The 57,671-nt window shown below is 54.1% G+C and carries 44 protein-coding genes and 1 pseudogene (2 of these 45 only partly in view); 32 read left to right on the plus strand and 13 right to left on the minus strand.

Annotated features, from left to right (window positions below):
- Nucleotides 1–61, minus strand: the 5' end (the start) of a protein-coding gene (locus K7H09_RS01370) for a 16S rRNA (uracil(1498)-N(3))-methyltransferase (RefSeq protein WP_009287675.1). It extends 653 nt beyond the left edge of the window; only the first 61 of its 714 coding nucleotides appear in the window; its start codon is at nt 59–61; its stop codon lies off the left edge, out of view.
- Between the two features lie 149 nt (nt 62–210).
- On the opposite strand from K7H09_RS01370, the gene phaR reads away from it, so the two are divergent.
- The 7 genes and pseudogenes from phaR (at nt 211) to K7H09_RS01405 (ending at nt 4,791) form a co-directional block, all read left to right on the plus strand.
- Nucleotides 211–717, plus strand: a complete 507-nt coding sequence (gene phaR / locus K7H09_RS01375) for a polyhydroxyalkanoate synthesis repressor PhaR (protein ID WP_009287676.1) — start codon at nt 211–213, stop codon at nt 715–717.
- Nucleotides 718–784: 67 nt separating this feature from the next.
- The gene (gene purD, locus K7H09_RS01380; protein ID WP_022522741.1) at nt 785–2,071 is read left to right on the plus strand and encodes a phosphoribosylamine--glycine ligase; all 1,287 of its coding nucleotides are present in this window, start codon (nt 785–787) and stop codon (nt 2,069–2,071) included.
- Nucleotides 2,072–2,112: 41 nt separating this feature from the next.
- Nucleotides 2,113–2,553 carry an acyl-CoA thioesterase gene (locus K7H09_RS01385; RefSeq protein ID WP_022522742.1) on the plus strand — a complete coding sequence of 147 codons (441 nt, stop codon included), beginning with the start codon at nt 2,113–2,115 and terminating at the stop codon, nt 2,551–2,553.
- Nucleotides 2,553–3,425, plus strand: coding sequence for a phosphoribulokinase (locus tag K7H09_RS01390; protein WP_009287678.1), 873 nt, complete (start codon nt 2,553–2,555; stop codon nt 3,423–3,425). Before K7H09_RS01385 ends, K7H09_RS01390 begins: the two co-directional genes overlap by 1 nt.
- A 112-nt stretch (nt 3,426–3,537) precedes the next feature.
- A complete protein-coding gene (locus K7H09_RS01395; protein ID WP_022522743.1) occupies nt 3,538–3,879 on the plus strand; it encodes a histidine triad nucleotide-binding protein in 342 nt (113 codons plus the stop codon).
- 39 nt (nt 3,880–3,918) lie between these two features.
- Nucleotides 3,919–4,561, plus strand: a pseudogene (gene coq7 / locus K7H09_RS01400) (2-polyprenyl-3-methyl-6-methoxy-1,4-benzoquinone monooxygenase).
- A gap of 71 nt (nt 4,562–4,632) precedes the next feature.
- Nucleotides 4,633–4,791, plus strand: a complete 159-nt coding sequence (locus tag K7H09_RS01405; protein ID WP_022522744.1) for a DUF1328 domain-containing protein — start codon at nt 4,633–4,635, stop codon at nt 4,789–4,791.
- 95 nt (nt 4,792–4,886) lie between these two features.
- On the opposite strand, the gene ettA is transcribed toward K7H09_RS01405, so the two are convergent.
- From ettA to K7H09_RS01425, 4 genes are all read right to left on the minus strand, one after another.
- On the minus strand, nt 4,887–6,548 hold the full coding sequence (gene ettA, locus K7H09_RS01410; RefSeq protein WP_009287680.1) for an energy-dependent translational throttle protein EttA: 1,662 nt from the start codon (nt 6,546–6,548) through the stop codon (nt 4,887–4,889).
- A 168-nt stretch (nt 6,549–6,716) separates the two neighbouring features.
- Entirely contained in the window at nt 6,717–6,944 is a 228-nt protein-coding gene (locus K7H09_RS01415; protein ID WP_022522745.1) for a PA3496 family putative envelope integrity protein, read from the minus strand.
- 188 nt (nt 6,945–7,132) lie between these two features.
- Entirely contained in the window at nt 7,133–7,567 is a 435-nt protein-coding gene (locus tag K7H09_RS01420; RefSeq protein ID WP_022522746.1) for a PAS domain S-box protein, read from the minus strand.
- Between the two features lie 234 nt (nt 7,568–7,801).
- A complete protein-coding gene (locus K7H09_RS01425; protein ID WP_230803246.1) occupies nt 7,802–9,115 on the minus strand; it encodes an MFS transporter in 1,314 nt (437 codons plus the stop codon).
- Between the two features lie 177 nt (nt 9,116–9,292).
- On the opposite strand from K7H09_RS01425, the gene K7H09_RS01430 reads away from it, so the two are divergent.
- The 11 genes from K7H09_RS01430 to K7H09_RS01480 all read left to right on the plus strand — a co-directional run bounded on the left by K7H09_RS01430 (nt 9,293) and on the right by K7H09_RS01480 (nt 31,551).
- The gene (locus K7H09_RS01430) at nt 9,293–9,562 is read left to right on the plus strand and encodes a SelT/SelW/SelH family protein (RefSeq protein WP_027960154.1); all 270 of its coding nucleotides are present in this window, start codon (nt 9,293–9,295) and stop codon (nt 9,560–9,562) included.
- On the plus strand, nt 9,559–10,431 hold the full coding sequence (locus tag K7H09_RS01435; protein WP_009287682.1) for a DMT family transporter: 873 nt from the start codon (nt 9,559–9,561) through the stop codon (nt 10,429–10,431). Before K7H09_RS01430 ends, K7H09_RS01435 begins: the two co-directional genes overlap by 4 nt.
- Before the next feature lie 292 nt (nt 10,432–10,723).
- Nucleotides 10,724–12,307 (plus strand): TolC family outer membrane protein, encoded by a 1,584-nt coding sequence (locus tag K7H09_RS01440; protein ID WP_414121869.1) that lies wholly within the window; start codon nt 10,724–10,726, stop codon nt 12,305–12,307.
- A 124-nt stretch (nt 12,308–12,431) separates the two neighbouring features.
- Nucleotides 12,432–14,609: a type I secretion system permease/ATPase gene (locus tag K7H09_RS01445; RefSeq protein WP_230803248.1), complete on the plus strand. Its 2,178-nt coding sequence runs from the start codon at nt 12,432–12,434 to the stop codon at nt 14,607–14,609.
- Nucleotides 14,609–16,039: an HlyD family type I secretion periplasmic adaptor subunit gene (locus K7H09_RS01450; RefSeq protein WP_159177024.1), complete on the plus strand. Its 1,431-nt coding sequence runs from the start codon at nt 14,609–14,611 to the stop codon at nt 16,037–16,039. Before K7H09_RS01445 ends, K7H09_RS01450 begins: the two co-directional genes overlap by 1 nt.
- Nucleotides 16,039–16,671, plus strand: a complete 633-nt coding sequence (locus tag K7H09_RS01455; RefSeq protein WP_022522751.1) for a response regulator transcription factor — start codon at nt 16,039–16,041, stop codon at nt 16,669–16,671. Before K7H09_RS01450 ends, K7H09_RS01455 begins: the two co-directional genes overlap by 1 nt.
- A gap of 267 nt (nt 16,672–16,938) precedes the next feature.
- Nucleotides 16,939–19,959: a UDP-N-acetylmuramoyl-tripeptide--D-alanyl-D-alanine ligase gene (locus K7H09_RS01460; RefSeq protein WP_230803249.1), complete on the plus strand. Its 3,021-nt coding sequence runs from the start codon at nt 16,939–16,941 to the stop codon at nt 19,957–19,959.
- Between the two features lie 40 nt (nt 19,960–19,999).
- The gene (locus K7H09_RS01465; RefSeq protein WP_230803250.1) at nt 20,000–20,968 is read left to right on the plus strand and encodes a hypothetical protein; all 969 of its coding nucleotides are present in this window, start codon (nt 20,000–20,002) and stop codon (nt 20,966–20,968) included.
- Entirely contained in the window at nt 20,968–22,797 is a 1,830-nt protein-coding gene (locus tag K7H09_RS01470) for a hypothetical protein (protein WP_022522754.1), read from the plus strand. The genes K7H09_RS01465 and K7H09_RS01470 overlap by 1 nt, the downstream gene beginning before the upstream one ends.
- A 291-nt stretch (nt 22,798–23,088) precedes the next feature.
- Entirely contained in the window at nt 23,089–31,143 is an 8,055-nt protein-coding gene (locus tag K7H09_RS01475) for an Ig-like domain-containing protein (protein ID WP_230803251.1), read from the plus strand.
- Nucleotides 31,144–31,230: 87 nt separating this feature from the next.
- Nucleotides 31,231–31,551: a hypothetical protein gene (locus K7H09_RS01480; RefSeq protein WP_022522757.1), complete on the plus strand. Its 321-nt coding sequence runs from the start codon at nt 31,231–31,233 to the stop codon at nt 31,549–31,551.
- A 23-nt stretch (nt 31,552–31,574) separates the two neighbouring features.
- Here K7H09_RS01480 and K7H09_RS01485 read toward each other — a convergent pair whose 3' ends face one another.
- From K7H09_RS01485 to K7H09_RS01495, 3 genes are all read right to left on the minus strand, one after another.
- On the minus strand, nt 31,575–33,476 hold the full coding sequence (locus K7H09_RS01485; protein WP_230803252.1) for a bifunctional diguanylate cyclase/phosphodiesterase: 1,902 nt from the start codon (nt 33,474–33,476) through the stop codon (nt 31,575–31,577).
- A gap of 14 nt (nt 33,477–33,490) precedes the next feature.
- Nucleotides 33,491–34,192, minus strand: coding sequence for a transglutaminase-like cysteine peptidase (locus tag K7H09_RS01490; RefSeq protein WP_009287953.1), 702 nt, complete (start codon nt 34,190–34,192; stop codon nt 33,491–33,493).
- Nucleotides 34,193–34,278: 86 nt separating this feature from the next.
- The gene (locus tag K7H09_RS01495) at nt 34,279–34,983 is read right to left on the minus strand and encodes an arylesterase (protein ID WP_230803253.1); all 705 of its coding nucleotides are present in this window, start codon (nt 34,981–34,983) and stop codon (nt 34,279–34,281) included.
- Nucleotides 34,984–35,059: 76 nt separating this feature from the next.
- Between K7H09_RS01495 and K7H09_RS01500 the strand changes: the two genes are divergently transcribed.
- From K7H09_RS01500 to K7H09_RS01515, 4 genes are all read left to right on the plus strand, one after another.
- On the plus strand, nt 35,060–35,860 hold the full coding sequence (locus K7H09_RS01500) for an ABC transporter ATP-binding protein (RefSeq protein WP_022522761.1): 801 nt from the start codon (nt 35,060–35,062) through the stop codon (nt 35,858–35,860).
- The gene (locus K7H09_RS01505; RefSeq protein WP_230803254.1) at nt 35,857–38,448 is read left to right on the plus strand and encodes an ABC transporter permease; all 2,592 of its coding nucleotides are present in this window, start codon (nt 35,857–35,859) and stop codon (nt 38,446–38,448) included. Before K7H09_RS01500 ends, K7H09_RS01505 begins: the two co-directional genes overlap by 4 nt.
- Nucleotides 38,449–38,726: 278 nt before the next feature.
- Nucleotides 38,727–39,644: an alpha/beta fold hydrolase gene (locus tag K7H09_RS01510; protein WP_230803256.1), complete on the plus strand. Its 918-nt coding sequence runs from the start codon at nt 38,727–38,729 to the stop codon at nt 39,642–39,644.
- Nucleotides 39,645–39,659: 15 nt separating this feature from the next.
- Complete coding sequence (locus K7H09_RS01515) at nt 39,660–40,691, plus strand: patatin-like phospholipase family protein (protein WP_027958403.1); 1,032 nt, start codon at nt 39,660–39,662, stop codon at nt 40,689–40,691.
- A 3-nt stretch (nt 40,692–40,694) separates the two neighbouring features.
- Here K7H09_RS01515 and K7H09_RS01520 read toward each other — a convergent pair whose 3' ends face one another.
- On the minus strand, nt 40,695–41,264 hold the full coding sequence (locus K7H09_RS01520) for a Smr/MutS family protein (protein ID WP_230803258.1): 570 nt from the start codon (nt 41,262–41,264) through the stop codon (nt 40,695–40,697).
- A gap of 176 nt (nt 41,265–41,440) precedes the next feature.
- On the opposite strand from K7H09_RS01520, the gene prmB reads away from it, so the two are divergent.
- The 5 genes from prmB to phaC all read left to right on the plus strand — a co-directional run bounded on the left by prmB (nt 41,441) and on the right by phaC (nt 46,779).
- Nucleotides 41,441–42,400, plus strand: coding sequence for a 50S ribosomal protein L3 N(5)-glutamine methyltransferase (prmB, locus tag K7H09_RS01525; RefSeq protein WP_009287957.1), 960 nt, complete (start codon nt 41,441–41,443; stop codon nt 42,398–42,400).
- 13 nt (nt 42,401–42,413) lie between these two features.
- Entirely contained in the window at nt 42,414–43,505 is a 1,092-nt protein-coding gene (gene aroC / locus K7H09_RS01530; protein ID WP_053857021.1) for a chorismate synthase, read from the plus strand.
- Nucleotides 43,506–43,567: 62 nt separating this feature from the next.
- Nucleotides 43,568–44,089 carry a hypothetical protein gene (locus K7H09_RS01535; RefSeq protein ID WP_230803260.1) on the plus strand — a complete coding sequence of 174 codons (522 nt, stop codon included), beginning with the start codon at nt 43,568–43,570 and terminating at the stop codon, nt 44,087–44,089.
- A gap of 253 nt (nt 44,090–44,342) precedes the next feature.
- The gene (locus K7H09_RS01540) at nt 44,343–44,753 is read left to right on the plus strand and encodes a phasin family protein (RefSeq protein ID WP_007113285.1); all 411 of its coding nucleotides are present in this window, start codon (nt 44,343–44,345) and stop codon (nt 44,751–44,753) included.
- A 118-nt stretch (nt 44,754–44,871) separates the two neighbouring features.
- Complete coding sequence (gene phaC / locus K7H09_RS01545; RefSeq protein ID WP_230803262.1) at nt 44,872–46,779, plus strand: class I poly(R)-hydroxyalkanoic acid synthase; 1,908 nt, start codon at nt 44,872–44,874, stop codon at nt 46,777–46,779.
- Nucleotides 46,780–46,876: 97 nt separating this feature from the next.
- Here the strand turns inward: phaC and ahpF are convergent, their stop codons facing one another.
- Nucleotides 46,877–48,433 carry an alkyl hydroperoxide reductase subunit F gene (gene ahpF / locus K7H09_RS01550; RefSeq protein WP_161463666.1) on the minus strand — a complete coding sequence of 519 codons (1,557 nt, stop codon included), beginning with the start codon at nt 48,431–48,433 and terminating at the stop codon, nt 46,877–46,879.
- Nucleotides 48,434–48,595: 162 nt separating this feature from the next.
- Nucleotides 48,596–49,159 (minus strand): alkyl hydroperoxide reductase subunit C, encoded by a 564-nt coding sequence (ahpC, locus tag K7H09_RS01555; protein WP_190372951.1) that lies wholly within the window; start codon nt 49,157–49,159, stop codon nt 48,596–48,598.
- Between the two features lie 387 nt (nt 49,160–49,546).
- Between ahpC and K7H09_RS01560 the strand changes: the two genes are divergently transcribed.
- From K7H09_RS01560 to K7H09_RS01575, 4 genes are all read left to right on the plus strand, one after another.
- On the plus strand, nt 49,547–50,650 hold the full coding sequence (locus K7H09_RS01560; RefSeq protein ID WP_022522773.1) for a polyamine ABC transporter substrate-binding protein: 1,104 nt from the start codon (nt 49,547–49,549) through the stop codon (nt 50,648–50,650).
- Between the two features lie 101 nt (nt 50,651–50,751).
- Nucleotides 50,752–51,933, plus strand: a complete 1,182-nt coding sequence (locus tag K7H09_RS01565) for an ABC transporter ATP-binding protein (protein WP_027958410.1) — start codon at nt 50,752–50,754, stop codon at nt 51,931–51,933.
- 68 nt (nt 51,934–52,001) lie between these two features.
- On the plus strand, nt 52,002–52,910 hold the full coding sequence (locus K7H09_RS01570; protein ID WP_027958411.1) for an ABC transporter permease subunit: 909 nt from the start codon (nt 52,002–52,004) through the stop codon (nt 52,908–52,910).
- Nucleotides 52,910–53,737 carry an ABC transporter permease subunit gene (locus K7H09_RS01575; protein WP_230803264.1) on the plus strand — a complete coding sequence of 276 codons (828 nt, stop codon included), beginning with the start codon at nt 52,910–52,912 and terminating at the stop codon, nt 53,735–53,737. The genes K7H09_RS01570 and K7H09_RS01575 overlap by 1 nt, the downstream gene beginning before the upstream one ends.
- A 6-nt stretch (nt 53,738–53,743) precedes the next feature.
- On the opposite strand, the gene K7H09_RS01580 is transcribed toward K7H09_RS01575, so the two are convergent.
- Complete coding sequence (locus K7H09_RS01580) at nt 53,744–53,953, minus strand: CPXCG motif-containing cysteine-rich protein (RefSeq protein WP_230803266.1); 210 nt, start codon at nt 53,951–53,953, stop codon at nt 53,744–53,746.
- A gap of 147 nt (nt 53,954–54,100) precedes the next feature.
- Here K7H09_RS01580 and K7H09_RS01585 point away from each other — a divergent pair, with 147 nt between their 5' ends.
- On the plus strand, nt 54,101–54,529 hold the full coding sequence (locus K7H09_RS01585) for a DUF3617 domain-containing protein (RefSeq protein WP_022522778.1): 429 nt from the start codon (nt 54,101–54,103) through the stop codon (nt 54,527–54,529).
- 140 nt (nt 54,530–54,669) lie between these two features.
- Here K7H09_RS01585 and K7H09_RS01590 read toward each other — a convergent pair whose 3' ends face one another.
- Nucleotides 54,670–57,671, minus strand: partial view of an efflux RND transporter permease subunit gene (locus K7H09_RS01590; protein ID WP_230803268.1) — the 3' portion only. The gene runs 121 nt beyond the window's last position; 3,002 of the gene's 3,123 nt are visible here — the last part of the coding sequence; its start codon lies beyond the right edge, outside the window; the stop codon is at nt 54,670–54,672.

Here is a 57,671-nt window from a genome sequence, read left to right on the forward strand (position 1 = left end):
CGGTGATGCAGACGTGGCCGTCATTGGTGAGATCGTTGGGATTGAGCAGAATCAAATTCATAATGATGGTCTATTGGTCACAAAGCAGGCACGGTACGCCTTGCTAAACTATTAAGGTGGCTTGCATAGGCGCGTGGTGCAGGCACAATATCAGCAACGGAACCAGTAACGGGAATAAAAAAGTCCCTATCGCGTTTAAGGAGATGCGCCGTGCGCGTAATTCGTAAATATGCAAACCGCAGGTTGTACGATACTCAGCAGAGTCGTTATGTGACGCTGGAAGACCTGCGTCGTTTAATCATCGAAGAAGAGCCATTCAGGGTGGAAGATGCCAAAAGCGGAGAAGACCTGACGCGGACTATTCTGCTCTCTATCATTATTGAGCAGGAGCAAGCGGATAGCGAAGCGGAAGTGTTTTCAAACGATCTTCTAGCGCAGCTTATCCGGGTTTACGATATGACCTCACCGTTGCCGCTGTCGCGTTACCTCGAACAAGGTACGCAACTGATGTTGGAGCAGCAGAAACGTTTGCAGAGCCAGTGGAAACAGGCAATGCGCAACACGCCGTTAGAATTTATGCGTGAGCTTGCCGAAGAGAACATGCGCTTTTGGCAAAATACCTTGAATCAGCCGGGTCAAGCCGATGAGTCGAGTGATGCTGAGCAGCCTGAGAGCGATAGCAACGATACCAGCAAAGATAACAAACCCTCCTCCTGACCCCACTTGGTGCTGCGCTGTGGCATAATGCCGCCGATATACGCTCTCCCGTTTGAGAAGGATGCACATGAAGGTTTTGATGATAGGCGGCGGTGGTCGCGAGCACGCCCTGGCTTGGAAATTGGCGCAATCTACCCAGGTTGAGCAGGTCTTTGTCGCCCCCGGCAATGCCGGCACCGCGGCGGAAGCGAAGCTGACCAACGTAGCGATTGCCGCAACGGATCTCGACAGCCTGGTCGCTTTTGCCCGTGATGAGCAGATTGGCTTGACCGTGGTGGGGCCGGAGGCTCCCTTGGTTGAAGGTGTTGTTGACCGGTTCCAAGCGGCCGGTCTGACTATCTTTGGCCCTACTCAGGCGGCTGCTCAGTTGGAAGGCTCAAAATCATTTACCAAGGACTTCCTGGCCCGTCATGATATTCCTTCGGCTGACTACCAAACGTTTACTGACGTAGACTCTGCGCTTGCCTATTTAAGCAAAATGGGCGCACCCATTGTGATTAAGGCGGATGGCCTAGCAGCGGGCAAAGGCGTCATCGTGGCGCTGAGTGAAGCCGAAGCTGAGGCTGCTATTCGCGATATGCTGGAGGCCAATGCCTTCGGCGGTGCAGGCGCTCGCGTGGTTATCGAAGAGTTTCTGGAGGGCGAAGAGGCGAGCTTTATTGTCATGGTGGACGGCGAGCATGTGGTACCCATGGCCACCAGCCAAGACCACAAACGCGCTTATGATGGTGATACCGGCCCTAATACCGGCGGTATGGGCGCCTATTCACCAGCGCCTGTGGTCACGCCCGAGGTTGATGCACGTATCATGGAGCAGGTCATTCTGCCCACCGTGAGGGGCATGGCTGCAGAAGGCAATGCTTATACAGGGTTCTTATATGCAGGCCTGATGATCGACGCGGCGGGTAACCCCAAGGTTATTGAGTACAACTGCCGCTTTGGTGATCCTGAAACTCAGCCAATCATGCTGCGCTTAACCTCTGACTTCGCTGAGCTTTGCTTAGCGGGTGCCCAGGGCAAGCTGGATGGGCAACGCTGCGAATGGGATTCCCGTGCAGCGGTGGGCGTGGTGCTGGCGGCCGGAGGCTACCCTGGCAGCTACCGCAAGGGTGACGTGATTCACGGTTTAGCTGCGGCTGAAGAAACGGGCTGCAAAGTGTTCCACGCCGGTACCGCGCAGGATTCCCAGGGCGAGATTATTACGGCAGGTGGCCGTGTGCTGTGTGTAACGGCATTGGGCAATAGCGTCTCAGCGGCGCAGCAGCAAGCGTACCAAGGCGTTAATGCTATTCACTGGGACGGCGTCGAGTGTCGCCGTGATATCGCCTTCAGGGCGATTGCCCGAGAGGAGTAAGCACGCCTTACGCTAAGCTAATACTGACGAGGAAACAGGGCATGGAGCGTGTCAAGCTGGACTTTCCCGCTGAGGCGGTCATACATCGTCACCCCTTGACCGTGAGGGTAACCGATATGAACTACGGCCGTCACTTGGGGCATGATGCGCTGGTATCACTGCTCCACGAGGCGCGCATTCAAGCCTTTGCTGCACTGGATCTGCCTGAGTGGGATATGCAGGGATACCCTTCGGTGGTCGCTGATCTCGCCGTTCAGTATCAAAGTGAAGCGCGCTGGCCCGATGGCCTAACGATTGCCACCGCTGTACCCGAGCCCCAAGGCAAAGCGTTGACGATCTATCAGCGCATCTACCAGGCAGATTCTCAGCAGGTAGTCGCTACCGCACGGATCAATCAGCTACTGATTGATCGTGCTACTGGGCGTCCTGTCGAAGTACCCGAGCAGGTTAAACAAGCGCTTTCCCACGCGAGGTATGGCTGATGTCTCGGGAGTATCCGATTATCGCGGTAACCGGTTCCTCAGGGGCGGGTACCACCACCGTGAAGCGCAGCTTTGAGCGCATGTTTCTGCGCGAAGATGTGCATGCAGCAATGGTCGATGGCGATGCCTTTCACCGCTATACCCGTGATGACTTGCACCGCATCTTCCGAGAAGAGCCAGAACGCAAAGACGAACTTTCGCATTTTGCCGTAGAGGCGAATTTGCTGGATCGTCTGGAAGGGTTGTTTAGTGAGTATGGCGAACACGGTTCGGGTACTTTTCGGCACTATATCCATGCTGAAGATAAGCAGAAAATTGAAGCAGGCTGCCGGGTAGGTACTTTCACCGAGTGGCAGTCGCTGCCCTGTGGTACCGACCTGCTGTTTTATGAAGGCTTGCACGGTGGGCTGGTCACTGAGGAGTATGACATTGCCCGCCATGTGGATCTGTTGGTTGGTGTGGCGCCAACCATGAATCTTGAGTGGATTCAAAAGATCGACCGTGATACCAAGCTGCGGGGCTACTCACAAGAAGCGGTCATTGACACTATCCTGGGTCGGATGGATGACTATGTGCGCTACATCCAACCGCAGTTTTCGCGTACTCACATCAATTTTCAACGTGTGCCCACCGTCGATACCTCTAACCCCTTTGAAGTGCAGGATATTCCCACCGACGCTGAGTCGTTCGTGGTCATCCGTTTTCGTGATCCCTCCACCGTTGATTTCCCTTGGCTGCTGGCGATGATTAAGGACTCGTTTATGACCCGTCCGCACACGTTGGTGGTGCCGGGGGCGCGGATGTCGCTGGCGATGGAGTTGATTCTTGCCCCCTTGGTTAGGCATCTTCTTTCCCAGAGACGCTTTCGTTAAAAGGTAGCGGGCTTGAAGCTACCTCTCACCGGTGCAATTCATCGGTGCAATCATCAGACTCGCAGAGATAATTCGACACTTAAGTGGCAAGTAGTTAATAAAGGAGAGCTGTATGGATTGTCTGTTTTGTAAAATCATTAACCGTGAAATTCCCGCTGATATCGTTTATGAAGATGACCACGTGTTGGCATTCAATGATATTGGCCCCCAGGCGCCTACTCATCAGCTAATCATTCCTAAAAAGCATATCGCCACGCTCAATGATATCGATGAGGCTGATATTGCCACAGTAGGGCGGCTTCAGTTTACCGCCGCCAAGCTTGCCCGCGAGCAGGGGTTTGCTGAAGATGGCTACCGCGTGGTGATGAACTGCAACGAAATGGGCGGACAAACGGTCTACCATATTCATATGCATCTACTCGGTGGGCGTGCATTCACATGGCCTGCCGGTTGAGTTCGGCAGATCGCTATCGCAAGTCAACGGAGTGTTGCCATGGATCGTCAACAGAGTCGTTCAGATCGCCTGATACATCAGTTCGATACCATTTTACGAACGCTTATGCCACACGCTGCTTCACCACAGCGCACCAGCCCCGCTGAAGGTGTGGCTGAGGGAACGTTCGACGATCAAGAACGCCGCCATGCAGCAGGTTTGATGCGTATCAACCATTCTGGTGAGGTGTGTGTTCAAGCGCTGTATCAGGGGCAGGGCGTGACCGCTAAACTTCCTCATGTGCGTCACCAGATGGAGCAGTCGGCGCTAGAGGAGATCGATCATCTTGCCTGGTGTGATGAGCGTCTAGAGCAGTTGCAGAGCCGAACAAGCTGCTTAAACCCGTTGTTTTATGCCGCTTCCTTTGGCATTGGCGCGGCCACTGGGGCGGTCAGTGATCGTATTAGTTTGGGATTGGTTGCCGCGACCGAAGAGCAGGTAGGTAAGCATCTTGATTCACACCAACAGTCGCTACCCCGTGGTGACAACCGCTCCCGCGCCATACTGCGCCAGATGGCAGTTGATGAAGCTCACCATGCTCAGCTTGCCTTAGAAGCGGGGGGGCGTTCGCTTTCCGGCACCGGTGAAGTGGGGCATACGGCTGGCCTCTAAGGTAATGACTAAAAGCGCCTATCATCTCTGAGACATATTCACGTTGCATAATGGGTTAAGTGGCGGTGTAGGGAAGTCGTTACCAAGGAGAGGAGCAAGAAGATGCTAGGCAATGCAGTGCTGTTTTTAATTATTGCGATCATCGCTGGGGCGGTCGGTTTTTCTGGCATTGCCGGGGCGGCGTCCACCATTGCGCAAATTTTGTTTGTGCTGTTTCTTATTTTGTTTCTTGTGTCATTTTTTACCGGCCGCAGACGTTAGGGCTTTGCGCTAGCGTCAGTGCAAACACAAACTAAAAGGCCCCGCTCTGCGGGGCCTTTTGCTGTCAGCATTGACTGCCAGCGTGATGCTAATGATTAAGCATCAATACGCTTATACTTCATGCGCTTAGGCGTATCGTTTCCGACCCGCTTTCTATGATCCTCTTCGTACTCCGCGTAGTTGCCTTCAAATAAGACCACTTCAGAGTCACCTTCAAAGGCCATAATGTGCGTGGCGATACGGTCAAGGAACCAACGATCGTGAGAGATCACCATAGCGCAGCCCGGGAAGGCTAGAAGCGCGTCCTCCAGTGCCCGCAGGGTTTCAATATCCAGGTCGTTGGAGGGCTCATCGAGCAGCAGCACGTTAGCGCCTTGCTTGAGCGTTTGGGCAAGCTGTAAGCGACCGCGCTCACCACCGGAAAGCTCCGACAAACGCTTCTGCTGGTCGTTACCCTTAAAGTTGAAGCGACCCACATAGGCACGCGAGGAGACTTCGTAGCCGTTAATATTAAGGATATCCTGACCATCCGAAACGGCTTCCCACACGCTCTGCTTGTCATCTAAGCCGTCGCGTAGCTGTTCGACGTAAGCGATATCGACCGTTTCACCCACCAGGACTTCGCCTTCGTCCGGCTGCTCTTTACCGGTAATCAGTTTAAAGAGCGTCGATTTACCCGCACCGTTACCACCGACGATACCAACGATCGCACCCTGGGGAATGGTGAAGGAGAGGTTCTGGTAGAGCAGCTTGTCATCGAAGCGTTTAGCCACATCACGAAACTCAATGACGTTATCGCCCAGGCGCGGGCCAGGCGGAATATAAATTTCATTGGTCTCATTACGCTTTTGGAAGTCGCCAGACTGCATCTCTTCAAAGCGGTTGAGGCGTGCTTTGCTCTTTGCCTGGCGGCCTTTGGCGTTACTGCGCACCCACTCAAGCTCTTGCTTGATGGCTTTCTGACGCGAGGCTTCCTGCTTGGCTTCCTGGTTCAAACGCTGATCTTTCTGCTCCAGCCACTGGGAGTAGTTACCCTCGAAGGGTATGCCTTGGCCACGATCAAGCTCCAAAATCCAACCCGCCACGTTGTCCAGGAAGTAGCGGTCGTGGGTGATCGCCACTACTGTACCGTTATAGTCGTGAAGGAAGCGTTCAAGCCAAGCCACCGATTCTGCATCCAGGTGGTTGGTAGGCTCGTCAAGCAGCAGCATATCGGGGCTGGAGAGCAGTAAGCGGCAGAGTGCTACACGACGGCGCTCACCACCTGAGAGGTTACCCACTTTGGCATCCCAGGGGGGGAGTCGCAGTGCTTCGGCAGCAACGTCAAGTTTGCGTTCCAGGTTATGCGCATCAGCAGCTTCGATAATATTTTCAAGCCGGGCCTGCTCGCTGGCTAGCGCATCAAAGTCGGCGTCGGGCTCTGCGTAGGCCGCATACACCCCATCCAACTTCTCCTGGGCATCTTTGATCGCCCCCAGTGCTTCTTCGACGGTGTCGCGGACGTTTTTCTCGTCATCTAGCTGCGGCTCCTGTGGAAGGTAGCCAACATTGATGCCAGGCATCGGACGAGCTTCACCTTCAAACTCTTTATCGACACCGGCCATAATGCGCAGCAGTGTGGATTTGCCCGAACCGTTAAGCCCCAGAACGCCGATTTTGGCGCCAGGGAAAAACGAGAGCGAAATATCCTTGAGAATTTGCTTTTTGGGCGGCACTACTTTGCCAACCCGGTTCATGGTGAAAACGTATTGCGCCATGGAGATCCGTTAAGTTGTTGAAAAGAAGAAAGCGACAGCAGCAGACTGCTGGCTCTTATTGCTGGCTGAAGCGTGATGATAGTGGTCTGCACCAGGAAAGGCTAGGCTACTTGAGGTGTTGGCTAGCCAGGCCCGCTCATTTGCTGAGAAGGCCAAGCTGCTCAAGGATTACTCTTCTTCGTCCCAGTCATCTTCGATGGCGCGCTGAAGTCGTCGCTCTTCCAACCACGCCTCGACTTGGCGCCGCGCGCGTAAGCTGTCAGCTTTGCTCGGTTTGCTTCTGTTGTAGTGGTCGTCATTGACGGCGTCTAAGCTTTCGAACTCATCTGAGTCGAGTGTTTCGTTGCCTAAGGTTTCATGACTTAGGGTCTCACGACTTAGGGGATCACGGCTCATGTGATGTCCTCCAACCCAGCCGGCGTGCCGGCGTAACAACGGCTTCACGCGAGTACATGTGCAGTTTATTAAACACATGCCAACTGCAAAGTGAAGCGCCTAGCGCAATTCAAGCGCCTTGCCGCTATATAACGCCAGTTGGGATGAAGTTCAAGCTTTATAGTTTTTTTTAGTGAGAAAGTTAATGATTAGCTGTTTTCTCGCTGCTTTTGTAACTCCGCTAGCGCAAGCTGTGTTTCTACACGCTCCGTTACATCTTTTTGCACGCCAATGTAATACATCAGCTTGTCTGCTTCGTCATAGACCGGCGTAATGGAAAGTTCATTCCAAAACATGGTGCCGTCTTTGCGATAATTACGCAGTACTTCTCGAGAAGGTCGGCCCTCGTTTAGCGCATCTCGAATGGCGACAAGCGCGTCCTGGTCGCGGTCTTCGTTCTGTAAAAAGCGGCAATCGCGATACAGAATTTCATCAGCACTATAGCCCGTCAAGCGCTCAAAGCCTTTGTTGACGTAGATGAGGATATTTTCATCCCCTTCCTGTTCGGCAACGACAATGCCGTCTTCCGATGCGTCAACAATACGTTCGAGCAATTCTGGACTGATCAATGGAGATCGTTTCATCAAGGGGTTCCTGTTGCAGCTCCAATCCTTTCCGTCGTTCACAGTCGCTTTCGCCCATGAGCTAACGGAGTTTCCAATCACTTATTATAGGCAGCATAGCAAAGGCGCCACTACATCACTGCTATTCGGCCCTATCATGGCGAGCGTTGTCACGCATTGCAATCGCGAACGCTACGCTAATGTAGGTAGAGCTCTCGATAGCACGCTTGAATACATGTGGTTACCAGTGGCGCGTCACTCGACTTCAGGTAATTGATGGGTGCTAAGTATGGCCCCCACGGCGGTAGCCGCTAGCATGAGGAGTAATGTGCCGCTACCAAACCACTGGGCAAAGGCGCCAATAAGGCCACCTACAATCAACATTAATACGCCGGTTAAGGTATTCGAGAGCGCCACGTAAAGCGCACGATTATCTTGGCTGGCCATATCGACGAGGTAGGTTTTACGCCCTAAGCGTACGCCGTGGTGAACAATCACGAGTAGTGCATAAACTGCCGCATAGGGCCATATGCTGTGTGTCCACTCGCCGGGTAACCAAGCTAAACTAGCGCCCATTATGCAGCAAATGGCGGTACCGATCGCCGCATCGCGCATCACGCCACGGCTCGACTGATCCGCCCGTTTCCCCCATGCCGGGCTAGCTACCATCGCGGCCAGCCCCGACACCACAATCAGTATGCCCAGGCCTCCCAGGTCGGTGCCGCTTTGGTTTTGCCCTAGCAGGGCGATGTAGGGTAGGGCGAGTGCACTTGAGAGCAGCAGCGCCCTGGCAAGGTTGAAGTGTAAAAAAGTACGGTCATCTTTTAACAGCGACAGTCCCTGTTTAATACTGTCCCAGCCGTTTTCGCCGCCTTCTACTGCCCCAGGGGCTTCTTTGATGCGTGCGGCGGCGATGGCATTGATTAGCCACCCGCAGGCAGCTATGGCCAGCAGTATCGCCACCACTAAATGGCCGGGTCGGCTCTCAAACAGCATTAGCAGTGTCCCAGCGACCAACGTTGCACCACCAGCAATGCTGCCGCTCCAGCCCATTAGCGTACCGCGGCGGCGCTTGGCAATGGTTTTGCCCAGCACATCTTTTGTGGCAATTGAGGATAAGCCACGTGCCAGTGAGAGCAGAACTAATGCTGTGAGCACTAACGCTCCGCCCAAGGTGCCGGTGGCGAACAACGCCAGTACGGCAAGCGTTAAGGCAGCGAAGGCTTGGGTCAGCGCGCCGACCACCCACACCCATTTGCGCTTAGGTTTTAAGCGAATAAACCCCGCTACGAAGATTTGCGGCAGCAGGGCACCCGATTCTCGGATGGGGACCAGCAGACCTACCATCCAGATGGGAGCGCCAATAATGCCCATCAGCCAGGGTAAGACTAAACGCGCGCTCGACAGCTCGTCAGCCAGTTTATTGCCCAAAGAGGCCCATATATGTAGAAAAAAATTACGCGGTTGTTCGTCGCAGGCGCTTTCAGGTATGTCGTCGCACATGCGGCTGTCGTCATCGCCCGTTAGCCACTCATACAGGCGAGTTTGTGAAACGTTATGTTCGGCCATTGGGACTCCTTCTTAATCGACCTATCTCAAGCGACCTGTCTCAAGAGAGCTATTTCAAGAGAGCTATTTCAAGAGAGCTATCTCAAGAGAGCTATCTCAAGAGAGCTATCTCAAGCCATCTCAAAATGACAGAATATCCTTTTAGAATGCCACATTAACTTGCCTGGGAGATCAGGGATGTCACGTATTCAAATCCGTTATTGCACGCAATGCCAATGGCTGCTGCGCAGTGGTTGGTATGCACAGGAGTTGCTCTCAACCTTTGGTGAAGGTTTAAGCGAGGTCTCATTAGCCCCTTCCCATGGCGGTACGTTCGAGATCTGGTGTGATGATCTGCTGTTATGGGAGCGCAAGCGCGATGGCGGTTTCCCAGATATCAAGCTTCTTAAGCAGCGTGTACGCGACCAGTTGGAGCCGGGTCGAGATTTAGGGCATATCGACCGATGAATCAGGATAGGCAAGCAATCCTGTTTGGCTTAGGGGCCGTCGCATTATGGTCGACGGTGGCAACGGCCTTCAAAGTGGCACTCGCTTGGATGAGCCCTCTAGAGCTGATGTGGCTCGCAGCGCTTGTTTCTTGGGCACTGATGGGGGCGCTGGTCATCAAGCAGGGAAATATCGCCACAGCGTTGCGCACCGGTTGGAAGACAGCAGCGTGGGCAGGGCTTATGAACCCAGTGGCTTATTATTTGGTGCTCTTCGCCGCCTATGACCGTCTCCCAGGGCAAGAGGCGATGGCACTAAATTACACCTGGGCCTTAGCGATGGCGTTTTTGGCCGTGCCTTTGCTCGGGCAGCGCTTAACGCGTATGGATATTGTTGCTGGGCTGGTCGCCTACGCAGGCGTATGGGTGATAGCAACACGAGGCGCGGTTTTAAATGTCTCTTTTGCCGACCCGTTAGGGGTCGTGCTGGCACTCGCTTCGACTCTTCTTTGGGCGCTGTATTGGCTGCTTAATGCGCGGGATAGCCGACCACCCCTTGTTGGCCAGTGGCAAAACTTTAGCGTTGGCCTACCTGTGTTGACCCTATTGCTATTACTGGGCCCTGGTTACCAGTGGCACGGTTGGCCTGCCTTTGGTGCTGGTGTGTATGTGGGGCTATTTGAAATGGGGGTGGCCTTCATTCTGTGGCAGTTGGCAGTGCATAAAGTGTCGCGCACGGCCAAAGTCTCCAACCTGATTTTTCTCTCACCTCCTGTATCACTGCTGTTACTTTTCCTGGTAGTGGGAGAGCCTATTTTGCCTTCAACGTTGATTGGGCTAGTGCTGATACTGCTGGGTCTCGGGCTGCAACAAGCACAGAAAAACGAATAATTCTGAATATTTTTTTGTGTTTTAATGGTGTTCTTATTGTAATTTTTTGTGACATTTGGTTTTATAGCCTCAGGATGAGTAGGAAATTAACTAAATTAGTCTAAGCTCAGCTAATTAAGTTTTATCTACCATGTGTTTACTTCAAAAATTGGGCGCTCGTAGAGGGACACAGGCTCACTTCGGGATGAGACTTCGCGGGCTTACGCTTGAAGCAATAGTGCAGCATGGCTCAATGGGTCACACGAATAATGAGCTGCGTGCAATGAGTGCCACATCATAGGGAACGCTGACGATGAAAAAAAATGCCGTATCGAGACTAAAAAAAACCTTCTGTCACCATGTTTTTAAGCCGCTGACAATGACCACGTTAGCGTGTGTCCCGCTTACGGCATTAGCGCAGTCGCTACCCGCTAGCCTCTACGCGCCAGGTGCCACTGATCTTCCCAGTACTATTCAACAAACGATCATTACTAATCCCGATGTAAACGCTGCATGGGCGAACTTTAGCGCTTCTGGGAGCGATGTCAGAGTCGCAAAGGGTAATTATTTGCCTTCTATTGATATCTCTGCGGGCGTGGGTCGGCAAGACCAGCAAAATGATGGGCGCGGAAGCTATAGCAGTGACTTTGCTGAGCTCACGCTCACCCAAATGGTGTTTGATGGGTTTGCCACCCGTAGCGAAGTAGAGCGTTTGGATCGCACTCGGCTGATTGCCTATTTTGAGCTGCTGGGTGCAAGTGAAGAGGTGACGCTTGAAGCTTTTCGCACCTACCTTGATGTGCTTCGCTACCGCGAGATGGTGCGTTTAGCTCAAGATAATTACCGCGAACACCAACGTGTGTTCTCGCAAATTGAAGAGCGTGCGCTTTCCGGGGCGGGCCGTGGCGTTGACCTAGAGCAAATTAGCGGCCGTTTGGCATTAGCCGAATCCAACTTGATGACCGAGGCGTCGAACCTGCACGATGTAACGGCTCGCTATCAGCGTATCGTAGGCGAACTTCCTCCTCAGAATATGTCGCCTGCACCTAGCTTGGCCGATGAACTACCCGCTGGTGTCAACCAAGCGATCGAAATGGCATTTGAGGGGAACCCTGAGTTCCATGCCGCGATTGAAAATATTGCTGTGCAACGTGCGGAACAAGAGGCTGCGAAGGCCGCCTTTATGCCCCGCCTGGATATACAGGGACGTACGGGCACCAATAATCAAGACGACTCGATAGCTGGGCGCAGTGATGAGCACAGTATTCAACTGGTCGCCAGCATGAACCTCTATCGCGGTGGTTCTGATAGTGCAGCTTTTGATGCGGCGGCCACGCGTATTGAACAAGCTGTCAACCAGCGCGAAACGGCTTGTACAAACGTACGTCAAACCACGCAAATTGCTTATAACGATACCCAGCGTTTGGGTGAGCAATTGAACTATTTGAATGATCATCGCCAATCGATCAACCGGGTTCGTGGGGCTTACCAGCAGCAGTTTGATATTGGCCAACGTACTTTGTTGGACGTGCTTGATAGTGAAAACGAGTACTTCGAAGCCAGCCGAGCCTACGCGAATGCAGAGTTTGACTTAACTTTGGCTCAAGCGCGTACGCTAGCAGCAATGGGGCAGCTTATGCACACCCTTGAAGTGGTGCGTGACGATATCCCCACTCTTGACGAATTGGGGTACGACGACGCCACACTTAGCGCTGAGATGGCCTGTGGAACGGAAGGGCCTCGTGGCTTTAATTTAGAAGACTTTACGCGCGGTATTTCTTCGCTACCCGCTCACGCTGATACGCTAGCGTCGTCTTACGCCGCCAATGAGCAGCCAGTCATGATTTCCCAGTACCTGCAATTGGGCCACGAGGATGTGCTGGTCACTAACGGCTAACGTGTTCGAATAGTTTGCTGTGCAGAAACAGAGTTATTCGTCGTTTGGCGGCGAAGGGTTAGCGGCTTTCGCTAATCATAGGGGAAATAGATGCCTAAATAGGCATTAGGGGAATGAGGTCTCTGTGACACAAACCAAGCTGGAAAGGCCGGCCGCTGCAAATGCTAGCGAGCAGCCAGTAGGCGATGAGTTACTCGAATGTTTGAAAGCGGTTGCCTCATTTCATCAGCATGAGGTGTCATCAGAGGCCCTTAGAGCTGGCTTGCCCTTGGAGCAGGGCAAGCTAACGCCTTCCGTATTTGGTAGGGCTGCCTCCCGTGCTGGACTGACGGCGCGAATTGTTAAAAGTAAGCTGTCGGCGCTTAACCCCGCTCTCTTTCCCGCTATTCTACTGCTGGAACCAGGTAGGGCGTGCGTACTGTTGGGGATAGATCTCAAACAGCAAAAAGCGAACGTCATTTTTCCTGAACTATCTGAATCAAACGTTGAACTGCCCCTGGAAGAGCTGTATGCAGGCTATAGCGGCGAAGCTATTTACGTTCGCCCTAAGTTTTTAGCGGATAACGCCTCGGAACCAGGCGTCAAGAAACGCCGCGACCAGCACTGGTTTTGGGGCGTCATTCGCGAAAGCAGACCTCTCTATCGCGATATCGTGTTGGGGTCAGTGGCGATCAATGTGTTTGCCATCGCCATGCCGCTGTTCGTGCTTAACGTCTATGACCGAGTAGTGCCCAATCAGGCAACGGAAACGCTATGGGTGCTGGCAATAGGCATCTTTATAGTGCTGTGCTTTGATTTGGTACTCAGGCTAATGCGCAGCAGCTTTGTCGACTTAGCCGCTAGCCGTGCGGATGTGAAGCTCTCTTCCTCAATCATGGCTAAAGCATTGGGCCTTCGTTTAGAAGAGCGCCCCGCATCAACCGGCTCGTTCACTTCGACGCTCCAGTCTTTTGAGTCAGTACGCGCGTTTATTGGTTCTGCGACCATTCTGGGGATTGTCGATCTTCCGTTCGTACTGATGTTTGCGGCGATTATCGCGCTGATTAATCCCTGGCTAGTGCTGCCGGTATTGGTGGGCATCGTATTTGTGCTGCTCTACGCGCTGGCTGCTCAGGGTAAGCTTCATGAACTTTCTCAAACTACCTGGGAAGTCGGCGCACAGCGCAACTCACTGTTGGTAGAGTCTATTTCCCAATTAGAAAATGTTAAGGCCCTGCGGGCTGAAAGCCGTATCCAGCGCCACTGGGAAAAATCATCTGCCTTCCTTTCCCGTACTGGCGCGCAGCTTAAGATGGTGAGCACCTCAGTCTCCAGCGTGGCCCAGTGGGCGCAGCACAGTGTGGCGGTGTGCGTCATTATCGTCGGTGTATATCAAATCATCGAAGGTAACCTCACCCAGGGTGGGTTGATTGCCGCTTATATGCTCTCTTCCCGGGCGATGGCACCTATAAGTCAGGCTGCAGCGCTGCTGGCGCAATATCATCAATCCTCCACGGCGCTTGAGTCACTCAATGCGGTAATGGATAAGAAGGTTGAGCGCCATGAAGGCAAGGCTTATGTAGAAAAGCCCAGCTTCGCCGGCAATATACGCCTTGAGAAAGTCACTCTTCGTTACCCTAATGAAGAGCGCGAGGCGCTGAAGGATGTATCGATAACTGTCAAAGCCGGTGAGAAAGTTGCGTTACTTGGCCGCATTGGTTGCGGCAAATCTTCATTAAACAAGCTAGTGCTAGGGTTTTATCAGCCAACCTCGGGGGCCGTGCTGGTTGATAACGTGGATATTCGCCAGTTAGACCCACTGCAGCTGCGCCGTCATATTGGCTATGTTCCTCAAGACGTTAGCCTGTTTTCAGGATCTCTGCGGGACAATATTGTGGCGGGTGGCGGTAGCGACCGCGTTGAGGATGAGGCATTGCTTAGAGCGATTGACTTGGCCGGCCTAGAGTCACTCGTCAACAACCACCCACATGGCGTGGATTTGCAAGTAGGTGAACGCGGCCAAGCACTTTCCGGCGGGCAAAAACAGTCTGTCGCCATTGCCCGTGCGCTAGTGCAGGATCCGCCTATCCTGCTGTTGGATGAACCGACAAGCTCTATGGATAATGCTAGCGAAGAAGCGTTTAAAGCCAACCTTAAAAACGTCGCTGCTGGCAAAACCATCCTAGTGGTCACGCACCGTACCTCGCTCCTCTCATTGGTCGACCGAATTATTGTCATGGATGCCGGCAAGGTCGTGGCGGATGGCCCGCGGGATACAGTGGTAGAGGCATTGCGTAAAGGCCAGATCGGGAGGGCATCGTAATGGCGCGTAAACCCTCTTCCACGACCGAGCAAAAAGGTTTTGACGCCATTGGCCGTTTTTCAGAAAAAGGCCAAAAACCATTTCGCCCTTTTATGGATCGGTTGTTTGCCAAGCGTGTGACCTCTGCCCACCTAAACCGCGATTGGGCAAGCGATACCGACTGGGCGCGTATGCAGCAAGAGCCCATTCGTGCACGGTTATTCCTCTATACCGTCCTGCTCACTGTGGTTGCGTTGTTAGTGTGGGCGTATTTTGCTTCTATCGATGAAGTAACCCGTGGGGCAGGGCGAGTGATCCCTGCAAGCCAACTACAGCGTATCCAGTCTTTTGATGGTGGCGTTGTTGAACAGATCTTTATTCGCGAAGGGCAGATCGTCGAGGCAGGTCAAGTGCTGATGCAGATCGACCCTACGCGCTTTGTTTCTGATTTTCGAGAAAACCGTGCCCAGCGTTATGCGCTTCAGGCGCGTGCTGAAAGGCTACGTGCGCTAGCAACGGGCACTGCGTTTGAGCCTTCCGAAGAGCTCCGTCAAGAAGTGCCTGATATTGTGATGCAAGAGCGCGAGGTTTATGAAAGCCGTCGTGAAGAGTTGCGCGAACAAGAAAATGTGCTTAATGACCGCATTCGTCAGCGTCAGGAAGAGCTGCGAGAGGCGCAAGCTCGCCGTGATACAGCCCAGCGTGAAGTCAATATGGCCAGTCAAGAGCTTAACTTGACTCGCCCGCTGTTGGCTTCGGGGGCTGTGTCTGAGGTAGAAGTGCTGCGCTTAGAGAGAGATGTATCTAGTGCCACAGGGGAGCGTAACCAAGCGGATGCCGCTGTTTCACGTTTAGAGGCCGGGGTGGAAGAAGCAGAAGGGCAATTGCTGGAGCTGGGTGCCGAACGCCGGAGTGAGTGGCGGAATGATCTGGCTCAAACGTTGGGCGACCTAAATGCATTGCAACAATCGGGAACTGGTTTGCAGGATAGGGTACGACTGACCGAAATTCGCTCGCCGGTTGATGGTATTGTTCAGCGCATACATATCAACACCATAGGTGGTGTTGCTCAGCCAGGGGGAGAGGTTGTTGAAATCGTGCCTACTGACGACCAACTGCTGGTTGAGGCGCGCATCGCCCCGCAAGATATCGCCTTTTTGCATCCTGGGCAGCCTGCGACTATCAAACTGACGGCCTATGACTATGCCATTTATGGTGGCTTACAGGCCGAGCTTGAGCGTATTAGCGCCGATACCATTACTGATGATGACGGTAATACCTTCTATCAAGTGCGGGTGCGCAGTTTAGAAAACGAAAATGTCGCCGATAAACTACAAGTAATTCCCGGCATGACGGCGCAAGTGGACATAGTAACGGGCAAGCGCACAGTGATGCAGTTTATGCTGAAACCTGTCTTAAGAGCGTGGCGTGATTCCATGGGGGAACGCTGATGAAGCATTGGTTCATTACGACGGATGGAAACTTAAAAGCGCGTTGGAAAAAAGCGTTTCCCGAGATGGTAGCCTCCAAACCAGATGTGTTTATTAATAAAACACAGCCTAATGATGTGGTTTGGCTGTCTACGACTGTTGAAGGGTGGTCAGAGCTGATCGGTACCGTAACTGCCAAGGGAGCTGTTGTCGTTGTACTAAGTTACTCGCCGGATGACCGTGAGGCGTTAAGGTCACTGGATCTGGGGGCGCGGGGATATGTTCATACGCTTGCTGCGCCCGAGGTACTTAAGCAAGTGGCGTTGGTGGTCACTAACCAAGGCGTGTGGGTTGGTCAAGAGTTGCTTGCTAAAGTGCTTGGAGGCTCTTTTAAAGCGTTGCAGCAAAGGGCTGAAGGTGGCAGTTCTTTCAATACAGAGCAGCTTGGAGATTTAACCGACCGTGAACGGGGCGTTGCACTTGCTGTGGTGCGCGGCGCTACAAATAAGGAAGTCGCGCGTCAGTTAGATATTACGGAGCGTACAGTAAAAGCGCATCTTAGCGCTATTTTCAAAAAGCTGGCTGTTCGAGACCGCTTACAGCTTATTTTGAAGCTAGCACCGGTAGTGGAACGCATTCCAGAACGCTTTTAATGTTCATAACTTAGCGCGAGCAGCGCCTCTATATGTTGCAGCGCTTATTCAATACATTTCTGTCCCTCACATTAGCCTCTATTATTGAGCAACTTAATGCCGGGTATTAAAGATTCTTCACTGTATTGCTCGCTTCCATTAAGTAAGTCGAGTGCTGAACACTCCTCCCGAGCGGCGGAAATTTCGCATGTGTTGGATAGCATGGGCGACACCGTGATGCCTATGTGGTTGGACAGACACACAGAGTTTGCGGAATTTTCGCAGGTAATGTTGATTTCAGTAAGCGATGGCTATGAGCGTGCACAAGTCACGTCTATGCAACTTGATTTGAGCAGCTTGCAGGCAGGCAACTGGGCGGCGTTATTACCCACTTTGAAGCAAGCAGTGACAAGACTGGAGCGAAAGTTCTCCCATCCTTTGGTGTGGTGTCGGTTGGAATGGCCTTTTGCCGTACGAGAGTGGCAGTGGCAGGCGCTAAAACAGGAGATGAAGCGCTATAAGCGCAGCTATTTTCGCAGCGGCCTAGCCTTTGTTGGTAAGAGGCTCCCGCGACTTTTGTTGACTGAGATGGAGCTAAACGCCAATGCCTGTTTGTACGCAGGAGGGCATGTTGAGCATGCTGAAGTCAACCAACATCACCTTGAGCGCTACATGAAAGCGCGTCACGGCTCAAGCCAGATGCCGGACTTTGCCGACAACATGACGGTGTGGAGTTTTTCCACTACCGGCATATTTGTGGATGTTAGCGGTGAGACAACAAGTGTGCATGCACTGGAAACCCGACCAAGGCGCTGGAGTAGGCGGGAGATGCCACCGCTGACAGTGGCTTCCACAGGGGAACTGATAGCCCGCTCGACCCGCTTTTTAGGCAAACAGGTTGGCCAGGATGGTCGATACGTATATGGCTATTTTCCTTGTTTTGATCGCCTCATTAATACTTACAATGTATTACGTCACGCCAGCAGTACTTATGCTTTGTTGGAGGGGTATGAGGCTTGCTCTGATCAACTGCTTTTAAGTGATGAGCAGCTTGGGCTGGTACGCCAACAGATATCTTGGGCGCTTTCGGGCTTATGTTCCGAGTTTGTCGTTCATCGCCAAGGGGCGGCCTATGTGGTGGATAGGGGCGATATCATCAAGTTGGGAGCCAATGCGGTCGCCATTCTTGCGTTGGTGAAGTATCACCAAGTCATGGGAGATGATCGTTATGCTGATTTGGTGGATGCACTGGCGCTAGGGATTTCAAGAATGCAGGAAGCTGACGGTAGCTTTGTGCACGTACTCAATGCTGCGGATTTATCGGTTAAGGAAAAGACCCGGATAATTTATTACGATGGTGAAGCCGCTTTTGCTCTGATGCGACTTTACGATCATACCCGCAATAGTCGTTGGCTGGACTGCGTTGTCAAAGCGTTTGACTACTTTATCGCTAACGGGCACGAAAAGGCGCATGACCATTGGCTTGCTTATTGCGCAAATGAATTGGTGGTGCATTGTCCAGAGCGACAATATTTTGCGTTTGCGGTGCGCAACATAGAAGGTTATGTCGATTTTATTCGCGAGCGGGTGACCACTTTTCCAACACTGCTTGAGCTGTCAATGGCGTTTCACAAGACGCTGCTCAAGCTGGAGACACGCCCTGATTTAATCGATGTGCTGAACGGTTTTGATATCAATGCGTTTTATCGGGCACTGCACGCCAGAGCGAACTATCTTCTGAATGGTTTTTTCTGGCCGGAAGTAGCGATGTACTTTAAGTCACCCGCTACTATCCTGGATGGTTTTTTTATTCGCCATCACGGTTTTCGCGTAAGGATTGATGATGTAGAGCACTACCTTTCAGGGCTGGTGGCCTATCAGCAACTGCTGTGTAAGGGAAAATATGCCAGTATCAAGCCACCGTTAGAAAATAAGCTTGATGCAGAGGCTATGGCCTCGGCAACGGGGGGAGAATGGATAACATCTCCTCCTGATAAATGGTTGGCAAGTGGAGTATGCTGCTGGCCGAAATCCTTTCAACCTGGGCAGGTGGTTGTCGCTCGGGGCAAGGAGATGAGCAAAGGTTTTTTGCCATTCGCGGCGGTGAAATCACTGGTCACTAAAGGTGCTTCCTCAGTGCTTTGTGATGATGGCGAGGCATATCGTGATATCGGTGTGCCCGTGTTACAGGTAGACGATATTCGCGCAGCAACACTGGCCATAGGGCAGTGGCAACGGCGCTGCTACGCAGGTCGGGTCGTTGGTATTACCGGAAGCGCAGGCAAAACAACGGCGGTGGCGATGCTAGCCCATGTGCTGAGCTACAACAGTTCAGTAGGGCAAACGCAAGGCAGTGCCAACCTGCCGATTGGTATTGCCTGGAACATCGCTGCAATGCCTCCAGAGGCGCCATACTGGGTTGTTGAAATGGCCATCGGCTCCATGGCCCACAATACGGATATTGCTCGCCCTGATATCGCCATTGTTACGAATATCGCTGCGTCGCACCTGGAATATCACCACTCGTTGGACGAAATTGCTCGTAAGAAAGCGCTTATTTTTCAGGGTATGCCAGCCAATGGGGTCGCAATTCTCTATCGTGATATGCCGCAGTATGCCTATCTTGCTGAGCAGGCAAGGAGCTACCACCTAAAAGTAGTCAGCTTTGGCGAGCATGCTGACGCTGACATACGCATGCTTGAGTTTTCAGGCAATAGCGGGCGCATTACGTTCGATGGCGCTTCGTATGAACTATGCATGAGCGCCGCTGGGCGTCATATGCTGCTTAACGCTATGGCAGTGCTGGCAGTGGCCAGGCACGACAACCTTCCTTTAGACACCGTTATGGCTCGCCTAGCCTCTTTTCAGGCTGTGGCAGGGAGGGGGGAGGTGCGGGCCATTGATTACCACGGAGTGGCGATCACTGTGTACGATGAAGCTTATAATGCCAATCCGTTATCGATGCGTATGGCACTGGAAGCTTTCTCCGCACTACCTGTCGATGCGGATCACAAGCTATTGATTATTGGCGATATGCTGGAGCTTGGCTCAGAATCAGAGGTGCTGCACCTGGAGCTTGTTCCCATACTTAACGCGTTATCGGCCAGGCAAATACTGCTGTGCGGTCAACATTGCCAAGCGTTAGCGCCACTACTGGGAGGGGAGGCCGCCGGAGTGTTTCATTTCTCGGATGTCAAAGCACTTGAAGCAGCATTGCCTAACCACATGATGTCGCAAGATAGCGTACTTGTTAAGGCATCCCATGGTATTGGGTTACACGCGCTTTTTTCACACCTGACCCGTGGATAAATACTTATCGTCAAGCCGGCGCTGGTGGGGCGCTCTGCTATTGCTTTGTGCGATAGGCAAGCTAGCGCCTGCTGTTGCTCAGTCGCAGCATGAAGCCGGTGAATGCTACTACCTGCAGGGTGATGGATCGCTCGAGGAGTTGGCAAATGAGCCGAATCCTGCGAAGGGTTTTGATGACATTCACTTCTTTGTCGAGAGCCCTGACCAGAGTGCGGCGCTAAACGCAACGCAACTTGAAGACTTGGAGCTTCAGTTGGCGGCTGCCGATGCGCTTTATCGCGACGTGCTGGGGCTCACACCACCTTTGCTCATGCCACGCTATCAGCGTGCGCACTTCATTATGGTGGTTTTACGTACTGATCAAACACGTAGCGGGCAGGCTTATGACGAAGTTGTACGCAGCGCTGCCTCGCCAGATTGTCATATTCGCATGGCTCTGGGTGGGCATGTGAATGCAGCACGGAGCTTAACGCCTGCACATGAACTGTTTCATCTATACCAAAACGCACACATGATGTTCAAGCAAGGTTGGGTGCATGAAGGGTTGGCTCGCTGGTCGGAATCGCTGTTGAGAGGGGATGTACAACAGGGGGATTCCCTGCCCGCTAATATCGAGGCGCTTGAGAGGGTGATGCAAGAGAGCTACGGCGCAGCGCCATTTTGGCAGCGGTTGTTTTACCTGCTTGACCCCCAAGGGGATATATCCATTCCTGATGCGCTTCGAGATATACGCTATCACGATGGCAGCCAAGTAGTGGCGGTGACCGAGCTTTATGGGAGCGCGTTTCTGCCGCTGCTATTCTCTTCACTAAACGAGGCCGGGAAGGCCCTTGCGACCCAAGAACAATGGCCAGTGTACAGCTGGGTAGAGGCACAGCAGCGCAGTCTGCGCCACAATGAGGCCATCCTATCTGCAGTGCATCATGCAGTTTCAACGTATATGTCGGTAGCAGATCAGCCGGAAGAGTTACGTGTATTCATGCAACTTATTAAGCCAATGACTGATTGATGAGCAATCTGGTGACTGAGACGAATGAGATCCATGGCGATCAGGTTCGTGACTTAATGATGGCGCTGGCTCGCGAGGTGCTGTGGCCATTTCGCTGGCGCGTGGCCACTATCCTGTTGATGCAGATCGCAACTCAAGTAATGCTGTTGGCAAGCTTGGTACTCCCCTGGCAACTGCTCCAAATGTTGATAACTGGCCGTAGCCGCATCGACGGATGGGTTTTCTGGACGGATGCCAACAGTGAAAAAATAGCGGTTCTGATCGCATTGGCAGTACTCTGTTTTTGCGCCTATGCCTTGCTTAAATGGCTAGTTAAAAAAGCCATTGCCAGCCTTTCAGCTTCAATACTGCAGCACTTGAATAAAACTCGGCTAGTTGCCAACCATCGATTACTTGGTAAACGTGTACTGGGTGTTGTGTTAGGCGCCTTATCATCAGCAGTTATTGCCATACTGTTCTGTCTGATGATCGCTCTTCTACATCCTCTTCTAGCACTATTGGCTGTTTTATGTGTGCTTGGGTTGGTGATGGTGGTGGGCTTTTACTACCGCTTTGAAAGGGTGCAAAAAATCCAGGATACGCTTCAAGGCAATGTTCTCACAGTGATCAATATCAGTTTTGTACTGGGTTTTCTGATCATTGTGCTGGATTATCTTAATGGCACTATGCGGCCACTGTTGACGCTATTCATACTGCTGCTGGGAGTACGCCAATTAATGGCGGCGAGTGTCAATGGGCTAGTAAGCTTTTTGAGCATCATCAAGCGTTTTCAGCAGATTAACATGTTGCTTTTGCCGCGCTCTCAACAGATATCTCTCTTTTCAACCACGGATTTTGTTCAACGTTTTGAACAAAGGGCTCTCAAACAGTGGCTGTTACCGTGGCTGGTTGAGCGTAAGCACTGCAACAGCGACATTGATGTTTTACAGTGCCGCCTGATTCATGGGCGAGCTATAGCACAGGTATTGATTCGTGATACTGATGCCAGCGGTGTCCCACGTTATAAATTGCTCAAGTGTTATGTCTCAGCGCGAGAAAATGAAGCTCTGCATGAAACCGCGCTGCTGAACGAAGTAAATGGCCATTACCATGGTGTCATTCCCGCTGTGCCGATCTTGTTGGAGAGTGGTAGGTTGCCGTGGTGCTCTTTTGTATTGTTGGAGATAGGTGGCCAACTTCCTCAGTGGAAAAACTCAGAAGAACGAAAACCCTGGATGACTGAGCTGCGTCAATGTCTGCTTCATGTCCCTTTGCCTAACCGGCTTATTGCGCAATACACAGCAACTTTTGCCTCTTTACCCGAGCGCATGAAGAAAATAGACGCTTCGCATTTTGGGTATTTGACGCAAGAGGATAAAGAAAGCTTTCAAATTGATCATTTTATGCGGTTATGGCCCCTTATGGTGGCTGAGGTGGAAAGGATTCCCAAGAGCCTGACGGTGCAAAATCCGAGTAGTGCACGCATGGCGAATATAGATGGCCATATGCTTCTGATGGACTGGTTTGGTTGGGTATACGACACGGTTGGGGCATTCTGGCCATTATCTGCAAAACTGCATGCCGAAGTGCTTGAAGTGATTGGCAACCAGTGGGAGGGTTCAAATACTCAGCCACGCTGGTTTGAATTTGATACCCCGGTCACTGCTGCGAACTACGTTGCATTGGCTGCACGCGCGCACGAATTTTGTCAGCGTTGTCATGCTAATAACGATTCTGGTGCACTCAATATGATGGCTGGTCTTATTAAAGCTTATGAGGCAGTCAATCATAGCCATTCTTTCTCTACCCTGCGGCGTGATATTGCCAGCTTGCACCATAGTGTAAATTAGGAGAAAGGGTAGCTACTGTTCATCAGCTCCTGTATCAGCTTCTTTGATCAGCTAGCGTTAGCGATCTCTGTTCTTTTGTTCGGTGAATTGGCTGTAAGTGCCCCCTGACACGACAGTTGCGAACCTCACCAACACACTCTTCCTATTATTTTGCCCGTATTGTCCACCGGTACAATATGCAACTGTCTTAATCAAGACTAGCCTTGTTCCAAAATGCCGCTAATAGCTATTTTTCACAGGGCTTGGCAAAGCGGCGACCTCTTTAATTAAACGGTGGGTGGAGAACAGCGCATGGCAACGGCGACGGTTACAGCGATTTCAGGTCAGGCATGGGCACGTGACGAAGACGGCAACTTGCGCGAACTGCGCATTGGCGACGTTCTTCAGGAGGGCGAAACGCTCATCACATCTGAGGATGGTCGTGTGGAGCTAGACTTTGCCGACGGAACAGGCGCTAACGTTGTCGAGGGTGGCCAAGAAGTTGCTGTTACGCCCGAGCTTGATGTTGACGCAATTGTAGCCACAGATGCCAGCGCCCAAGACGACGATCTTGAAGCGCTACTTGCCGCTCTTGACGACGAAGAAGGAGATCTCCTCGATCTTCTTGACGCGACTGCTGCCGGTGGTGGCGCCGGCGGCGGTGGTGGCGGTAGCGATTTCGTTCGCGTTGCACGTATTGCTGAAGAAACCGACCCATTAAGTTTCGAGACTGAAGGCGGTCTAGACTCCGCTGAGCTTGTTGAATTTGATGATGTTGCGTTGGCTGCCGACGCCGACGCCGACGCCGACGCCGATGCCGATGCGGACGCTGACGCCGATGCAGATGCCGACGCGGATGCTGACGCAGACGCAGATGCAGATGCAGATGCAGATGCAGATGCAGATGCAGATGCAGATGCAGATGCAGATGCAGATGCTGACGCGGATGCCGACGCTGACGCCGATGCCGACGCTGATGCCGATGCTGACGCAGATGCCGACGCGGATGCGGACGCAGATGCCGATGCGGATGCGGACGCAGATGCAGATGCGGATGCAGACGCAGATGCAGATGCCGATGCAGATGCAGATGCAGATGCTGACGCAGATGCCGACGCGGATGCTGACGCAGATGCCGATGCGGATGCAGACGCTGATGCCGACGCCGACGCTGACGCTGATGCAGACGCGGATGCAGATGCAGATGCTGACGCAGATGCAGATGCTGACGCAGATGCAGATGCAGATGCGGATGCCGACGCTGATGCGGATGCGGATGCTGACGCCGACGCTGATGCTGCCCCTGACGCTGCCTCTGACTCTGACGCTGACGCTGACGCTGACGCTGACGCTGACGCTGACGCTGACGCTGACGCTGACGCTGACGCTGACGCTGACGCTGACGCTGACGCTGACGCTGACGCTGACGCTGACGCTGACGCTGACGCTGACGCTGACGCTGACGCCGATGCCGATGCGGACGCTGATGCGGATGCAGACGCCGACGCCGACGCCGACGCTGATGCCGATGCAGACGCTGATGCTGATGCGGATGCGGACGCTGACTCCGACGCTGATGCAGACGCCGACGCGGACGCAGATGCTGACGCGGATGCTGACGCAGATGCCGACGCGGATGCGGACGCAGATGCAGATGCTGATGCGGATGCCGATGCTGACGCCGACGCTGATGCCGATGCGGACGCTGATGCGGATGCAGACGCCGACGCCGATGCCGATGCTGACGCAGATGCCGATGCTGATGCGGATGCAGACGCCGATGCCGATGCCGATGCCGACGCTGATGCCGACGCCGACGCCGACGCCGACGCCGACGCTGATGCAGACGCTGACGCGGATGCAGATGCTGACGCGGATGCCGATGCCGATGCAGATGCGGATGCTGACTCCGACGCTGATGCTGACGCCGATGCCGATGCGGACGCTGATGCTGACGCCGATGCCGATGCGGACGCTGATGCGGATGCAGACGCCGATGCCGACGCTGATGCCGACGCCGACGCCGACGCCGATGCAGACGCGGATGCCGATGCAGACGCCGATGCTGACGCGGATGCTGATGCAGATGCCGATGCTGACGCAGATGCTGACGCAGATGCTGACGCAGATGCTGACGCTGATGCAGATGCTGACGCAGACGCTGACGCCGATGCAGATGCTGACGCAGACGCCGATGCAGATGCTGACGCAGACGCCGATGCAGATGCTGACGCCGATGCAGATGCTGATGCAGACGCCGACGCTGACGCAGATGCCGATGCAGATGCTGACGCGGATGCAGATGCGGATGCAGATGCTGATGCAGATGCTGACGCAGACGCTGACGCCGATGCAGATGCTGACGCGGATGCAGATGCTGACGCAGATGCAGATGCTGATGCAGATGCTGATGCAGACGCAGATGCCGATGCTGACGCGGATGCAGACGCCGATGCAGACGCCGATGCAGATGCCGACGCAGACGCGGATGCCGACGCAGACGCTGATGCTGACGCAGATGCGGATGCTGACGCCGATGCGGACGCTGACGCCGATGCAGATGCGGATGCTGATGCAGATGCGGATGCTGACGCCGATGCGGACGCTGACGCCGATGCAGATGCGGATGCGGATGCAGATGCAGACGCTGATGCAGATGCAGATGCAGACGCCGATGCGGACGCTGATGCGGATTTAGAAGCCACCATCACCATCGACACCATCGCCGGTGACGACGTGATCAACGCTGCCGAGGCTGAGCAGAACTTCACAGCTGTCAGCGGCACGGTGAGTGGTGACGTGGTAGCGGGTGATCAAGTCACGTTGAGTGTAAATGGCAACAGCTACACCACTAGCGTGGTCGACGACGGTGCGGGCAACCTAGGCTACAGCACTACCGTGGCAACCGCTGACCTGATTGCCGACAACAGTGTGGAAGCGAGCGTGACCGCTACCGACGCGGCGGGTAACAGCGAGACCGCCACCGCCACGCGTGACATCACGGCCGACACCGAGATCGCCGCGGGCATCACCATCGACACCATTGCCGGTGACGACGTGATCAACGGCGAAGAAGCCGCTGAAACCAACACCACCATCACTGGCACGGTGAGCGGTGACGTGGCGGCGGGTGACCAGGTTACGTTGAGTGTTAATGGCAACAGCTACACCACTAACGTGGTCGATGACGGTGCAGGCAATCTGAGCTACAGCACTACCGTGGCAACCGCTGACCTGATCGCTGACAACAGCGTGGAAGCGCGCGTGACCGCTACCGACGCGGCGGGTAACAGCGAGACCGCCACCGCCACGCGTGACATCACGGCCGACACCGAGATTGCCGCGGGCATCACCATCGACACCATTGCCGGTGACGACGTGATCAACGGCGAAGAAGCCGCTGAAACCAACACCACCATCACTGGCACGGTGAGCGGTGACGTGGCGGCGGGTGACCAGGTTACGTTGAGTGTTAATGGCAACAGCTACACCACTAACGTGGTCGATGACGGTGCAGGCAATCTGAGCTACAGCACTACCGTGGCAACCGCTGACCTGATCGCTGACAACAGCGTGGAAGCGCGCGTGACCGCTACCGACGCGGCGGGTAACAGCGAGACCGCCACCGCCACGCGTGACATCACGGCCGACACCGAGATTGCCGCGGGCATCACCATCGACACCATTGCCGGTGACGACGTGATCAACGCCGAAGAAGCCACTGAAACCAACACCACCATCACTGGCACGGTGAGCGGTGACGTGGCGGCGGGTGACCAAGTCACGCTGAGCGTGAACGGTAACAGCTACACCGGCGATGTGGTGGACGATGGCGCAGGCAACCTGGGCTACAGCATCGACGTGCTCACAGCCGACCTAATCGCTGACAACAGTGTGGAAGCGAGCGTGACCGCTACCGACGCGGCGGGTAACAGCGAGACCGCCACCGCCACGCGTGACATCACGGCCGACACCGAGATTGCCGCGGGCATCACCATCGACACCATTGCCGGTGACGACGTGATCAACGCCGAAGAAGCCACTGAAACCAACACCACCATCACTGGCACGGTGAGCGGTGACGTGGCGGCGGGTGACCAAGTCACGCTGAGCGTGAACGGTAACAGCTACACCGGCGATGTGGTGGACGATGGCGCAGGCAACCTGGGCTACAGCATCGACGTGCTCACAGCCGACCTAATCGCTGACAACAGTGTGGAAGCGAGCGTGACCGCTACCGACGCGGCGGGTAACAGCGAGACCGCCACCGCCACGCGTGACATCACGGCCGACACCGAGATTGCCGCGGGCATCACCATCGACACCATTGCCGGTGACGACGTGATCAACGCCGAAGAAGCCACTGAAACCAACACCACCATCACTGGCACGGTGAGCGGTGACGTGGCGGCGGGTGACCAAGTCACGCTGAGCGTGAACGGTAACAGCTACACCGGCGATGTGGTGGACGATGGCGCAGGCAACCTGGGCTACAGCATCGACGTGCTCACAGCCGACCTAATCGCTGACAACAGTGTGGAAGCGAGCGTGACCGCTACCGACGCGGCGGGTAACAGCGAGACCGCCACCGCCACGCGTGACATCACGGCCGACACCGAGATTGCCGCGGGCATCACTATCGACACCATCGCCGGTGACGACATGATCAACGCTGCCGAGGCTGAGCAAAACTTCACAGCTGTCAGCGGCACGGTGAGCGGTGACGTGGTAGCGGGTGATCAAGTCACGTTGAGTGTAAATGGCAACAGCTACACTACTAGCGTGGTCGACGACGGTGCGGGCAACCTGAGCTACAGCACTACCGTGGCAACCGCCGACCTGATCGCCGACAGCAGTGTGGAAGCAAGCGTGACCGCCACCGACGCGGCGGGTAACAGCCAGACCGCGACCGAAACACGTGACATCACGGTCAACACCGACGCCTCCGCCACCATCACCATCGACACCATCGCCGGTGACGACGTGATCAACGGCGAAGAAGCCACCCAGACCATCAGCGTCACCGGCAGCGTGGGCGGCGACGCCCAAGCCGGCGACACCGTCACCCTGAGCGTGGGCGACGACAGCTACAGCGGCCAAGTGGACGCCGACGGCAACTACGCCATCGACGTGCCCGGATCGGTGCTGGCCGAGAACGACAGCATCAGTGCTGAAGTGACCGGCGAAGACGCCGCGGGCAACACCTACAGCGCCGACACTGCGCGTGACTACGGCGTGGACACCGACGCCTCCGCCACCATCACCATCGACACCATCGCCGGTGACGACGTGATCAACGGCGAAGAAGCCACCCAGACCATCAGCGTCACCGGCAGCGTGGGCGGCGCTGCCCAAGCCGGCGACACCGTCACCCTGCGCGTGGGTGACGACAGCTACAGCGGCCAAGTGGACGCCGACGGCAACTACGCCATCGACGTGCCCGGATCGGTGCTGGCCGAGAACGACAGCATCAGTGCTGAAGTGACCGGCGAAGACGCCGCGGGCAATGCCTACAGCGCCGATGCCGACCGTGAGTATGCGGTAGATGCAGCCCCAGAGGCTGCGGATGGACAAGTAACAGGTGAGGAAGACACTGCTTTAATATTGAAATGGAGTGACTTTAATATCACTGACGATTCACCTGCTGATGAACAGGGAATTGTGATTACCAATTTGCCAGCCTCTGGAACATTGGAGTTCCAAGATACCGATGGGCAGTGGCAGATTGTGGATGAAGATGCAAGTTTCTCCAGAGCAGAAATAGATGCTGGGCAACTGCGCTTTATGCCAGACACGAATGAGTCGGGCTTCGACAGTTATGGCGGTGAAGGGGTAGGGAACCAGGAAGCTGACTATGCTCAGTTGCAGTTCATGCCCACTGATGCCCTCAATGAAGGGGCTGAAGCTACCCTCACAATTGACATCAGGCCGGTGGCCGATGCGCCCGCTATCTCAGTGTCGCTGGGTGACACACTAGAGTCTGTACGTGCCTCAGTCATTACGGTTGAGCATAACGGCTCTACTATCACCATTGAGGGCACTGACATCAGTGCTGAAGGAATCAGTGGTGAGGTTATCAAACCACCGTTTAGTGATGGCAATCTAAACCCTGGTAGTGCCAATAATACTAGCGGTGTGGATGTTATTGCGCTCATCGGTGACTTCGATGAGCTGGTGAATGGCAGCCAGGCAGTCAATTCGATCAATGGTGATGACAAAGACTATATCTACTTAAACAAACCGTTGACGAGCTATGCCGTTAATCTGGGCGAGCAGCATCAAAACTCTGGCTATGACGGAACTATCACCGATTTGGCAACGGGTGTGACTATTAGTGTTAATAACATTCGTGGGGTCATATATGGCGATGGCTCAACTATGTTGCCCTCTGATGCGACTACCACTATTACCCAAACCGGCTATGACATTATCGAAGTCGAGCTCTCTACGCTATTAGCGGATGAGGACGGTAGCGAGGTACTTTCAGATATTGTTTTGACGAACGTCCCAGCAGGGGTGGAGCTGACCGGTGAGGGTGTGGTTAGCCAGCCGGATGGCAGTTGGCTGGTGGCTAATCCTACTGGGGATAGCATCGATCAACTGAAGTTAACGATGAAAGTACCTGTGAATGTCGGGGCGTTTGATATCACGGCTACGGTAACTTCAAGTGAGGTCTATGAGGATGCCGCTGGAGACCAGCAAGTCATAGATAGTGAAACAAGCACTGATACCACCGCAGTAGAGCAATATAATATCGTGGTGGGTTCACCCGGTGGTGATACCATCACGGGTACCAGTGCAAATGACATCATTATTGGTGATGTTGCTGGTCTGCAGTTAGTACCAGGTGAAAACTACAACCTTGCGTTCATGGTGGATACATCGGGCAGTATGTCGAATGCCGATATTGCCAATGCTAAGGCATCGCTGACCGAAGTGTTCAATACACTTAAAGAGAGTGTAGGCGAGGATAACGCCGGGACAGTAAACATCTTCTTAGTCGAGTTTGACTCTCAGTCAGGCAGAAATGTCAGTGTTAATTTGTCTGATCCGCAAGCGCTACCAAAACTGCAAGCAGTGCTAGAAGGGTTCCAGCGTGGCGGCGGGACTAATTATGAAGATGTATTTAAGACTACTGCCAACTGGTTCTATACAGACGCCGTCCAAGACAATTCTGGTACCAACCAGACCTACTTCATTACCGATGGTTTGCCGACTTATTATCAGCGGTATGAGCAAACAACAGTTCGGGTTGCTTCAGGTTTTTGGGTGTCCGATCAAGACCTTAATATCAGCTCTATCGATTACCAGCCGGGACAAACTGTTTCTATAAATATTGGTGGTCGGGAGCTGGAGGTTGTTGATCAGAGCGGTAATGTTTACGAGTGGAGCCAGAATGTCTTCGGAGGGTGGTCGAAATCGAGAAGTCCCATTGGTCAGGTTAATGCCGATGGGGAGGGCGGTTATGAGATTTCTGTACTTGGTGGTAATGGCAGTAGCACCACGCAAACTGTAATTCAGAACTCACAGGAAGCATTTGCACAGCTAGACGGTATGTCATCGGTCAATGCAATCGGTTTGGGCAACGAACTGAATGAAAATAGCCTTCAGGCATATGACTCCGATGGCATAGTGCAGTCGAATATCGACCCGGAACAGCTCGCTGATGCGATTCTTGGCGAAAATGTTCAATTGCCGTCCGGCGACGACACAATTTCCGGAGGTGAGGGTGATGATATTCTGTTTGGAGATCAAGTTACCTTCGCGGGGGTTGAAGGTAACGGCTTGCCGGCTATGAAGGCTTATATTGCAGGCCAATTGGGTATCGCAGATCCTAACCAAGTTTCTGCCGAGCAAATCCATCAGTACATCAGCGACAATCATGGAGAGTTTAATAACTCCGCAGCGACAGGCGGTAATGATATTCTCATCGGAGGAGATGGCGATGATATCTTGTTGGCACAAGGTGGGAATGACACGCTGATTGGAGGGGCTGGCGATGACATCATGTATGGGGGCGCAGGTGCTGATACTTTTGCCTGGGAATTTGGCGATCAGGGTACGACAGATCAGCCAGCCATGGATCAGGTAATGGACTTCACTCAGGGAGAGTTCGGTACGGATGACAACGCTGATAGGCTCGATCTTTCTGATCTTCTGAAGGGTGAGGATAGTAGCGAGTACATCTTTGCCGAGGAAGATGGTGCAGGCAATGTCGTCCTTAATATCAGCGCTCAAGGTAGTACGAGCGGTGTTGATCAGCAGATAGCGCTTGAAGGTAAATCCTTTAGTGACTTTGGGGTCAATAATGGAGAGGATTTGATCGCTAAGCTGATCGCGGATGGTCAACTGAAAATCGACCAATAATCTATAATTGTTCTACTGATTAGCTTGATGGCCGCCCTGAAAAGGGCGGCTTTCTTGATTGTAAACCGTTTTCTTTAGGGGGTTATCATGCTCTACACCAAACGTAATACATCCGGCGAGATCCTGATGCTCAGCAAAGAGCCAACGTCAGAGTGCAACGAAACGATTGATCCTGATTCACCTGAGGTACTGGCTTTCCTTGCTGATCAGCCAGGATCCTCAGCACACTTTATAGCGTCTGACTTAGCGTTTGTGAGGGTGGTAGAAGATATTCTTGAGGTGTTACTAAACAAGGGAGTCATCACTTTCACTGACCTTCCGGAAGCTGCACAGGCGAAAGTGATGGAGCGTAAGTCCTTGCGGGTTAAAAATGATGTAGGTTTGCTAAGCGACGACGACACTATCTAGTCGTCGTCGATTGCGTTTATGCGTTAAAGGCGTATGCCTGGTCCGGTGGCTCCATCGACACCCACGCGGAACAGGCAGGCTATTTCCTCATCGTCTGCAACGCCTTCCCCTATCACCTGAATGCCCAATGAATGGCAGAGCGTAGCCATGCCGCGGACAATGGTTTGCTGCTCATTTGAAGCATGCAGTTGGTGAATAAGACTGCTATCCATTTTTAAGTAAGCAAGACCCACATCGTGTAAATCTGCAAGTTTGGTGAACTCTGCCCCCACATGCTCTATACCAAACGTGCAACCAAGGGGCCGTAAGGCGGTACAAAGCCCTCGTAAGCTACCAATCGCGTGCGTGCTAAGCGTGGCGGGCACTTCAAAGCAGAGCTGCTTGGCCAATAGTGGGTGTGCTGTCAACAGAGTCCGTAGCTCGTTAACAAACTGCGTATTAGTGATCGATGCCGCAGAGAGGTTAATGCCTACCGGCTTTAGATCATCTTCTAGATTAGCGAGCGCTTTTTTGACCACGGCTAAATCAAGTGCAGGCTCCATCTCAAAGCGGGTGATCCAGGGAATAAAGACTCCGGCGGTTTGCCACTCCCCACCTAGCAGTAAGCGAGCCGGGCATTCGTAATGGATGATGTCTCCGTGAGCGTCTACTACCGGGAAGTACGCTAACTCAGGGCCAACCAGGATTGCTGCTTCCAGTGCATTTCGCCATTCGGCATGGCTGCTGTAGAGTGAAATACGCTTGCGCTGACGCACGACTACCTGTTCAAAGGACGTTAGGCTTTCGGCTTGTGCCAAAGCGTCATCCAGGGTGGCTAACAGTGTGCCGCGATCATCATGTGGAGCATAAGGTACAATCGCCGTTGGTAGATAAACCTCCACGTCGGGCTGCGTGGCGGCTATCTCGGCTAACGCTGCCATCACCTGAATTCGAAGCTCCTCTACATCATCCATAAGCGGCAGCATAAAGATAAAATCGCTGCCGTTAAGGCGGCCTACCATTGGTTCTGCCGACGCACTGTCCAATTGCCCCAACTGGGTAACCAGCGTATTTAATAGTTGGTCGGTGGCAGCGTAGCCGAGCTGCTCATTGAGTGACTCTAATGCCTGTACGCGAACCATGATCAACATGCCCGTTGCGCGGGCATCTTCACTGCCCAATTGAGACGAAAGCTTACCCATAAACACGTCGCGATTCAGCGCACCGGTGACTCGGTCATGCTGTAAATGGCGGCGTAACTCGTCCAGCTTATGGCTTTCATGACTGAGCATCTGATGGACATTGGCAGAAAGCACGTTCATTGCTTGAGTGACTTGGCGTAACTCCAGCGTGCGTGGCTCCTTAATAGTGGTAAACCGCCGCGCACTGATATCTTGCGCCTGAGTGACGACGCGGGAAAGGGGGTGCTTAATACCACGAACGATCACGGTAGCAATCGCTAAACTAATTACTCCGGCAAGTAAAAACCAAGCAGCGAGTTCCAGCATGCTGCGCCATAAAGAGGCGTAGGCAAAACTGTGTTGGCTCTCAAGCTCCAACGTACCGTACTGTCGCCAGCCATCTTGAATCGTCGCGGTGCCGTTGGGCACATCAAACTCAATAAGCTGACGAAACCAGGCGGGCACATCGCCACTATACTCTTCGGCGGAGCGTTCAATAAGTACGCTATCGTCCGTATCGCGCAGGGTGATTCGGCGGTAGTAGCCGGTGTCAAATTGAGCTGCGATTAACAGTTCGAGGGTGACAAGGTCTTTATCGAGCTGGCTCATTGAAAGCGCCAGAGCGGTAGCATTGTCAGCGTTCTTAATGCGCACTTCCTGTTCGATATAATCGCGGCTAGTGGTAATACTAATGGCAAGACTACCAATGAACGACAGCAGCAGCAGGGCGATAATGGCAATCCAAAGTTGTTTGATAAGTGACATCGTGCCAATTCCTCTTAAATGAAACCCTGGGTTTGCATACGTTCAATGACGCTGCGCCAGCGTGATAGCCGAGCCAATGGGTCTGCGCGGGATTCAGAAGAACCACCTGCCCAAAGTCCATCGCTATTAAAACTAAACAGTGGGTCGAGATCAGTACGCTGAGAGGCAGGGGTGATAGACGGTACAATATTGTCTAGCACCAACGGTTCTGCATCTGGGGTCGAGTAATAGCCTAGCACCATGTGGGCTTGGGTAATTTGACTACGCCCAATGCGCGCACGGACATAAATCATGCGTAGGTACTGACTAGTAATGCCTAATTGTTTAAGGGTAATGTACTTGGCAATGGAGTAATCCTCGCAATCTCCCTGGCCTTTACCCATTGCTTCCAAAGGCGTAGCCCAATAATCCTCTTGCCCCCACACCTGGATATCGTCAATCCACCGGATGCGGCGATTAAAGAAGTCATTAACCCCACGCAGCTTGGCTTGAACGTCTTGGTTTTGTAGCTGTTGAAGCAGGTTAAACCACTCCTCTAATACGGACAAACCAGCCTGCCCATACTGTTGCTGCATGCTTTGGCGTAGGCGTTGTGGATCAAACGCTGCGGCAGGCGTTGGATGAATGCCAAGACCTGCGCCTAACCAAAGCGCGCCGACTGTTGCTAAGAACTGTCGACGCGAGAATGTAGGAGTGTGATGCGAGGATGCAGGCATGAGTCGCCGTTAGTAACCGCCAAATAGGGCTTAAGATTACAAGCTGACGAGTGGAAGTGCTACACCTCTCAGTCAAAAGGCTGAGGTTATTGAACCGCTGCCTGATGCGTGGTTTCTAATAGGGGTTCAATTAGCGGCTCAAGTTCGGGCCATATATTGTCGAGGATAATCGGCTGAGCATCGGCGGTAGGGTGAATGCCATCGCTCTGCATTAACGCCTCGTTCAGGGCGATATCCTCCAATAAAAAAGGCACTAGGGAAACGTCATACTCTTCCGCCAGCGAGTGGAAAACCCCGGTGAAGGCGTCTCGGTACGCTTGGCCATAGTTAGGCGGGATATCGATCCCTAGCAGCAGCACCTGAGCACCTGCGTCTTGACTCTGCTCAATCATACTGGCTAGGTTTGCCTGCATTTGATTAGGTGATAAGCCGCGTAGACCATCGTTGCCACCTAGTTCGATGAGAACAATATCCGGCTGCCGCTGTCCGATAAGGTCAGTAAACCTTTGTAATCCGCCGGACGTCGTTTCACCACTAATGCTGGCGTTAATGACTTGGGCATCACCTTCCAAGCGTTCTTCCAGTAGGTTCACCCAGCCCTGATCACGCTCTATGCCGTAAGCGGCGCTTAAGCTATCACCCATCACCAGCAGGGTGGGGCCCGGGTTTGTGTCTGCGTTGACAGGCTCTGCGTTGATAGATGATGAGGCAAAGGTGACTATCAGCAGCACCAGCCATCCGGTTACCATGCGGTTCAGTCCATGCCATGCCATAGGGATGCCACGCTTCATGTCTTATTCCTCAAGTTCAAACTCTTCAAGTTCAAGCTCCTTAGATAAAGCTGCCAATGCTGCTACGGATATATCCATGTCGAGCGAGGCATCCCAAGGTGAGCGCCAAGCTACTACCGACAACCAAGCGGTAGCCGATGTTCCCCGCGGCACTGTTAGGCAAGCCGTGCTGCACGCTGACAAACTTTCTAAAAAAGTCACCAGCGGTGAACGCTCGCTCACCATCTTACACGACCTGTCGCTGAGCGTAGCGGCGGGAGAGAGCGTAGCGATTCTGGGTAAGAGCGGTGCGGGTAAATCAACGCTCTTGGGGCTATTAGCGGGTCTTGATACGCCAAGCGACGGTGAACTAACGCTGTTTGGACACGCATTAAGCCGTTTGGATGAAGATGGTCGAGCAGCGCTGCGTGCCGGACGAGTAGGCTTTGTGTTCCAGAACTTTCAATTGCTGCCCACTTTGAGCGCGCTTGAAAACGTCATGTTGCCCCTTGAATTATCGCCCCGCGCCGGGGAAACGCAAACTGCAGCTCAGTGGTTGGAGCGTGTTGGGCTTGGTGAGCGAGTGAACCACTTACCCAAACAGCTTTCCGGCGGCGAGCAGCAGCGCGTTGCCGTGGCGCGTGCTTTCGTGACCGACCCCGAGCTGGTATTTGCTGATGAGCCCACCGGCAACCTGGATCCGGATACCGGTGGGCAAGTCATAGATCTGCTCTTCCAGCTCAACCATGAGGCGGGCACTACGCTTATTCTGGTTACTCACGACCACGCCTTGGCGCGGCGCTGCGATCGCTGCTTGCGGTTAGATCATGGCAAGTTAGAAGCCGTACTTGAAAACATCGTACCAACTGCCGCTTCGATTGATGAGGGCGCGCAATGAGTGATGTGAATTGGCGTTTGGCGATGCGCAGCCTCAAGCGGGATCTGCGCGCAGCTGATGTGCGTGCGCTATTTATTGCCCTGGTATTGGCTGTCGCGGCCTCCACCATGATTGCGTTTTTTCTTGATCGGTTAGAGCGCGGTCTGGAGCGCCAGGCAGGGCAGATGCTGGGCGGTGACCTGGTGCTAGAGCAGCGTGATCCTTTTTCCGAGGAGCTGAGAGAGCGCTTGGAAAACGCTGGTTTTGTGCTTAGCGATCAAGTGGACTTGGTGTCGATGATTAGCCGCGAGGGGCGCTTTCAGCCTGCCAGCTTAAAAGCCGTGGATGAAGTCTACCCTCACTACGGTGTCTCCTACGTGGACTTTGGCAATGGCACCGAGCAAACTGCTTCTGGTCCGCCGCCAGGGGAGGCGTGGGCGGATCCACGCTTGATGGAACTGGTCGAAATCGAGCTGGGTGATCGAGTACAGGTGGGTCAAACTGAACTGGCCGTAACGGGGATCATTGAGCGCGAAGCGGATCAGTCCGGTGGTTTTGGTAGTTTTAACCCGCGCTTGATGCTCAATACGGCAGATGTCGAGGCAACGGGCCTGGTTCAAGAGGGCTCGCGGATTGAGTTTGAAATTCTAGCCGCAGGCCCGCCGGAGGCGCTCGATCAAGTACAAGGCTTACTTGCTGAGCTACGCCGCAATGGGGTAGAGGTGCGGGATGTTCGCGTTGACCGTCCCCAGGTTGGCAATGCGTTACAGCGGGCAGAAAGCTACCTGGGGCTAGCCGGGTTAGCGGCGGTATTGCTGGCGGGTGTGGCCGTGGCAATGTCTACCCGGCGTTATGTCGAGCGCCATTTGGATACCGCTGCGCTACTGCGCTGTTTTGGTGCCAGCCAGCGTCAGTTAGTGACGATTTTCACCCTTCAGTTACTCGGCTTGGCACTGGTCGCGGCAGTCATTGGAGCGCTGCTTGGCCTTCTTGGCCAAGCGGTGCTGATTTGGCTATTGGTGAGTTTTCTACCCATGACACTTCCGCCACCGGGGCTGATGCCACTAGGGTTGGGGGTCTTCACCGCGCTTGCCGTGCTGGTTGGGTTTGCCGGGCCAACGCTGTTGCGTATCAAGCAAGTCAGCGCACTAAAAGTACTGCGTCGTGAGCTAGATCCACTGCCGCCATCGGCTTGGCTGGTCGTTGGCGTAGCGAGCATCGTGTTTGGTGGGTTGCTTTGGCTCTACTCGGGTAGCCTGCCACTGGCGATTGGATTATTGATCGGTGGTGCGCTGCTGCTTGGTGTGCTTTGGATAATTAGTGCCTTATTACTTAGCGGCTTACTGCGTGTTGTGCAGCGGTTCTCAGGGCGCAGTGAGTGGTCACAGGCACTTCGCTTAGGCGGCCGTCAATTGGCACGGCGTCGCCAAGCGGGTCTAGGTCAGTTGCTGGCCTTCTCGGTGACCTTCTTTGCCATGGCGATGATTGTCTTGGTGCGTGGCGATTTGCTAAGCACCTGGCAGGATCAACTGCCTGAAAATACGCCTAACTACTTTGCCATCAATATTCAGCCTTCCGAGCGTGACCCTTTTGAAGCGGCGGTTTCACCACGGGTGGAAACCCAAAGCACCCTCTACCCGATGGTGCGTGGGCGAGTGATAGCGATCAATGATCAGCCACCCAGAGAGGCCGTGCCGCCGGATGCCCGTGGCGACAACTCACTGCGTCGTGAGCTCAACCTTACTTGGCAATCTGAAGTGCCAGAAGGCAACCAAGTGGTGGCTGGCGAGTGGTTCACGCCAGCGCAGCTGGGTAGCAACTCAGGCAGTGAGAGCAGCGATGAAAGCCAAGGCTGGATGAGTGCCGTGGAGGCAACACCACAGTCGGGGCCTGTGCCCATTTCAATGGAGGATGGGCTCGCCGAAAGGCTTGGGCTAAGCATTGGTGATGAGATGACCTTCTCGGTGGGTAGCGACGAGATCACTACCCAAATTACCAGCCTGCGCAGTCTGAATTGGGATAGCTTCCAGCCTAATTTCTTCGTTATTTTCCCGCCGGGCGTGCTGGAGCAGTTTGGCCATAGTTACATCACCGCTTTTCACCTGCCAGACGCGGAACAGGGACTGATTCGTGAGCTGATCACCGACTTCCCAGGCGTCTCGTTGCTTAATGTGGACGCGATTTTAGGTCAGGTGCGGGATGTGCTTGCCCAGGTCACCCGGGCAGTGGAGTTGGTGCTCGCCTTGGTGCTACTGGCAGGGATTAGCGTGCTGTATGCCGCGCTGACCGCAAGCCGCCCGGTGCGTGCCCATGAAAGCGGCCTACTGCGCGTATTTGGCGCAGGCAGCAGAATGATTTCACGGGTACAGGGGGCCGAGTACGCGCTGTTGGGTTTTGCCAGTGGTTTGATGGGCGCAATACTTGCGGAGCTAACCTCGGCCGTACTGTATATTTACCTGCTGGATCTCACCCCGCGTTTGCACCTGGGACTATGGGTTTTCCTTCCCGTTGGCGGGGCGCTATTGATCGGTGTCATTGGGCATGCGCTTTCGCGGGGGTTGCGCCGCCAAGCGCCGGCAGCCAGCCTCGGCCTACTGGGTGAAGCTTAATCCGGTGAGGATTTGACGACTCATGAATCAGCGGGCCAGCCAAAAACCGACGACGGTGGCGCTGATGACAGCTACAAAAAAGACCAGATTACGGGCGCGGGTATCACGACGTGGTTTCATAACGGCACCAATACAGTGTTAAGTACAATGTTAAGTACAAGGTTGAAGTAAAATATGCCTAGCATGGTAACGTTTGTCGTCTGCGCCGTCATCTTACTGATCCAGTGACGCGACCGTTCGTTCAGGATCATTAGCTGTTTATTCAGGACTGTTACTCTATGCCCCAAATCACCCCGGTAGCGCTCTCTGTTGCGCCAAAGCCGCTTTCACTTGCCCAAGGACGCTTAGCGGCGCTGAGCTGGGGGCGTGCTGACGCCCCAACCTGGTTAGCCTTACACGGCTGGCTGGATAATGCGGCCAGCTTTACCCGGTTAGCCCCGCTGTTGGTCGAGGCGTTGGATATTCGTATTGTGGCGCTGGATTTTCGCGGCCATGGTCATTCGGCACACGCGCCACAGGGCGGTGACTATGCCTTATGCGACTATGCTCTTTGGGATTATTGCCATGATGTATTGGATGCCATGGAGTCCTTGGGGCTGGAGCAAACCAGCTTACTGGCCCATTCCATGGGGGCGGCAGTGGCCTGCTTGCTCGCCGCTTCGTTACCCGAACGCGTCGAGCGGCTAACGCTGATTGATGGACTTGGGGCGCTCAATACACCCATTGAAGAGACCGCCAGCCAGCTGCGTAAGGGGCTTACAGCCTACCGTCGGCCGCTGTCACGAGCGCCGCGTTACCCCGATATCGAGAGTGCCGTTGCTGCGCGTGTTGCAGGCGGGGTCACGCCGCTGGATAGCATCACGGCAACGCCGCTAGTAGAGCGTAACACCCAGCCTACTGCTGATGGTCATGTGCAAATGCGCACCGACAGCCGGTTACTGAAGCCGTCCCTGGTGCGCTTTACCCCTCAGCAAGTGCTATCGCTACTGGCGGAAATTAACGCACCGCTGCTATTGATAGAAGGCGAGCAGGGAATTTTAGGCGAGCGCCAATGGGCTCAAGAGGCACGGCAAGCGGTCAAAGGATTAACCCGAAAAGTGCTCAAGGGGGGCCACCATTTACACTTGGAGCCTAGAGCAGTGGCGCAAGTTGCCACGGTTATCGGCACTCACTGGGGTAACACTGGTGCCGTTTAAGGGAGGGAACGCAGCATGAATGAATTGGCTCACGTGAGCAGTGGCAATAAAGTCGCTCTGGTATTGGGCAGCGGTGGTGCCCGTGGCTACGCGCATATCGGCGTGATCGAAGCGCTGGAGGCGCGGGGGTTCGAAATTATTGCCGTATCGGGGTGTTCAATGGGCGCAGTGATTGGCGGTATTTATGCCGCGGGTAAGCTGCCTGAATACCGTGACTGGGTGTGTCAACTCGACTACCTGGATGTGCTCAAACTGGTTGACGTAACCTGGAGCTCGATGGGGGCGATGCGTGCAAGCAAGGTCATGAGCAAACTGGAAGCGCTGGTCGGCGATATTCTGATTGAAGACCTAGCGATCCCCGTCACCACGGTAGCGACAGACCTGGTGCGGCAACGGGAAGTGTGGTTTCAAAGTGGCCCTTTGCTGCAGGCGATTCGTGCCTCAATGGCCGTGCCGGGTGTTATAACCCCTGTTCATCTGGGCGAGCAGGTGCTGGTGGATGGCGGGCTGCTCAACCCGCTGCCGATTATGCCTATGGTAGCCGCGCACCAAGCAGACTTTGTGGTAGCGGTTAATGTGACTGCCCATAGCCCGTTGCCGGTGACCTTGGATGAGTTACTGCCTAAAGAGGAGGAAAAAGCCGATAGCCGCACCCAAAGCGAGATCGACCGCGATCAACGCATGAGCAGTTGGATAGGCGATGTACGCGCAGCTACCCAAAAACTGTGGGCAGGGCTGGGTGCCAATGGTGATGGCGCAAACGGGGAGAGCGACGACAAAGAGCTAGAAGAAACCACTGAAGCGCGCGGCAAGCGCGAGTGGAGCAAGCTCGATATGATTTTGGAGTCATTCGATATTACCCAGGCGGCGTTGGCCAAGTACAAAGTGGCAGGGTATCCACCCGATGTGCTGATCGAAATCCCCAAAACGGTGTGTAGTACTTACGAATTTTACCGGGGCCGAGATTTGATTCGCCTTGGTCGCCACTTGGCAGATGAAGCGCTGGAACGCCGGATGCCCAGTATCGCTTCCGATGCTACCGAGTAACGGCTACTGACCCCGCTTGCGCAGTAGGATGTACACTGCCCCTGTGCCACCATCGAGATCGATGGCCGAGCAGAACGCCAACACCCCCGGCCACTCCCGTAGCCAGGTATTGGTATGGCTTTTGAGTACAGGAAAATCAGAGGTGGTGCCCCACGCTTTGCCATGCACCACCAGCACACAGCGCAGACCTTGCCCCGCTGAATCACGCAGAAAACTCTCCAACTCCGTGCGGGCCTCCTCCAGCGTATAGCCATGCAGATCAAGCCCCGCCTGCCATGCGGTTTGGCCGCGCTTTAGCTGGCTAAACGTGCGCCATGGCAAGTCGGGCACGCTGAACTCGAGGTACTCTGAGGGGCGCACGGCTTCCACCCGGCCATCCGAAGTGCGCCCGCTGGATTGAGGGGCGCTGCTCTCAACCGCCGCGTTGCGCCGTGCTTCATGGGCCTTAACGTCGTGCTTGGGTTTGCCTGGGTCGGCCTGATTAGTGGCGATAGGGCGTACCCCCGCCGCCTTCAAGGCGTCGCGGAAGGCACTGATATCGTCATCATTCGGCAGGTGGCGGTGTCGCGTCATGTCAGGCTCGGGTGGTAGAAAAATGGGGGTAGCACGGGTGAATCAGTTAAAGAAGCACAGTATAGCGGGCTGAGCGTTGCTGTGAACCGGGCGGCGTGAAAGGTACAATCTTTTATTCGTCATATGGCTCAGGTTCTATTGCCTGCAGTCATGATTATCGTTAACCAGGAGCCGCTGTGACCACGCATCTAAATGTTGAGCATTCTCACTCAACCCTTTCCCTGTCGGAGTCGTTGCTGGTGAGCCAGCTCTTTACGCTGCGCGACTACCTGCGCTGGGTCTCCAGCGAGTTTTATCTGGCGGGCCTGCACTATGGCCATGGTACCGATTCTGCCTGGGATGAGGCGGTGGCACTCTGCTTGGGCGCGCTGCACCTGCCGTGGAATATCGACCCCAGTGTGCTAGAGGCGCGGCTGCTGCCCGTGGAGCGTCAGCGGATTATTGCCCTGGCGCGGGAGCGTGTTACCACCCGCCGCCCGCTGCCTTATCTGCTCGGCGAGAGCTTCTTTGCCGGTCACCCGTTTAGCGTTGACGAGCGCGTGCTGATTCCGCGCTCGCCGATTGCCGAGTTGATTGAAGACGGCTTTGCTGCCTGGTTTCCCGAAGAGCCGCCTGCTAGCGTGCTGGATCTATGCACTGGCTCCGGTTGTATCGGCATTGCTACGGCACTCTATTTGCCCACTTGTGAAGTGGCGCTTGCAGATATCAGCCAGGATGCCCTGGCCGTGGCACGGCAAAATATTACCCGCCATGATGTGGGAGACCGGGTGCGAGCGGTGGAATCGGATGTATTCAGCGGCTTGGAAGGTCGACGTTTTGATCTCATCGTCTCCAACCCGCCCTATGTTGATGCCCGCGACTTGGCCACCATGCCTGCTGAGTTCCGCCATGAACCCTCCTTGGCACTGGGGGCAGGCAGCGATGGCTTGGATATCGTGCGGCGCATACTCCGTGAAGCGCGGGAACACCTAACCGATGAGGGTTGGCTGATCGTAGAAGTCGGCAACTCTGATCGCCATGTGGAAGCGGCGTTTCCCGACGTGCCTTTCCTATGGCTTGAATTCGAGCGTGGCGGCCAGGGCGTATTTGCCTTGAGCGCCGCTGAACTCGACGCCCATGTGGCGTCTTTCCAGTGAGGAACTAATCGCCATGTCTGGCAATACGTTTGGCAAACTATTTACCGTCACTACCTTTGGTGAGAGTCACGGCCCAGCGCTCGGCGCGATCGTTGATGGCTGCCCGCCTGGGTTACCGTTAAGCGAAGCAGATTTACAGCATGATCTGGATCGCCGTCGGCCGGGCAGTTCGCGGCATACTACCCAGCGCAAAGAACCTGATCAGGTGCGCATCCTGTCAGGGGTGTTTGAAGGCAAGACCACCGGCACCTCTATTGGCCTGTTAATCGAAAATACCGACCAGCGCTCTAACGACTACTCAAAAATCAAAGAGCAGTTTCGGCCAGCGCATGCGGATTACACCTACCACCATAAATATGGCCACCGTGACTACCGCGGCGGCGGGCGCTCCAGCGCCCGTGAAACCGCTATGCGAGTGGCGGCAGGGGCGATTGCCAAGAAATATTTGGCCGCCCAAGGTGTTCAGATTCGCGGTTATATGAGCCAGCTAGGCCCCATCAAGATTGATTTCAAACAGTGGGAAGCGGTGGGTCAAAATGCCTTTTTCTGCCCTGACCCGGAGCGCGTAGCAGAACTGGAAGCCTACATGGATCAGCTGCGCCGCGATCAGGATTCGGTAGGTGCTGAGATCACCGTGATTGCCGAAGGGGTGCCGGTAGGGCTAGGCGAACCGGTGTTTGACCGCCTGGATGCTGACCTAGCGCATGGTTTGATGAGTATTAATGCGGTAAAAGGTGTGGAGATAGGCGCAGGGTTTGGTTGTGTCGCTCAGCGGGGCAGTGAACACCGTGACGAGATGACGCCTGAAGGCTTTCTCTCCAATCATGCTGGTGGCGTGCTGGGCGGTATTTCCAGCGGCCAACCCATTGTGGCTCGTTTGGCGCTAAAACCGACGTCCAGCATTACCACGCCTGGCCGCTCTATCGATATCCATGGACAGGCCGTCGAAGTGATTACCAAAGGGCGTCACGACCCCTGTGTGGGTATTCGCGCAACGCCCATCGCTGAGGCGATGATGGCGATTACGTTGCTGGATCACTGGCTGCGTCATCGCGGCCAAAATAGTGAGGTGAGCGTTGATACGCCGCGTTTAACCCAGCGCTAGCGCAATACGGTGAGGTTTGCAGTTCACTGCTACACTCAAACAAAACAGTGCAGGAGCCGCCTATGAAGATTAACGTTGAATTTGATCTTACCCCGGACGAATTTCGCCAATCTCTGGGTCTGCCGGATGTCGAAGCTTTCCAGAAAAACCTGCTGGAAAATATCCAGCGGCAAATGGAGTCTGGGGTAGAGGGCTACGACCCCATGAGTCTTATGAGGCCCTTTCTCCAGCAGCCGATGATGCAGCAAGGGCTCTCGCAGGGACTGTCTCAAGGGCTATCTGAAGGACTGTCTCAAGGGCTAGCCAACTTCGGCACTTATCAGCAAATGATGCTGGATATGTTGCGCCAAGCGGGCAGCGCCAGCACTAATGCCACTAGTGCGTCCTCGTCTAACAGCAGTGCGGCTGAACAGGGTGGTAACACCAGCTCTAAAAGCAGTGCGGCGAGTTCCAGGGCGAGCAGTACTAATAATAGTAGTGCCAATAAAAGTACCAGTAGTGGTGGTAAGGCCAAGTCAACAGCGTCGTCGCGCTCCCGTTCCGGCTCAAGCACACGTTCAACATCCAAGCGCAGTGATTCATAAATCAGTAACGATAGACTGGCAAAAATAGATTGTGGGGAAGTGGATTGAAAGATCGCTAATGGCGATGTGAGAGAGGCAATGCGGAGACGTTTTGCAGCGTTACTGAATGCAGCTACTTAAAACAGTGTCGCTGTTGCAATGCAGCATGCCAGGGACTACTCTTTTTGCAGTGCAGCAAATCAAGGCAAGACAAGCTACATCACGATGAGTCACTCCAAGGCTCATGCCAAGGAACTAAACAGGAGCAGACACTATGCAAGACAATATGATGGACGCCTTCAACGCCCAAACTAAGCAAATGTTTGAGCCCATGCGTAAAATTAATTCGCTGATGCTCAACAACATGGAAAAAATGACCCAGTATCAGCTGGAAGCCATGAAGCGCTACAGCCAGATGGGTACAGAGCGCATTCGTAGCGCCACTGAAATTCAAGACGCAGAAAGCCTGCGTGATTTCGGCACCAAGCAAGCTGAAATGATGAACGAGCTTTCCCAGCAGATGCAGGAAGACGCGCGCGTCATGAGCGAAATGAGCCTGCAGTTTAAGTCTGAAATGGAAAAAATGTTCAGCGAAGCCGGTCAGCAAATGTCCGAGCAAGCCAAGGCGGCTACAAAAAGCGAGCAACCTGCCAAAGCCTCTAGTCAGTCATCGCGCAAAAGCTGATTAGTGACCTCATCGCGGCGCCCAAGGGCGCCGCGATGCATTTATAAGCTTTAATTTATATATGCTTACATAGCCAAAGTGGTCGGTGCGCCCGATGATAGGCGTAGGGAGAATGAGTATGCAGTCAGCGTGGCACAATCCGTTCCAGGCAATATCACAAGGGCTATCTGACAGCCTGTCTGAAGGGCTTTCTCAAGGACTGCCTGAAGGGTTATCCCCAGAGGAAATTGAAGCCTGGAATAATCAGCTTAAAGAGATTAGCGAACAGTACCAAGGATTGATGCAGGATCTGCTTTCCCGTATTGCGCCCAGTGAAGCCGCCGACTCAATTTACAGTGATATGCGTGAAAGCTTTGAAGCGGGTGCTCAGTCATTAATGCAAAACCCTACGCTGCTGTGGGAAACCCAGAACCGTTTGCTTCAAGACCAGTGGCTATTGTGGCAACAGGCCCTGCGTGGCATGGCTGGCGAGCAAATAACGCCGCTGATTACCCCGGCTAAAAGTGACCGTCGCTTCAAAGATGAAGCCTGGACTCAAAACCCCCACTATATGGCCATTATGCAGCAGTACTTACTGTTCTCGCAGATGGTGGAAGAGCTGGTTGAAAACTTAAGTGGGTTGGATGAAACCCAGAAGCGTAACTTGATGTTTTACGCGCGCCAGTTGGTCAACGCGATGGCGCCCACTAACTTTATAACTACCAATCCAGAGGTCATGCGCTGCACCATTGAAACCCGTGGTCAAAACCTAGTGGATGGTCTGGCCCGTCTACGTGAAGATTTAGGTAACTCTGGTGAAGGCATTAATGTCCGCATGACAGACCGCGCCGCCTTTGGCGTGGGCGAAAACATAGCGGTAACGCCCGGTTCAGTGGTGTATGAAAACGAACTGATTCAGTTGATCCAATACACGCCAACGACGGAAAAGACCTTTAAAACGCCATTGCTAATGGTGCCGCCGTGGATCAATAAGTACTACATTCTCGATCTGCGTGAAGATAATTCCATGGTGAAGTGGCTGGTGGATCAGGGCCATACGGTGTTCCTGATCTCCTGGCGTAATCCTGGCCCGGAGCAGCGCGATATTACCTGGGCCGACTATATGCAGATGGGGCCGATCAGCGCGATAGAAGCTATCGAGCAGGCCTGCGGCGAGAAGTCGGTTAATCTCCTCAGCTACTGTGTCGGCGGCACGTTAACGGCATCTACGGTAGCGTACCTCACCAGCACCCGCCGTGGGCGCAAAGTAAAGTCGGTGACCTATATGGCCACGCTGCAGGATTTTCGTGATCCTGGCGATATCGGCGTATTTCTCAATGAGCGGGTGGTTGAAGGGATCGAACAAACGCTAGAAGCGAAGGGCTACCTTGATGGCCGCTCGATGGCTTACACTTTCAATTTGTTGCGTGAGAATGATCTGTTTTGGTCGTTCTACATTAATAACTATTTGAAGGGCGAGACGCCTGCCGCCTTTGATCTACTCTACTGGAATACTGATGGTACCAATTTAACCGCAGGCACCCATGCCTGGTATTTACGCCATATGTATTTAGAGAACCGCTTGGTTGAGCCAGGTGGCATTGAGCTGGATGGCGTGAAAATTGATCTGCGCAAGGTGTCGGCGCCCAGCTATTTTATCTCCACCAAAGAAGACCACATCGCCAAATGGAACAGCACCTACTATGGGGCGTTGCTACCCAAGGGGCCGGTGACCTTTGTGCTCGGCGGCTCGGGGCATATCGCAGGTATCGTCAACCCACCCCATAAGAACAAGTATAGCTACTGGACTAACGACACACTGCCCGAAAGCCATGAGGAGTGGCTTGCAGGTGCTACGGCTCAGGAAGGCTCCTGGTGGCCTCACTGGCAGGCATGGATGACCGACAATGGCTATGCCAATAGCGAAAAAATGGTGTCCGTGCGCCAACCAGGGGACGGTGAACTCAACATTATTGAGCCTGCGCCGGGCCGCTACGTGAAGATGACAATCCCTGAAGTGTTGGGGGAAATCCCGTCTTCTTCGTAATTGGCATAGGCGAATAGCCTAAGGTTTCGCGAGCTGCAGCTCCCTCCCACTAAAAAGCCCGCTGACATTTTTGTCAGCGGGCTTTTCTTCGCCACTGTCAGTTTCGAATGAGATAGTCGAAAGCACCCAGCGATGCCTTGGCGCCTTCGCCCATGGCGATGATGATCTGCTTGTAGGGCACGGTAGTTACATCGCCTGCGGCGAAGACGCCGGGCACGGATGTCATACCGTGAGCATCGACGATGATCTCACCGCGGGGCGTCATTTCAATCGGAGAGCCTTTCAACCACTCGGTGTTAGGCACCAGACCAATCTGAACAAAAATGCCTTCCAGCGCGATGGATTTGCTCTCGTCGGACGTGCGGTCTTTATAGTTCAAGCCATTCACACGGCTGCCATCGCCCGTTACTTCGGTGGTTTGTGCGTTGAGGATAATATCGACGTTAGGCAGACTCTTGAGCTTTTTCTGCAGCACCGCGTCGGCACGCATTTCACCCATAAACTCTACGAGCGTGACATGGCCGACAATACCCGCCAGATCGATCGCCGCTTCAACGCCAGAGTTACCGCCGCCAATCACCGCTACCCGCTTACCTTTGAACAGCGGGCCGTCACAGTGAGGGCAGTAAGCCACCCCTTTGTTGCGGTACTGCTGTTCGCCGGGCACGTTCATTTCGCGCCAGCGGGCACCCGTCGCCAGTACCAGGGTTTTGCTCTTAAGCGTCGCACCCGACTCAAAGGTGACTTCGTGCAGCCCACCTTCCGCCTCGGCTGCTTTAAACGCCGTGGCAAGCTGCAGGTTCATGACATCGACTTCGTAATCTTTTACGTGCTCTTCAAGCGCGCTAACTAGCTTGGGGCCTTCGGTATGGGAAACGGAGATAAAGTTTTCAATTCCCATGGTGTCAGCCACCTGACCACCGAAACGCTCAGCGGCAATGCCGGTGTTAATGCCTTTGCGTGCTGAGTAAATGGCGGCCGCCGCGCCTGCCGGGCCACCACCAATGACGAGCGTATCGAAAGCGGCTTTCTCGTTGAGCTTTTTGGCATCGCGTTCGGCGGCACCAGTATCAACTTTGGCCAAAATCTGCTCAAGGGTCATACGGCCTTGATCGAACGGCTTACCGTTCAGATAGATGCTTGGCACCGACATGATTTCCCGCGACTCAACTTCGTCCTGAAACAGTGCCCCGTCAATAGCGACGTGACGAACGTTCGGGTTGAAGATAGCCATGAGGTTAAGCGCTTGAACCACGTCAGGGCAGTTCTGGCACGAGAGCGAGTAGTAAGTCTCGAAAAGCATCTCGCCGTCGAGGGCTTTGATTTGGTCGAGTAGCTCAGCAGACGTTTTAGGCGGATGACCGCCGACTTGCAGCAGTGCCAACACCAGCGACGTGAACTCGTGGCCCATGGGGATACCGGCAAACACCACGCCAGTTTCTTCACCAGGGCGGTTAATCGCAAACGATGGCGTGCGGTCGTCCTGGCCATCGCTGTGTAGGGTAATCTGATCGCTCAGGCTGCTGATGTCCTCAAGCAGGCCGAGTAGTTCTTGTGACTTGGCACCGTCATCGAGGGAGGCAACGATCTCGAACGGCTGAGTCACTTTTTCCAGATACGCTTTTAACTGGGATTTTAAATTGGCGTCCAGCATGACAGTAGCTTCCTCGCAAGTAACAGACGTATTAAATACACGCGTGTGACGGCGCTAATCATTAATAATTTAAAACAGAACGCCCGGGCGAAACCCGGGCGTTGAACCTGCACGCTCTTGCGCCACGCAAATAAGAGCAAGCGCGTGAAAGCCGTAGGCGGTTTAGATTTTGCCTACAAGATCCAGTGAAGGTGCCAGCGTTTCTTCGCCTTCTTTCCATTTAGCCGGGCACACTTCGTTCGGGTTGGCACGAACGTATTGAGCGGCTTTCACTTTACGCAGCAGCTCTTCGGCGTTACGGCCGATATTGCCAGCGTTGATTTCGACAATTTGGATTTTACCGTCTGGGTCGACAACGAATGTGCCGCGCTCAGCAAGACCCGCTTCTTCAATCAACACTTCGAAGTTACGTGAAATCCGTAGCGTCGGATCGGCGATCATTGGGTACTGCAGCTTGCCGATGGTCTCTGAGCTGTCGTGCCATGCTTTGTGAGTGAAGTGGGTATCGGTCGAAACGCTGTAGATCTCAACGCCCAGCTTCTTGAACTCGGCATAGTGATCGGCCAAATCGCCCAGCTCAGTGGGGCAAACAAAGGTAAAATCGGCGGGGTAGAAGAAGAAAATAGACCACTGGCCTTGCAGATCAGCTTCACTTACGTCGACGAATTCGCCATTCAGGTAAGCAGTGGCTTTAAACGGTTTTACTTCAGTGTTGATCAAGGACATTCAGATAATCTCCAGTTGTCATGAGCGAAGGATTTATAAAGTAGTGCTAATGCTAACGGCTAGCGACTAATGTCTAAAATTAAAAAAAGCCATCTAGCCAATAGCATTGCCCTATTGGCGTACCACAAGATCCTGTTTTACTAGCTACTTAATGGGGTCGGTAGGGCAAAATACAAGAATTTTTCACATTGGCTTGCGGTAGGCGTCACTGCACCGCAAAATTCGCACGGTCAGTAATATGGCCTACGCTATTGTTAGCCGCTGAGGGCTGTTGCCGGCAGCAGCAGGGCGCACTTGGTATGAAGACACTTGGCAAAACATTTGGCTGAATTGTTTAGTGAATGCTGAATTGTTTAATGACTAGTTGAGACAACAGGAGCAGTGATAATGGGGAACATCCACAAACTTTCCGCGGCCGTTGCGGCTATCTCATTCGCCGCAGCGGCTAGCGCTGCCCACGCTGAAGAGGTGCGGGTATTTAACTGGTCAGACTACATTGCCCCGGAAACGCTGGAAAAATTCACCGAGCGTACCGGCATTGAAGTGACTTATGACGTTTATGACAGCAATGAAATTTTGGATGCCGCACTGCTCGCCGGGCGTTCCGGCTACGATGTGGTGGTACCTTCTACCTACTATTTTACCCGCCAAGTGAAAGCCGGTGTTTTTCAGCCGCTCAACCATGAGTTACTAACCAATTTAGACAATCTCAACCCCGAGCTGATGGCCAACCTGGAAACCATCGACGCCGGTAGCGAATACTCGGTTCCCTATATGTGGGGCACCAATGGGATCGGCTATAACGTTGACAGGGTAAAAGAAATTCTGGGTGATGACGCGCCGGTAGATAGTTGGGCACTGCTGTTTGATCCTGAAATAACCGCTGCATTGAGCGAAGCGGGCTGCGGCTTGTCGATGCTGGACTCTGCCGATGAAATGCTCTCGCCCGCCATGGCGTACCTGGGGTTTGATCCCCTGAGTGAAAATCTGGACGATATTGAAGCGGCTGGCGAACTGATCGCCGACGTTCGCGACGACATGACTTATTTTCACTCTTCCCGCTATGTGTCCGATCTGGCGAATGGCGATATCTGCGTGGCCGCTGGTTACTCGGGTGATGTTTTCCAGGCCGCCGATCGTGCTGAAGAAGCAGGGCGAGATTTCACCATCGCCTATAGCATTCCTAAAGAAGGCGCCGCGCTCTGGTTCGACATGATGGCAGTACCCGCCGATGCGCCTAATACTGAAAACGCTCACGCCTTTATCAACTTTATTCTTGACCCGGAAATCGCTGCTGAAATTACCGAGTACGTGCGTTATGCCAATCCTAACGCGGCGGCCGATGAGTACCTCTCTGATGAAATCATCAATGACCCGGCTATTTACCCAGAAACCGAGGTCATGCAAAACCTATACGTGCAGGCTGAAAAGCCTCAAGATGTGCTGCGTGCCCGTACGCGCATTTGGAACCGCGTAAAGTCTGGTCGTTAAACCGACATTTATCCGACGGCGAGCCTGGAGTTAATTCTCTATGGCTCGCTGCTCGTCTTTTTTAATGCCCGGATTGCCGGGCCTTTTGATGGGAGTGGCGAATGGTCACTACGCCCCTGTCGAACGAGCCTTCATCTGCTTCGCCAATCACTCCTTCTTCGTCGCGCCCCCAGGGTAAAACCCCGCGGTTTGCTGAAGATGTGGTGCTGGAAGTAAAACGCTTAAGCAAGCGGTTTGATGATGCGCTGGCGGTGGATGATGTCAATTTGCAGGTTAAGCGCGGAGAAATTTTCGCGCTATTGGGTGGTTCCGGGTCAGGTAAATCAACCCTGCTGAGGATGTTGGCGGGGTTTGAAACTCCTTCTGAGGGCCGTATTTTATTAGACGGTGAAAATATCACCGCTATGCCTCCGCACAAGCGGCCTATCAATATGATGTTCCAGTCCTATGCGCTATTTCCGCATATGACGGTGGCGCAGAATATTGCCTTTGGTTTAAAGCAGGATAAGCTCCCCAAAGCGGATATCGACGCTCGCGTCGCGCAAATGTTGAAGCTGGTGCATATGGAGCGCTTTGCCAAGCGCAAACCGCATCAACTCTCTGGCGGTCAGCGCCAGCGTGTAGCACTGGCGCGTTCGCTGGCCAAGCGGCCCAAACTGTTACTGTTAGACGAGCCCATGGGCGCACTGGATAAAAAACTGCGCACTGAAATGCAGCTAGAGGTAGTGGAGATCATCGAGCAGGTGGGTGTTACCTGCATTATGGTCACTCACGACCAGGAAGAGGCCATGACCATGGCCGACCGCGTGGCGATCATGGCCGATGGCTGGATCGAACAAATAGGCTCGCCGATCGATATTTATGAAAGCCCGGTGAGCCGCATGGTGGCGGAATTTGTCGGTACGGTGAATCTGTTTGAAGGAGAGATTAGCGAAGATGCTGCTGACCACTGCCGCATCGTCGCTCCCGCGCTCGAGCGGCCCATTTATATTGACCACGGTATTACCACCCAGGCGTCGAATCGGCGGGTTTGGGTCGCGCTGCGCCCTGAAAAAATCTGGCTAACCCGCGAGAAACCCACAACAGAATATAACTGGGCAGAAGGCAAGGTGGATGATATTGCCTATTTAGGCGGTTTCTCGCTCTACTACGTGCGCACCCAGTCGGGCCAGATCATTAAAGTCAGTATGGCCAATACCGAGCGTCGCGGTGATCGACCCACCTGGGAAGACAGTGTGTATGTCTACTGGGAAGATCACAGTACGATTGTTTTGAACCGCTAGCGTCTTGAGCTGCTAACGTTTTGAATTGCGATAGTGGCGCATTCCTTACCGCGAGGAGACTGCCTTTAATGAAGTTATCTCGTTCTTCAGCACTGCTCAAACGCTTGCAGCTGGGGCGCCGAGCAGTGATCGCGTTTCCGCTCGTGTGGCTGATGCTGTTTTTTTTACTGCCCTTTGCGCTGGTGCTCAAAATCAGCCTCTCCGAAGCGGCGATTGCGATTCCGCCCTATGGCCCGCTGCTTGAGTACGCCGATCAGACGCTGCATGTCTTTCTTAATCTGGGCAATTATCTCTTTCTGCTCTCAGATTCGTTGTATATCGCCGCCTATTGGGGCTCAGTGAAAACGGCGTTTATTGCCACGCTGGCCTGTTTGTTGCTCGGTTACCCGATGGCGTATGCCATGGCCCGAGCCCCAGCACGCTGGCAACTGCTGTTACTGCTGCTGGTCATGTTGCCGTCATGGACGTCGTTTTTGATTCGTGTCTATGCCTGGATGGGAATTCTAAGCAACAGTGGGTTAATCAATAACCTGTTGATCGGGATTGGCCTGATTGATTCGCCGCTGCGCATGATGAATACCCAGTTTTCAGTGACTATTGGCATTGTTTATGCCTACTTGCCGTTCATGGTGCTGCCGCTATATGCCCACTTAACGCGCATGGATAACTCGTTGTTAGAGGCCGCTGCAGATCTTGGCTCGCGCAAGTTCAATACCTTTATCAAAGTCACCTTGCCGCTCTCTACGGGCGGCATTGTGGCCGGTTCGATGCTGGTGTTCATACCTGCGGTAGGGGAGTTTGTGATTCCTGAACTGCTGGGCGGCCCTGATACGCTAATGATCGGCAAAGTGCTGTGGGAGGAGTTCTTTCTCAACCGCGACTGGCCCGTGGCGTCGGCGCTGGCCATGGTGATGCTACTGCTGTTACTGGTGCCGATAGTCTGGTTTCATCGTTACCAGTCCAAGGAGCTTGAATAATGAGCATGCGACGGCCGAGCTTCTCAACGGTCATGCTGGTGCTTGGCCTGCTGTTTCTTTACCTGCCAATGTTTGTGCTGGTGGTGTATTCGTTTAACGCCTCGAAACTGGTCACGGTGTGGGCGGGGTTCTCCACCCAGTGGTACGGCGAGCTGTTTCGTGATCAGCAGATTTTGTCGGCGGTATGGACGAGCCTGCGCATCGCGTTTTTCGCGGCCAGCATGGCGGTTTGCCTGGGCACCGTGGCAGCCTTTGTAATGACACGCTATGGCCACTTCCGTGGTAAAACGGCGCTGTCGAGCATGGTCACGGCGCCGCTGGTAATGCCCGAAGTCATCACCGGTCTTTCGCTGCTGCTACTATTTGTGCAGATGGCGCAGGTTACCGGCTGGCCAGCCGATCGGGGCATGGCAACCATTTGGATTGCTCACACCACCTTTTGCAGTGCCTATGTGGCTGTCGTGGTGGCTGCGCGGCTGCGGGAAGTGGATCACTCCATTGAAGAGGCCGCCATGGATTTGGGCTCACCTCCAGTGAAAACCTTCTTTTCTATCACGCTGCCGATCATTACCCCCGCGCTGGCTGCAGGCTGGCTGCTGGCGTTTACCCTCTCCCTGGATGACCTGGTGATCGCCAGCTTTGTTTCCGGGCCAGGGGCCAATACGCTGCCGATGGTGGTGTTTTCTTCGGTGCGTATGGGGGTGTCGCCGAAGATCAATGCGCTTGCTACATTGATCATCCTAACGGTATCGCTGGCGACACTGTTGGCGTGGTTTCTTATGCGACGTAATGAGACCCGGCGGAAGGCTGCTCTACGAGAAGTTTAAATCAAACTATAGAACGTCGTCGTCGCGCCCGGCGACGACGCTATCGAGTTCTCCGGTCACCGGTGAGACGATGATCTGTAGCTGGATGGGCGCGCAGCATTGATGGCAATCCTCCCAGGTATCATGGCTGCCCTGTGACGTATCAATCAGAAAGGTCAGCGGCGAATCGCAGTAGGGGCAGTGGAAGTCATAATTGACCAGGGCGTCGCCTTGCATTGTTGGCTACCTTGTATAGCGGATGCGCTAAATCAGTTTCTTACCCAATGAGTGTAGCAGTGTGGTCGTCGGGTAGGGCATCGTAGGATTGAATCAGGTAGGATATCCCAGGATTTAAGTTCCCAAAGCAACGCAGCGAGAGTAGCGATGATGTTACGTAACATGGCAGTAGCGGCCCTAGTGGCCTTTCCGATGGTCGCGTTGGCTGAAACCCCCAATGTCACCGCTGGTGAGTGGGAGTTTGTGAGCAAAACCAGCGTCACCGGCGAAATGGAAATTCCGGATCAAACGGAAACCGAGCGCCAGTGTATTAGTCAGGAAGAGCTTGAGGGAGCTGAATTTGGCTTCATCGAGGAAGAAGAAGGCTGCGAGCTGCTCGACCAGGAGCTGAATGCGGACGGTCTCAGCTACAGCATGGTGTGTCGCGCTGAGGGTGGCGAAGCTACCATCGATGGCGAAATGCGTTTTATGGGCGAGCGTATCGAAGGCAGCGTCGATATCCTTACCCAGTCCCCCATGGGTGAGCTGAGCATGAATACCGTGATTGAAGGCGAGTATCTTGGCGAGTGTGAGTAATCGCTAGCTCTCTTTTCAAAGGGTGCCAACAGGCACCCTTTTTCATTGAGGTCGTCATTGCGAGGAGCGCAGCGACGCGGCAATCTCAAGCGTGCGGTGGCCTCTAAAAACCAGATTGCTTCGCTGCGTTGGCAATGACATCAGTCAGATGGTGCATTAGCAATTTCCTCCTCTAATCGCCTTTTCACTGCCCCGGGCGAACCGGTGTGGCGCGCCAGCAAGTCGTAAGCCACAGGCACCACAAACAGCGTAAACAGCGTGGCCGAGCCGACCCCCGCCATAATCACGGTGCCGATAACCAAGCGAGACTCAGACCCCGGCCCTGTCGAGACAATCAGCGGAATGGCGCCGGCCATGGTGGTCACGGCGGTCATTAAGATAGGTCTTAAACGCGTTACAGAGGCTTCAATCAACGCCGAACGGAACGCTTTACCCTCATCGCGCAACTGGTTGGCAAACTCGACAATTAAGATGCCGTTTTTCGCCGCTAGTCCAATCAACAGCACCAAGCCTACTTGGCTATAGATATTAAGCGATTGACCGCTTAGTAGCAGGGCGAGTAGCGCACCGCTCATCGCGAGCGGCACCGTAAGCATTATCACAAAGGGGTGAATCAGGCTTTCGAACTGCGCTGCTAACACCAAAAAGACCACAAGCGCGCCCAGTATTAACAAGAACGCGGTGGCGCCACTGGCTTGCTGGAAGTCCCTTGAGGCGCCTGCCACATTGGTTTGCGCCTCTTCCGGCAGTAGCTCCGCGGCGCTCTGCTCTAAATAGGTCAAAGCTTCGCCAAGGGGGTAGCCATCCGCCAGGTTGGCTTCAATGGTAATCGCCCGTATACGGTCAAAGCGGTTCAAAGTGCTGGCGCCAGCAAAGTCGGAGAGGGTGACCAAACTGGCCAGGGGGATCAGCTCACCTGTGCGAGCGGATCGAACCTGAATGTTATCCAACGCCCTCGGGCTGTTTTGACTGCCGCGGTCACCTTCCAAAATGACGTCGTACTCTTCACCATCATCAACATAGCGAGTGACGTTACGGCCACCTAACAGTACTTCAAGCGTTCTGCCGATCTCGGTAACCGTAACGCCCAACGAAGCGGCACGCTCGTAGTCAATATCGACTCTTAGCTGTGGCTGGGTTTCGTTGTAGTTGCTCTCTAGTGCCATCAAGCGCGGGTTGTTTTCTCGCACATGATCGATCAGCGTATCGCGCCAGTGGGCAAGCTCTTCGTAAGTCCCACCGCCCAGTACAAACTGCACCGGCTTTTGGGTACGCTGCCCAAACCCCTGGCGCATCACCGGGAAGGCTTGTACCCCCGGCAACGTACGCAGCTTTTCGCGTACTTCGCCCATGATCTCCCAGGCACTGCGTCGACTGCCCCAGTCGGCCATATTGACGATAATAAAGCCGCTATTGAAATTCTCTATGTTGCCGTAGCCACGAGGGGCGCGAACGACTACGCGCTCCAACTCATCGCTCTCCACCAGTGGCGTCATCCGCGCTTCGATCTCATCCATGTAGTCCATCATGTAGTCGAAGGTGGCGCCTTCAGGGCCATTCACTAATACGATAAAGTTACCGCGATCCTCTTGAGGTGTGTATTCGTTGGGCAGTACCGTGGCCAGCCAGGCGGTGGCGCCAATCAATAATACAAACGCCGCGACCACCAGCCAGCGCATTTTGAGCATCCACTCTAACGTGGCCTGATAGCGGCGCTGTGTGCCGCTGAGCAGCCACTGCACAGCCTTGCCAATCCGGCTTTCGTGCATGCCCGGCTTAAGAATTTTAGACGCCATCATCGGCGTAAGCGTCAGTGCCAGGAGAGTAGAGACCACTACCGCAGCGGCCATGGTTAGCGCGAACTCGGAAAATAGTCGGCCAATATCGCCTTGCAACATACTGAGTGGCAAGAAAACCGCCACCAACACCAGGGTGGTGGCGATGACTGCAAAGGCGATTTGCCGGGTACCTCGAAATGCGGCGACTAGCGGCGTCTCGCCGTAGTCGTGCATACGCCGGTTAATATTTTCAAGCACGACGATGGCATCATCGACAATCAGACCGATCGCCAGCACCAGCGCCAGCAGAGTTAGCAGGTTAATTGAGAAATTCATCGCGGCCAGAGCAGTAAAGGCGCCAATAACGGCAATCGGAACGGTCACCGCGGGTACCAGGGTGGTGCGCAAATTGCCCAAAAACATAAAGATCACCACCACCACCAAGCCCATGGCGATAAACAGCGTCATAACGACCTGCTCAATCGCTCCGGAGACGAACAGCGAGGCGTCGTAGTTCAGGCTCAGTGACATCCCTTCAGGCAGCGTACCTTGCAGGCGTTCAAGTTCGACCTGAACGGCTTCAGAGAGCTCTATCACATTGGCCGTCGACTGCATGATCATACCCAGGCCGACCATGGGGATGCCGTTAGAGCGGAAGACAGAACGATCCTCCACCGCGCCGACCTCTACTCTTGCTACGTCAGCAAGGCGCACCAGATAGCCGTTTTCCTCCTGGTTTTGAGGAGAGCTGAGGGCGAGGCGCTGAAAATCTTCGGCACTGGCAAAACTACGGGGGAGGCGGACAATAAACTGCCGATCCTTGGATTCAAGCGAGCCTGCCGGTAGCTCTACGTTCTCTGCCCGCAGTGCGTCTTCGATATCGCTAACGGTGAGTCCCCGTGCGGCCAAGGCATTGCGATCCAGCCACACGCGCATGGCGTAGTCACTGCCGCCGCCGACACGCACCCGTGCTACCCCTGGCTGAACGGAGAGGCTGTCGACCAAAAAGCGGTTAGCGTAGTCGGTTAGCTCAGTAATGGAATAGTCGTTTCCGGAAAGGCTTAACCAAACCACCACTTCTTCGCTGCTATCGGCTTTGGTGACCTCTGGGTTGTCAGCGTCGTCGGGTAGGTTGCGCAGCGCGCCGGAGATGCGGTCGCGAATATCATTGGCGGCGGCATTGATATCCATATCAATGCCAAATTCGATCTCGATCTGAGAGCGTCCATCCTCGCTTTGCGAGGTAATCAGCTCAATGCCTTCAACGCCAGCAATGCGGTCTTCTAATACTTGGGTAATCCGTGTTTCGACGACGCTGGCCGAGGCTCCGGGGTAGCGGGTATCGATGGTGACCACTGGCGGGT

Origin of the sequence: Halomonas sp. IOP_14, assembly GCF_021021315.1 — a bacterium.
GTDB lineage: Bacteria > Pseudomonadota > Gammaproteobacteria > Pseudomonadales > Halomonadaceae > Vreelandella > Vreelandella titanicae.

Coding starts and splice junctions, on each gene's coding strand:
- K7H09_RS01510 (WP_230803256.1), top strand. CDS start 38,727: ATGCCCCAAATCACCCCGGTAGCGCTCTCTGTTGCGCCAAAGCCGCTT.
- K7H09_RS01490 (WP_009287953.1), bottom strand. CDS start 34,192: ATGCCTGCATCCTCGCATCACACTCCTACATTCTCGCGTCGACAGTTC.
- K7H09_RS01455 (WP_022522751.1), top strand. CDS start 16,039: ATGAAGCATTGGTTCATTACGACGGATGGAAACTTAAAAGCGCGTTGG.
- K7H09_RS01560 (WP_022522773.1), top strand. CDS start 49,547: ATGGGGAACATCCACAAACTTTCCGCGGCCGTTGCGGCTATCTCATTC.
- purD (WP_022522741.1), top strand. CDS start 785: ATGAAGGTTTTGATGATAGGCGGCGGTGGTCGCGAGCACGCCCTGGCT.
- K7H09_RS01470 (WP_022522754.1), top strand. CDS start 20,968: ATGAGCAATCTGGTGACTGAGACGAATGAGATCCATGGCGATCAGGTT.
- K7H09_RS01425 (WP_230803246.1), bottom strand. CDS start 9,115: ATGGCCGAACATAACGTTTCACAAACTCGCCTGTATGAGTGGCTAACG.
- K7H09_RS01505 (WP_230803254.1), top strand. CDS start 35,857: ATGAGTGATGTGAATTGGCGTTTGGCGATGCGCAGCCTCAAGCGGGAT.
- K7H09_RS01570 (WP_027958411.1), top strand. CDS start 52,002: ATGAAGTTATCTCGTTCTTCAGCACTGCTCAAACGCTTGCAGCTGGGG.
- K7H09_RS01540 (WP_007113285.1), top strand. CDS start 44,343: ATGCAAGACAATATGATGGACGCCTTCAACGCCCAAACTAAGCAAATG.
- K7H09_RS01500 (WP_022522761.1), top strand. CDS start 35,060: ATGTCGAGCGAGGCATCCCAAGGTGAGCGCCAAGCTACTACCGACAAC.
- K7H09_RS01485 (WP_230803252.1), bottom strand. CDS start 33,476: ATGTCACTTATCAAACAACTTTGGATTGCCATTATCGCCCTGCTGCTG.
- ettA (WP_009287680.1), bottom strand. CDS start 6,548: ATGGCGCAATACGTTTTCACCATGAACCGGGTTGGCAAAGTAGTGCCG.
- K7H09_RS01520 (WP_230803258.1), bottom strand. CDS start 41,264: ATGACGCGACACCGCCACCTGCCGAATGATGACGATATCAGTGCCTTC.
- K7H09_RS01580 (WP_230803266.1), bottom strand. CDS start 53,953: ATGCAAGGCGACGCCCTGGTCAATTATGACTTCCACTGCCCCTACTGC.
- ahpC (WP_190372951.1), bottom strand. CDS start 49,159: ATGTCCTTGATCAACACTGAAGTAAAACCGTTTAAAGCCACTGCTTAC.
- K7H09_RS01420 (WP_022522746.1), bottom strand. CDS start 7,567: ATGAAACGATCTCCATTGATCAGTCCAGAATTGCTCGAACGTATTGTT.
- K7H09_RS01435 (WP_009287682.1), top strand. CDS start 9,559: ATGAATCAGGATAGGCAAGCAATCCTGTTTGGCTTAGGGGCCGTCGCA.
- K7H09_RS01495 (WP_230803253.1), bottom strand. CDS start 34,983: ATGAAGCGTGGCATCCCTATGGCATGGCATGGACTGAACCGCATGGTA.
- K7H09_RS01395 (WP_022522743.1), top strand. CDS start 3,538: ATGGATTGTCTGTTTTGTAAAATCATTAACCGTGAAATTCCCGCTGAT.
- K7H09_RS01385 (WP_022522742.1), top strand. CDS start 2,113: ATGGAGCGTGTCAAGCTGGACTTTCCCGCTGAGGCGGTCATACATCGT.
- K7H09_RS01515 (WP_027958403.1), top strand. CDS start 39,660: ATGAATGAATTGGCTCACGTGAGCAGTGGCAATAAAGTCGCTCTGGTA.
- K7H09_RS01430 (WP_027960154.1), top strand. CDS start 9,293: ATGTCACGTATTCAAATCCGTTATTGCACGCAATGCCAATGGCTGCTG.
- aroC (WP_053857021.1), top strand. CDS start 42,414: ATGTCTGGCAATACGTTTGGCAAACTATTTACCGTCACTACCTTTGGT.
- K7H09_RS01405 (WP_022522744.1), top strand. CDS start 4,633: ATGCTAGGCAATGCAGTGCTGTTTTTAATTATTGCGATCATCGCTGGG.
- K7H09_RS01415 (WP_022522745.1), bottom strand. CDS start 6,944: ATGAGCCGTGATCCCCTAAGTCGTGAGACCCTAAGTCATGAAACCTTA.
- K7H09_RS01390 (WP_009287678.1), top strand. CDS start 2,553: ATGTCTCGGGAGTATCCGATTATCGCGGTAACCGGTTCCTCAGGGGCG.
- K7H09_RS01585 (WP_022522778.1), top strand. CDS start 54,101: ATGATGTTACGTAACATGGCAGTAGCGGCCCTAGTGGCCTTTCCGATG.
- K7H09_RS01440 (WP_414121869.1), top strand. CDS start 10,724: ATGAAAAAAAATGCCGTATCGAGACTAAAAAAAACCTTCTGTCACCAT.
- ahpF (WP_161463666.1), bottom strand. CDS start 48,433: ATGCTGGACGCCAATTTAAAATCCCAGTTAAAAGCGTATCTGGAAAAA.
- K7H09_RS01450 (WP_159177024.1), top strand. CDS start 14,609: ATGGCGCGTAAACCCTCTTCCACGACCGAGCAAAAAGGTTTTGACGCC.
- K7H09_RS01565 (WP_027958410.1), top strand. CDS start 50,752: ATGGTCACTACGCCCCTGTCGAACGAGCCTTCATCTGCTTCGCCAATC.
- K7H09_RS01480 (WP_022522757.1), top strand. CDS start 31,231: ATGCTCTACACCAAACGTAATACATCCGGCGAGATCCTGATGCTCAGC.
- K7H09_RS01535 (WP_230803260.1), top strand. CDS start 43,568: ATGAAGATTAACGTTGAATTTGATCTTACCCCGGACGAATTTCGCCAA.
- K7H09_RS01475 (WP_230803251.1), top strand. CDS start 23,089: ATGGCAACGGCGACGGTTACAGCGATTTCAGGTCAGGCATGGGCACGT.
- phaC (WP_230803262.1), top strand. CDS start 44,872: ATGCAGTCAGCGTGGCACAATCCGTTCCAGGCAATATCACAAGGGCTA.
- K7H09_RS01575 (WP_230803264.1), top strand. CDS start 52,910: ATGAGCATGCGACGGCCGAGCTTCTCAACGGTCATGCTGGTGCTTGGC.
- K7H09_RS01460 (WP_230803249.1), top strand. CDS start 16,939: ATGTTGATTTCAGTAAGCGATGGCTATGAGCGTGCACAAGTCACGTCT.